This is a genomic window from Plantibacter sp. H53 (assembly GCF_001650455.1).
GTDB lineage: Bacteria > Actinomycetota > Actinomycetes > Actinomycetales > Microbacteriaceae > Plantibacter > Plantibacter flavus_A.
Genome location: NZ_LWCT01000010.1, coordinates 1 through 57,671, shown reverse-complemented (window position 1 = coordinate 57,671; position 57,671 = coordinate 1). Strand labels below are relative to the sequence as shown.

The window sequence follows — 57,671 nt, the reverse complement described above, 5'->3', positions numbered from 1 at the left end:
CAAGGTCGGCGTGCAGCAGGCCAACTCGGTCCTCAACGGCCTCGGCCTCGTCGACCTCGAGGGCAAGCCCACCGAGGGCGCACCCGCCGGTCCGTTCAACATCGAGATGTTCGCCGGCTCGCCCGACGACAACAACGCCACGTTCTTCTGGGACGGCGCTCAGGACACCCTGAAGCCGTTCATCGACGCGGGCACCCTCAAGGTCGCCAGCGGTCAGACCTCCTTCGAGCAGGCTGCAACGCTCCGTTGGGACGGTGAGACCGCGCAGAAGCGTATGGAGAACATCCTCACGTCGACCTACTCCGACGGCAGCAAGGTCAACGCGGTCCTGTCGCCCTACGACGGCATCTCGCGAGGCATCATCTCGGCGCTGACCGACGCCGGCTACTCGGTGGGCGACGGCTGGCCCGTCATCTCCGGCCAGGACGCCGAGCTCGACTCGGTCAAGGCCATCGAGTCCGGCGAGCAGTACGCGACCATCTTCAAGGACACCCGCCAGCTGGCGAGCGAAGCCGTCAAGATGGCCGTCGCCGTGCTGAACGGTGAGAAGCCCGAGGTCAACAACACCGAGGACTACGACAACGGCAAGAAGGTCGTCCCGTCCTTCCTCCTCGAGTCGCAGATCGTCGTCAAGGACAACATCCAGGAGGTCCTCGTGGACTCCGGGTACTGGACCGAAGACGAGATCAAGGGCTAGTCAGTCCTGCAACACCCCTTTCGACAGGCTCAGGGAACGGAATCACTTCCGATCCCTGAGCCTGTCGGAGGGCCCGGTTCAACGACGATCACCTGTAAGGAGACACGGTGTCAGGCGAGACCACGAGCATCCTCGAGATGCGCAACATCATCAAGACCTTCCCCGGCGTCAAGGCCCTCTCGAACGTCACGCTCGATGTGCAGCGCGGTACCGTGCACGCCATCTGCGGTGAGAACGGCGCCGGCAAGTCGACGCTCATGAAGGTGTTGTCCGGCGTCTACCCGTTCGGCACCTACGAGGGCGACATCGTCTTCGAGGGCGAGACGATGGAGTTCAAGGACATCCGCGACTCGGAGTCCAAGGGCATCGTCATCATCCACCAGGAGCTGGCCCTCAGCCCCTACCTCTCCATCGCGGAGAACATCTTCCTCAACAACGAGCTGAAGGGGCCGCTCGGCCTCATCGACTGGAACCGCACCAACCAGGAGGCGGCAGCACTGCTCGCCCGGGTCGGCCTGCGGGAGAACCCGACGACCAAGATCCTCGAGATCGGCGTCGGCAAGCAGCAGCTCGTCGAGATCGCGAAGGCCCTCTCGAAGCGCGTGAAGCTCCTCATCCTCGACGAGCCGACCGCAGCATTGAACGACGAGGACTCCGACCACCTGCTCGACCTGATCCTGCACCTCAAGGAGCAGGGCATCACGTCGATCATCATCAGCCACAAGCTCAACGAGATCAAGAAGGTCGCCGACACCGTCACGGTCATCCGCGACGGCAAGACCATCGAGACGATCGTGAAGAACGACGTCACCGAAGAGCGCATCATCAAGGACATGGTCGGCCGCGACCTCGAGCACCGCTACCCGGACCACACGCCGAACATCGGCGAGGAGATCCTGCGCGTCGAGGACTGGACCGCCCACCACCCGCAGGACCCGACCCGCGTGATGGTGGACGCCGTCAACCTCAACGTCCGCGCCGGTGAGATCGTCGGCATCGCCGGCCTCATGGGCGCCGGCCGCACCGAGTTCGCGATGAGCCTGTTCGGTCAGTCGTACGGCAGCCGGATCAGCGGCAAGGTGTTCAAGAACGGCACCGAGATCCGCACCCGCACGGTGTCCGAGGCGATCGACAACGGCCTCGCCTACGCCACCGAGGACCGCAAGTACTACGGCCTCAACCTCATCGAGGACATCAAGCGGAACATCTCGATGGCCTCGCTGAAGAAGCTCGAACGCGGCGGACTCGTCAACGACAACGAGGAGTACAAGGTCGCCGAGGAGTACCGGAAGAGCATGAACATCAAGGCTCCGAACGTGCTCGCGAAGACCGGGAAGCTCTCGGGCGGCAACCAGCAGAAGGTCGTCCTCTCGAAGTGGATCTACTCCGACCCCGACGTCCTCATCCTCGATGAGCCCACCCGTGGCATCGACGTCGGCGCGAAGTATGAGATCTACACGATCATCAACCGCCTCGCCGCCGAGGGGAAGGGCGTCATCGTCATCTCCTCCGAGCTCCCCGAGCTCATCGGCATCTGCGACCGCATCTACGCCCTCAGCGAGGGCCGCATCACCGGCGAACTGCCGATCGAGGAAGCGAACCCCGAAGCGCTCCTCAAACTCATGACCATGGAGAAGCCCCGCTGACGCGGGCGCGGACGGATCGAAGGAGAACCGCAATGTCCGATCTGGACACCAAACCCACCGTCCCGGCAGGCGACGGTACCGCCGCCGGCGGCCTCGTCAACCCGGCCACCAACCGCTTCACGAGCTGGCTGACCCACATCCTCAGCGACCTCGGCAAGAACGGCATCTTCATCGCCCTCCTGCTCGTCGTCGTGTTCTTCGCCGTCATCACCGACGGCATCCTGCTGCGGCCGCAGAACATCTCCAACCTGATCGTGCAGAACGGGTACATCCTCGTCCTCGCGATCGGCATGGTGATGGTCATCATCGCCGGCCACATCGACCTGTCGGTCGGTTCCGTCGCGGCCTTCGTCGGTGCGGTGTCCGGTGTGTTCGCCGTGCAGATGCAGATGCCGTGGTGGATCGCCGTCATCCTGTCGCTCGCCATCGGCGCGCTCGTCGGTGTCTGGCAGGGCTTCTGGATCGCCTACGTCGGGATCCCGGCGTTCATCGTGACCCTCGCCGGCATGCTCATCTTCCGCGGCCTCGCGCTCGTGGTCCTCGGCAACGCCAACATCGGTTCCTTCCCGGCGGAGTACCGCGCGCTCGGCAACGGCTTCCTGAACGACGTGTTCGGTGACTTCCCGATCGACCCGCTCACGCTCGGGATCGGCGTCATCGCCGTCGTCGGCCTCGTCGTGCAGCAGGTCCGCACGCGCCTCGGCCGTCAGAAGTACGGCCAGGAGACCGAGCCGTTCCCGTGGTTCGTCGCCAAGCTCGTCCTCATCATCGCGGGCATCGGCTTCTTCGTGTACGCCCTCGCCGCGTACAAGGGCATCCCGGTCACGCTCATCGTGCTGGCCGTCCTCGTGCTCGTCTACGGCATCGTCATGAACCGCTCGGTCTTCGGCCGCCACATCTACGCGATCGGTGGCAACCGTCACGCCGCGGAGCTGTCCGGCATCAAGACCCGCAAGGTCGACTTCTTCCTGTTCGTCAACATGGGCTTCCTCGCGGCGCTCGCGGGCCTCATCTTCACGGCCCGCCTGAACCTCGCCGGTCCGAAGGCCGGTGATGGCTTCGAGCTCGAGGCGATCTCCGCCGCCTTCATCGGTGGAGCCGCGGTGCAGGGTGGCGTCGGTACCATCGGCGGCGCGATCATCGGCGGTCTCATCATCGGTGTGCTGAACAACGGTATGTCGATCATCGGCCTCGGCATCGAGTGGCAGCAGGCCGTCAAGGGTCTCGTGCTGCTGCTGGCCGTCGCGTTCGACGTCTACAACAAGCGCCGCAGCGGCGGACGCTGATCCCGAGGTCCGCGACCGCGGAACCCGGATCGATCCGACGCATGGACATCCACCACGGAGGCGAGAGCACCGGCGACCTGGCCGGTGCCCTCGCCTCCGTGCGTGGTGGCGAGGCGACCGCCCCGCCCGAGTCCTCGTCGGCCATGCCGGCGCTCGCTGTCCTGCGGGACGGCACGCCGCTGCTGGAGGTGCCCTTCAGCACGGTGCACGCCGTGCTCGGCCCGGTCTCCGCGCTCCGGCACCTGATCGCGCGGTTGTCCGGTACGGCTCCCGCCCCGCGCGGCGTGACCAGGTCGTCCGGTTCCGAGACGGTGCTCGTCGCCGGTCGACCGGCACGGTTGTCGTCCCGGGCCGCATCGAGCGCCTCCGGGGTGGCCGTCGTGACGGCCGGGCAGGCCATCAGCTGGTCGCAGACCATCGGCGAGAACGTGCTGCTCGGTTCCGAGCGTGCCGCGGGCCTGCGGGAGACGGTCGTGCGGCTCCTCCGAGGACCGTCCGCCGACCGGACGTCCGTGGAGCAGAGCGATGCCGCGCGGATCCGCCGCGCTCTGCGTATCGTCGGGCTCGACCGGTCACCCGCGGACCCCGCCGGTGCCCTGTCGGTCGTGGAGCGTCGGCTCGTGGAGCTGGCCAGGGCGGTCGCCGCGGAGGCCTCGCTCATCGTGATCGACGACAGCGGACCCGCGCTTCGAGCGGACGAGGTCGAGCGCTGGCGGCAGGCGATGGTCGAGGTGGCCCGAGTTCCTCGAGCCGCCGGCCCAGCACCCGGCGTCCTGCTCGCGACCGGGGCCGTCACCGGGCTGGCGGGCGTCGCATCGACCGCGACCGTGCTGGCCGTCGGCGGTGCCCACTCGCCCTCGATCCGACTGACTCCCGACAGCGGTGAACGCGAGGTGCTCGAAGCCATGGCCGATGGTGCGCTCGCCCTCGACGCCGCAGGTCCGGCCGGGGCCCGCTCGTGGACACCGGGTACCGCGACGGTTCCCACGGATCGGGTGTCGGGCACCGGCCTCGCCGTCGAACACTGGACCGCGAGCCACCCCGCGGACCCCGAGCGGACCGTCGTCGACGACCTGTCCTTCGCCTGCGCACCGGGGGAGGTGCTCGGGCTGTTCGGTCCGCCCGACTCCGGTGCCGGGGAGGTGCTGCTGAGCGTCTTCGGGCGGTCGTATGGCGCACGGACCCGCGGTTCGGTGGCGCTCGACGGTGCTGTGGCCGACGTCTCGACGACGGACCTGGCGCGCGCCGCGGGGGTGCTCTACACGACCGAGCATCCGATCCGCTTCGACCTCTCCTTCCTCGGCGGAGTGCCGTCGAGCGTCTCCCCGGACGCCCTCACGAGGATGGTCAGGCTGGGTGTGGCCGACCCGCGCCGCGACTACCGGGCGACGACCGTGCCGAGTGGCCTGGTCGCCGCACTCCCCGGCGTGCACCGCGGACCGGACGCCGACCAGTTCACGGAGTCGCTCCGGATCATCGCGGACACGGGGGCACGCGCCGTGCTGCTCGCCGAACCGTTCGGTGCGACGGGCCCCCCCGGCTCCGAGGACGGACGTCGGCGGGCTGAGCGGTGCGCCCTGATCCGATCGCTCGCGGCGTCTGGCCGGGCGGTCGTCGTCTCGAGCGAGGACCCTGCGGCGCTCGCGGCCGTCTGCGACCGGGTCGTCGCCGTCCGCGCGGGCCGGATCGTGGGGACCGTGGGCGCGGTCGGCGTCGCGGATGCCGAGCGTCTCGACGCACGCGCCGTCATCGAGACGATGGGCGGTCTCGCATGAGTCGAGATCGCAGGAGTCGAGATCGCCTCGTCCCGTCCGTGGCCACGGCAATATACAACGTTGTACACTGGAGTGCGGCCCAGCCCTGGTCCACCCGAACGAGCAGTCGCCCACACGCGCTTCACCACAGCATCGCGAATCAACCGAGCACCAGATCGACGAAGGAGTCCCACCGGTGAACACCGAGCAGAACCCGGCCGCCAGCGCCCCCGAGCAGGCGACCGCCACCCACGCCGAGACCTACACGATCGGCGTCGACTTCGGCACGCTGTCCGGCCGAGCCGTCGTCGTGCGAGTGTCCGACGGCGCCGAACTCGGGTCGGCGGTGCTCGACTACCCGCACGCCGTCATGGATCGGGAGCTCGCCTCCACCGGCGCCGCGCTGCCGCCCGACTGGGCGCTGCAGGTGCCGGCCGACTACGTCGCCGTCATGCAGTCCGCCGTGCCGCGCGCCGTCGAGGCCGCCGGGATCGACCCCGCCGCCGTCATCGGCATCGGCACCGACTTCACCGCCTGCACGATGGTCCCCGTCATCGCCGACGGGACGCCGCTCAACGAGCTGCCCGAGTACGCTGACCGCCCACACGCCTACGTGAAGCTGTGGAAACACCACTCCGCGCAGCCGCAGGCGGACCGCATCAACGAGCTCGCCGCCAAGCGGGGCGAGTCCTGGCTGCCGCGATACGGCGGGCTCATCTCGAGCGAGTGGGAGTTCGCCAAGGGGCTCCAGCTCCTCGAGGAGGACCCCGAGCTCTACGAGCGCATGGACCACTGGGTCGAGGCGGCCGACTGGATCATCTGGCAGCTCACCGGCACCTACGTCCGCAACGCCTGCACCGCCGGCTACAAGGGCATCTACCAGGACGGCGCCTACCCGAGCCACGAGTTCCTCGCGGCCCTCAACCCCGCCTTCGAGCGCTTCGCCGACGACAAGGTCGCGCACGAGATCGGTGAGCTGGGCGCCGCCGCAGGCACCCTGTCGGCCGAGGCCGCTGGGTGGACCGGTCTCCGTGAGGGCATCGCGGTCGCGGTCGGGAACGTCGACGCGCACGTCGCGGCACCCGCGGCGCAGGCCGTCTCGCCCGGCCAGATGGTCGCGATCATGGGCACCTCCACCTGCCACGTCATGAACGGCGACGTCCTCCGCGAGGTCCCGGGCATGTGCGGCGTCGTCGACGGCGGCATCATCGCCGGCCTCTACGGCTACGAGGCCGGGCAGTCCGGCGTCGGCGACATCTTCGCCTGGTACGTCGCGAACCAGGTCCCCGCCCGATACACCGAGGAGGCTGCGGCGCGCGGCGTCAGCATCCACGAACACCTCACCTCCCTCATCCAGGACCAGCCGGTCGGCGCGCACGGCCTCGTCGCCCTCGACTGGCACTCCGGCAACCGCTCGGTCCTCGTCGACCACGAGCTCTCCGGCACCGTCCTCGGCCTGACGCTCACCACCCGCACCGAGGAGGTGTACCGCGCATTGTTCGAGGCGACGGCCTTCGGCACCAGGAAGATCGTCGAGACGTTCAACGCCTCGGGCGTCCCCGTCACCGAGTTCATCGTCGCCGGCGGTCTGCAGCGGAACCCCTTCCTCATGCAGACCTACTCCGACATCCTCCGCCTGCCGATCTCGATCACCGCGAGCGACCAGGGGCCCGCGCTCGGCTCGGCCATCCACGCCGCCGTCGCCGCCGGAGCCTACCCGGACGTCCCTGCGGCCAGCGCCGCCATGGGCAAGGTGAACCGCGCCGTCTACACGCCGAACGAGGCGGCGGCCGACGCGTACGACCTGCTCTACGCGGAGTACGCGACGCTGCACGACTACTTCGGTCGTGGCGCCAACGACGTCATGAAGCGCCTGAAGCGCATCCGCCGAGCCGCCCTCGGTGGCCGCGTCGACGGCCTGCCGACCGACACCGAGACCACCGCCCTCGAAGGAGCAACCGCGTGAACACCTACTCGCCCGAGATCGAGGTCGCGATCGCGCGCGTCCGGTCCGACGTCGCCAAGCTGCACGGCGAGCTCGTCCGGTACGGGCTCGTCATCTGGACCGGCGGCAACGTCTCCGGTCGGGTGCCGGGAGCCGACCTCTTCGTCATCAAGCCCTCCGGCGTCGACTACGACGACCTCGCACCCGAGAACATGATCCTCTGCGACCTCGACGGCAACGTCATCCCGGGCACGCCAGGCGCTGAGCGGTCGCCGTCGAGCGACACCGCGGCGCACGCATACGTCTACCGGCATATGCCCGAGGTCGGTGGCGTCGTCCACACCCACTCCACCTACGCGGTGGCCTGGGCGGCACGTGCCGAGCCCATCCCGTGCGTCATCACGGCGATGGCGGACGAGTTCGGCGGGGAGGTCCCGATCGGTCCGTTCTCGATCATCGGCGACGACTCGATCGGACGCGGCATCGTCGAGACGCTCACCGGTCACCGCTCGCGCGCGGTGCTCATGCAGAACCACGGGCCGTTCACGATCGGGAAGGACGCCCGCGACGCCGCGAAGGCCGCGGTCATGGTCGAGGACGTCGCCCGCACCGTGCACATCTCGCGTCAGCTCGGCGAGCCGAAGCCCATGCCGACCGAGGCGATCGACGCCCTGTTCGACCGATACCAGAACGTCTACGGCCAGGCGCCGCAGGGCGCGCTCTGACCAGAACGACCTCCGGTCCCCGCGCCGTTCCCGGTCCCTGAGCCTGTCGAAGGGCAGGGACCGCCGCACCGAACTCCGGTCCCTGAGCTTGTCGAAGGGCCCACCCACTCAGAAAGCAGACCCACCCATGCCGAAGCCCACCACCACGCTCGACCACTACACCGTCTGGTTCCTCACCGGCAGCCAGAACCTGTACGGCGAGGAGACCCTCCGTCAGGTCGCCGAGCAGTCCCAGGCCATCGCCGCCGAGCTCGGCGCCGCCGCCGACGTCCCCGTGCGGATCGAGTGGAAGCCCGTCCTCAAGGACTCCGAGTCGATCCGTCGCGCCATGCTCGACGCGAACGCCGACGACAGCGTCATCGGTCTCGTCACCTGGATGCACACCTTCAGCCCGGCCAAGATGTGGATCGCCGGCCTCGACGCGCTGCAGAAGCCGCTGCTGCACCTCCACACGCAGGCGAACGTCGAGCTGCCGTGGTCGGAGATCGACTTCGACTTCATGAACCTCAACCAGGCGGCACACGGCGACCGCGAGTTCGGGTACATCCAGACGCGTCTCGGCGTCGCCCGCAAGACGGTCGTCGGCCACGTCTCCGACCCGCGCGTCCAGCGTGAGGTCGGCACCTGGCAGCGCGCCGCCGCCGGTTGGGCGGCCACGCACGAGCTCAAGCTCGCACGCTTCGGCGACAACATGCGGTACGTCGCCGTCACCGAGGGCGACAAGACCGAGGCCGAGCTGCGCTTCGGGGTGCAGGTCAACACCTGGAGCGTCAACGAGCTCGCCGAGGCCGTGCACGCGTCGACGGACGCCGACATCGACGCGCTCGTCGCCGAGTACGAGGAGCTGTACGACGTCGTCCCCGAGTTGCGGAAGGGTGGCGAGCGGCACGAGTCGCTCCGCTACGGCGCCGCGATCGAGCTGGGCCTGCGCTCCTTCCTCGAGGCCGGCGACTTCGCCGCGTTCACGACGAGCTTCGAGGACCTCGGCGAGCTGCGTCAGTTGCCGGGCCTCGCCGTCCAGCGCCTCATGGCCGACGGCTACGGCTTCGGCGCGGAGGGCGACTGGAAGACGGCCGTCCTCGTGCGTGCCGCGTCCGTCATGGGCGCCGGCCTCCCCGGTGGCGCCTCGCTCATGGAGGACTACACGTACCACATGGAGCCCGGCAACGAGCTCATCCTCGGGGCGCACATGCTCGAGGTCAGCCCGACGCTCTCCTCGGCTCGTGCCACCCTCGAGGTGCACCCGCTCGGCATCGGTGGCAAGGAGGACCCGGTGCGCCTGGTCTTCACGGCCGACTCCGGCCCCGCCGTGGTCGTCGCGATGAGCGACATGCGCGACCGCTTCCGGCTGACGGCGAACGTCGTCGAGGTCGTCCAGCCCATCGAGGCCCTGCCGAAGCTGCCCGTCGGGCGCGCCGTGTGGAAGCCGGCTCCGGACTTCGCGACCTCCGCCGCTGCCTGGCTCACCGCCGGCGCCGCGCACCACACCGTCATGTCGACCGCCGTCGGGGTCGAGGTCTTCGCCGACTTCGCGGAGATCGCCAAGACCGAGCTCCTCGTGATCGACGAGTCGACCACCACGCGCGACTTCCAGCGCGAGGTCCGTTGGAACAACGCGTACTACCGCCTGGCCCAGGGGTTCTAGCCTCGGGACGATCCGACCGAGACGGTCTCCTGCCCACCAGCGGGAGGCCGTCTCGCGTCGTGCTGTCGTCGATCGTGCGGTGCGACGACGGCGCTTGCTAGCCTGGGGCGACGCGCCGGGGGTGGCGCACTGAACGACGGGGGTCGACCGATGACGGATGTGTTCACGCGGCCGGAGCAGCACGAACCGGGCGACCAGAGGACGGCCGAGCCGACGAGGCTCGGATGGAAGCTCGCGATCGGTGGGACCGTCCTCGTCGCCGGTGTCGGAGCGGTCCTCGCGATCGTCGCAGCGACGGGCGGGTTCACCGCCGCCGACCCGGCGGCCGCCGAGCGGGCGATGGAACGGTGCATCGCGGAGCGGGCGAGCAGCATCGTCGACGCCGGCGACCGTACCCCGGCCGAGGCCGCCGCCGAGGGATGTGCGCTCGATGCGGAGTCGGACACCTTCCTCGACGAGTACGGCGACTGACCCGTACCCGTCCGGACGCGCTAGGGGAGGAGTCCGACGACGGCGCCGACAGCGAAGAGCGCCAGCGCGCTCCACATGAGGATGTCGTCGGTACTCATACGGAGCTTGAGGCGTCGGCCGCGAGTGCTGACGCGGCCGACCATCGCGTCGGGCGCCGGTGCGACCGTCTCGGTGCTCCGTCGGTCGCCCCGGGTCTCGCGCCACCGGGCCCAGCGCTCGACACGGTCGTCCACGGCGTCGACAGCGGCGGCGATGTCCTGCCAATCGTCGACCTTCGTCGTGACGAGGTCGTCGGTGGTCACGAGGAGGAGCCAGTCGTCGACGATCTCGACGTCGAAGCCGCGCACGTGGTCGAGGAGGCGCGCCATCACGTCGGGCGTGAACAGGTAGAGCGCGTCCGCCTCGTAGCCGATCGGGCAGTAGAGGTGGAAGTGTCGGTCGAAATCGCCCTCGAGCTCCAGTCGCTGAGTGCCCACCGGGGCGCTCGCGGCGCTCATGCCGCGGCGTCGGCCGTCCTGCGCGCGGAGCACCAGGTGTGGCAGGGCGATCGGTATCCGGAGCGCGCAGTAGCCGCCGAAGGGGGCCGCGAGGTTCTTCCGGTTTCCGGTGATCTCGTAATTCGTGATCTCGATGCCGCGCGGTTGGCGGCTTCGGAGGACGCGGTGAAGGTTCAGTGCACCGCGGTTCCGCCAGGGCATGTCGCGCGGCGCCGCAACGGGGCCGACCAGGTAGTCGAATCCGTTCGCCTCGGCGAAGGCGACGAGACGGAGGTGCGTGCGTCGCATGGTCCTGCGTGACCAGACCCTGACCGTCGTCCGGACGAGGATCACGGCGACGGTGACCATGGCCAGCGCGAGCGTTCCCAATCCGAAGGCGAGTCGTGCAGCATCCGCGCCGTGTTGTGCGAGCGCCAGGACGCCGATCAGCGTGAAGAGCGGGATGCTCAGCAGTCCGCCCACCGTGCCGATCGTGGTCGTGATCCGGCGCGCCCGCCCGATGCGGTCGAGGGCGTCGGGCTGTTCGGCGACGAAGGCTCGCCATTGCTCTCGAACCTCGCGACGGGGAAGCGGCCGGGTGAGCGCACTCGTGTCGAGTGGTTCGGGGAGTGCCTGCACGTTCACCAGCCTAGTTCCGCGTCGAGGCGCGGCCCGCTCAGTCGGGGGCGTCCGTCGGGGCCTCGTATCCGACCGGCAGCTCGGGGACGGTGCTCGTGCCAGTGTGGAACGCGGTGACCGCCAGAAGCGTCGGGTTCGGCGCTTCCTCGGGGTGGCCCGCCTCGTCGGTGACGTCGGGGACGAGCTCGATCGTCAGCCGGTCGGTGGTGACCGGTTCGAACACGTGCACCCTCGAGACGCCGACGGAACCGGCTCCGACGAGCGTGCGGCCGTCCGCTGTCCGGACCTCGTGGCGGTCGACGAGCTGTCCGGCTGCGAGGTCCTCGTGCAGCCGGAGGTGATCGATGGTGACCTGCTCCGCGAACGTGACGGTGACCGTCGACCCGTCGGTGGTCAGCGTTCCCGGGATCGGCTGTGCGAAGCGTCGGTCGCGCTCCGCGGCCCAGGCGGTCACGCGTTCCACATCGGCGTCGGGGAGGAGCCCGCGAGTGTCTGGTGGGAGATTGAGGAGCAGGTTCGCTCCGAGTCCGACGGACCGGTAGAAGATCGCGAGCAGATGCTCGACCGACTTCGGCTCGTCGTCCGGGTGCCAGAACCAGCCGCGGCGGATCGAGACGTCGCACTCGGGCGGCAGGTAGAGGGCCTCCTCGAACCGGCTGGTGACGACCGTGTAGTTGCTGAAGTCGGTGTGGTCGACGACGTACCGCACCGGGTCTTCGGCAAGACCGTTCTCGTTACCCACCCAGCGGATCGTCGGGGCGCCCATGTTGAACACCATCGCCTGCGGCTGGAGTCGTTCGATGATGGCGGTGATGCCGGGCCAGTCGTAGGTGTACCCCTCGGACCCGGCGCCGTCGAACCACAGCTCGACGAGCTCGCCGTAGTTCGTGCACAGTTCGGTGAGCTGCCGGGCGTACACCTCGGCGTAGCGCGCCTCGTCGGCGTATTCGGGAGCGTGGCGATCCCACGGCGAGAGGTACAGCCCCAGTCCGAGGCCCGCCTCGCGACAGGCCGCTGCAAGCTCGGCCACGATGTCGCCGTGGCCGTCCCGCCACGGAGAGGATGCGACGCTGTAGTCGGTCGTCGCGGTCGGCCAGAGACAGAACCCGTCGTGATGCTTCGCGGTGAGGATGACGTATCGGGCGCCGATCGAGGCCGCCACGCGCACCCACTGCCGTACATCGAGGTCGCTCGGATCGAAGCTCGAGGCGGGCAGGGTGCCGTCGCTCCACTCCTTGCCGGCGAAGGTGTTGACGCCGAAGTGGAAGAACACGCCGAAGCCGTCCTGTTGCCAGCGCAACTGGCCCCCGCTCGGGACGGGACGGTGCTGGCGGTGGTGCGACTGTTGACTCACTTGACTCCTCCTGCTGCGACGCCTCGGTGGAACCATCGTTGCAGCACGATGAACACCACGAGGACCGGGACGACGGCGATGATGGATCCGGCCATCGCGACCCTGGGGTCGAACCCGAACGACGACGCCGAGAGTCGTGCGAGTCCGAGCGAGACGGTGAACGACGACTCGCTCCGCAGGACGAGGAGCGGCCAGAGGAAGTCGTCCCAGGCGGTGATGAAGGAGTTGACGACGACGACGAGCATCGCGCCGATGGACGACGGCAGGAAGAGGGCGGTGAACCGCTGCCACTCCGAGGCTCCGTCGAGGAAGGCGGCGTCCTCGATCTCGTCGGGCACCGCCGTGAACGCGGCCCGCATGATGAGGACGTTCATCGCGGAGACCGCACCGGGGAGCCACGCGCCGACGAGGGTGTCGAGCAGGCCGAGCTCCTGGGTCATGAGGAAGAGCGACACCATGATCGACTCGAAGGGCACGACCATCGACACGATCAGCACGGTGAAGGTGACCCGCCGCCCGCGCCAGCCGCGTCGGGAGAGCATGTACCCGGCTGCGGTCGGCAACACCACCTGGGAGGCGATGGTGAGGGTGCAGACGATCGCGCTGTTCGTCAGGTAGGCGTCCATGGGGATCTGCCGGAAGATCGTGACGTAGGCGTCGAGCGTCGGCGACTGCGGGAACAGGGTGGCGTCGCGTCCGAAGAGTGCTTCGCCGGAGCCCTTGAGCGACGACATGAACTGCCACAGCAACGGGCCGACGGAGATGAGCAGCACGAGGAGCAGGAGCGCGTACCGCACCGGTGTCGTCCTCGACCAGCGCCGACGCCGACGCCGCAGGAGTGGTCGCGCGGGTGGCTGCCCGATGTGCGCGATCATGCGTCCCGCTCGCCGCCGAAGCGCTGAGCCAGCACGGCGAACACGGCGGTGAGCGTGAAGAGCGCCACGCTCGCGGCCGCGCCGTAGCCCGCGTTGCCGGTGATCGGGTCGAGCGCTGCGTCGCGGATGAAGAACGGGAGTGTCCGCGCTTCGCCTCCCGGGCCACCGGTGGCGCCGCCGAGCAGGTAGACCTCGCTGAACACGCGGAGCGACCCGATGCCGGCGAGGAGCCCGACGAGGAGCATCGTGAGGCGGGTGCCCGGCACCGTGATGGTGAGGAACCGTCGTATCGGGCCGGCGCCGTCGAGTTCCGCCGCCTCGTACAGCTCACGGGGGATGTTGGAGAGCGCCGCCAGGTAGAAGATCAGATACCACCCGAGCCCACGCCACACCGTGAGGGCGATGGCGCTGAGCAGGATGAGCGACCCCTCGGAGAGGAACGGCACCGCCTGCTGGATGAGACCGACCCGTTGGAGCACCGTGTTCACGGGCCCCTGTTCACCGAGGAGGTTCTGCCAGACCAGCCCGACCGCGACGACGGACGCCACGATCGGAGCCGCGTAGGCGGAGCGGAAGAACCCCATCCCGGGGAGCCGGGTGTGGACGAGCTGTGCGAGCAGCAACGGGAGGACGACCAGCAACGGGACGGCGATGACCGCATACAGCACGCTGTTGCCGGTCGCGGACCAGAACGCGGGATCCTGCAGGATCGAGCGGTAGTTGTCGAGGCCGACGAAGGCTCCACCCATGCCGAGCGGGGACGTGTCGGTGAACGAGAGCGCGATGGTCCCGACGAAGGGCCCGACGCTCCAGATGGAGATCATGAGCAGCGCGGGTGCGCACCACAGCAGCGGCACCCAGGGCGGTCGGTAGCGCGCCGCCCCGTTGAGGTGGATGGCTGTCGTCATCGAGCATCGGCTCCGATGACCCGGTTGGCCGCGTCCTGGGCGGCCTGGAGCGCCTCACGCGGCGCCTTCTTCCCGGTGAGCGCCAGTTGGAGCTCGGCGTTGACCGCGTTCGCGACCGCCTCGCTCCACTGCACGATGGTGACGATCTCCGCTTCGTCGGCGAGCTCGACGGCGAGACGGTTCGCCTCGTCGATGGGTGCGGTGCCGGTGATGTCCGTGAGCTTCGGGATGCCGAGCGACTCGGTGGTGCTCGGGAAGTTCTGGATGCGCGGGTCGCTGATGAAGCGGTTCTGCTGCTCGGCGGCGAGGAGGAACCGCGCGAACGCGATGGCGGTGGCCGGGTTGGTGCTCGTGCTCGGGACACCGATGGTCTGCACCTCGGCGATCGCCGTCCCGCGGCGGTCGAGGAGGGAGGAGACGCCCACGTGCTCGTAGACGCCCGGGTTGCCCTCCTGCACGTACCGGAGCGACGAGGCGTTCGGTGACCCCCAGACGGTCGCGCCCTGGGTGAACAGGGCGGTGGGCTCGTCGTCGGAGGCGATCGAGTCCTTCGGGATGCCGCCGGCCAGCGCGAGTCGCGTCATGCGCTCGGTCCACTCCTGCACGGCCGGATCGTCGGCGAAGACGAACGCCGAACCGTCGTCGGCGATGACCTCGGCCTCCTGCAGCTGCCACTCGAGCGGGAGTCGCAGACCGAGACTCGCGGAGAAGGCACTGAACTCGCCGTTCGACCGTTCGGCGACCTGATCGGCCGCGTCGAAGAGTTCCTCGAAGGTGGTCGGCGGCTGTTCCGGGTCGAGCCCGGCGCGCTGCATGAGCTCGGTGTTGTACGTCTGGAGGCCGATGAGCCCCCAGTACCAGGGGAGTACGTAGTGGTGGTCGTCGCCGGGGAGGACCAGGCTGTCCCAGAGGCTCGGGATGAAGTCGGCGCCGATACCCGGTGACGCTGCGTCGAGGTCCGCGAGGAAGCCCTGTTCGCGGAGCCCGCCGGCGGTGGCGAGCGGCATGTTCACGACGTCCGCCAGCGAGCACGCCTGCGCGTCCGCGACGAGCCGGGTGGCGAAGCTGCCGTCGCCAGGGTCGTCCTCCCAGGTGACGGTCGTGCCGGGGTAGGCGGCTTCGAACTCCTCGATGAGCTCGGTGAAGTACTCGGAGAACGAGGCCTTCAGCGCGGTGGTCTGGAAGGTGATCTCGCCGGACGGCGTCGCGTCGACCGGCGTGCCGGCGGCGAATTCGTCGGCGATCGCGCAGCGACCGACACGCTCGCCCCCGGCGTCGCCCGTGCACGCGGAGAGCACGACCAGCGTGGTGGCTGCAGCGGCGATCGACAGGGTTCGTTGGTGCTTCATGGGGGCTCTCCTCGTCCGCGGACGGGTTCGTCAGCCGTCCTTGCATATCGAGAATAGGCATGAGGTATGTGATATGCAAGCCCTGTATACAAAAGCCTCATGAGGTCTGCTTGTGGAGTGCACTCAGCCGTCCAGTCGACGGAACCGCACGGTCGTGGCCGGATATCGGTGGCCCATGGCCGGGAATCCCTCGGCAGGGTTCGCGGCACCCGTCAGAATGAGGGCATGACCGAACAACGCGCCGTCCTCGATGCCACCGTCAGCTTCCTGAACGGCGGCGGTCTCGCCGTCGAGGACTTTCGTCTCGACCTGCCGCCCGCCATCGCGCAGACGAAGGGGAAGGCGCAGCAGCAGGAGGTCGGTCGGCTGCTCGTCACGCACCTCGGGCTCGCGATGGTCGGCGAGATCCGCATCACCAAGCTCGAGATCGTGCGCGAGCAGCACAAGGGCTCCCGCGGGATCCTGGCGGCGGCTGCTGCGGCCGGGCTCGAGGTCCCGGACAGCGCAGCGCATGCGGACGCCGTGCGCCCCCGTCCGGCGGGCGTGCTCGTCGAACTCAGCCACCCGATCCGCGCCGGCCTCCGCACCTACCCTGGGCTGCCGGAGCCGGTGATCCGTCCGTTCCTCACCCGTGAGGACTCGCGCCCGAAGTACGCCGAGGGCACCGAGTTCGCGATGGACATCATCGAGATGGTCGGCAACACCGGCACCTACCTCGACAGCCCGTACCACCGCTACGCCGGCGGCGGCGACCTCGCGAGCCTGACGCTCGAGCAGCTCGTCGACCTCCCGGCCGAGGTGTTCCACCTCCAGGACTCGACGGAACGCGGTATCGGCGCGAACGTCTTCCTCGACCGCGAGCTGCGCGGGACCGCCGTCCTCCTGCACACCGGGTGGGACCGCCACTTCGCGACCGAGGCCTACACGAAGGACGCCCCCTACCTCGCCGAGGACGGGGTCCGGTACCTCGTCGAGCAGGGCGTGGTGCTGGTCGGCATCGACTCCATCAACATCGACGACACCGAACCGGGATCCGGCGGCGCGCGTCCGGCCCACTCGCTGCTCCTCGAGGCCGGGATCCAGGTGGTCGAGCACCTCACCGGCCTCGAACAGCTCCCCGCGAGCGGCGCCGCCTTCACCGCGACGCCACCGCTCGTCGAGGACTTCGCGACCTTCCCCGTCCGCGCCTTCGCGCGACTGCCCTAGGCGCGGTCCGAAGACCGTCCTCGCGGTGCCGTCGGCGCGCTGAGGACGGTCCCGATCACTCCTCGATCTCGGCCCGGAGCAGTGCCGCATCGGTGTGCTGCTCCAATCGCGCGTACGCGTCCGCGAGCTCGGCCGTGACCGTCGTCCAGTCGGGCGAGCCGGCAGGAAGGCGTCCGCGAGCCGACCGGAACAGGTCGACGGCACCGGCGTGGTCGTCGACGGCGACCCGCGACCTCGCCGCGAACACCTCGGCCACCGCCGCGCCGTTCTCGTCGCCGGCGGCCACGAACCCCGCAGCGGCGAGCCGAGCCGTCGCCGTCGCTTCGTCGGCACGTCCGAGCGCACCGAGCGAGCGTGCCTCCGAATCGGTGATGTCGGCCACGAGCCACGCCGCCTCGTGCGCCGAGGCGATGTCACGAGCCTCCGAGTAGAGCGGCAGCCCGGTGTCGTCGCCGAAGGCCGCCCGTGCGCTCGCCGCACGCTGGAGTGCCTGGACGAGGAGCTGCGGGTCGCCCAGACGGCGAGCGGCGGCGAGTGCCTGGTCGATGACCTCGATCGCGTCGTCGTCCTCGAACTGGACGAGGAGCGTGCTCAACCCGAAGCCGGTGCGGATGACCACCTGGTCGTTCCCCACGGACGCGGCGTCGTCGATCGCGGCGCGCCACACGCCGTACGCCATGCCGTGTTCGCCGATCATGCGCGCGGCCTCGCCCATGTTGGCGAGCAGGTCGGCGAGCTCACCCGGCGCGGCGTGCTCGCGCTTCGCCTGGTAGACCTCGTCGTAGTGCTCGAGCGCCGTGGCGGCATCGCCCGCGAACTGGAGGTACCGCGCGAGTTGGAGCGTGAGCGAGTCGAGGTCGGCGTACTCCGCCCGCTTCGCGTGGGTGATCGCCAGCTGCATGCGGGCCGCGGCCTCGCGATCCCGGTCGGCGTCGCTCAGGAGGGCCGCGGAGAGAGTGCATGCCTGGATGATGCCGAGCCGGTTGCCGAGGAGGGTCTGGAGCGCGACGAGCTCGTCGGCGAGCGCGACCCCCTCGGCGAAGGCCCCTGCCCCGCCGAGCATCCGGGTGCGGAGCGTCAATGCCGGGAGGCGGACCGACGCCCGCTGCCCGGGCTCGAGGAGCGGGTCGAGGAGCTCTGCCGCCTCCTCGATCCGGCCGGTCACGGCGAAGAGGTGCGCGTGCAGGAGGCGGGCCGGTGGGCCTGCCTCGCCCGGATCGTCGACCGCGGCGGCGAGCACGGCCTCACCCGCGAGTCGGTCGGCGATCCCCATGAACCGTTCCGCGGACTCCTGCTCGGTCTGCGCTCCCGCCAGCTCGAACGCATGGCGTGCGGTGACGACGAGCGTGTGGATGAGCCGGTCCGCGTCGACGGGGACGAGACGCGCGTCGTCGAGCTCGGCGAGCAGAAGGGTGAGCCGGTCCTCGGTCGCCGTGCCGAGGAGGGCCACGCCGAAGCGGGCCTCGACGTCGGCGACCGCGATGCGTCCGGCCGCGCGGAGCGCCGTACCGCGGTCGGCCCAGGCCGTCGCAGCGCGGTCGTCGTCACCCTCGATGACCGCTGCCTGCGCGATCGCACCGAGGAGCCCGGCGCGGAGGTTCTCGTCGGGATCCGCGGCGTCCGCGAGGAGCGCGAGGCCCTGCTCGGCGGCGACGATCGCACCGCGTGGGTCGGCGCTCTGCAGGAGTGCGGAGGTCCGTTCACGCCACTCGGCGGCCGTGGTAGCCGGTTCCGGTTCGGCGACCGGGGCTGCGAACCCCTCGACCGACAGCGGGAGGTCCCAGTGTTCGGTCGCGAGTGCCCGCGCGGCCTCGAGTCGCTCGGTACGGAAGCCGTTGCCGTTGCGTTCGTCGAAGGCACGGGTCAGGTGCTCGGCGGCCGCCCAGGCGCGCGCCGCGACCGCGGTGACGGTCCAGTCGGCGGCGTCGGTCGACTCGGTGCCGAGGTACCGGACGAGGTCCGGGGCGTCGGCGCCGCGGACGGGCAGATCGCCGTGACCGGCTCGGGCGACGGCATCCAGCAGGACGCCGACCGCGATGAGCCCGTCGGCGTGCCCGGACAGGTTGATGGGATCGTTGACGAGGGTCGGCAGGTGGCGTTCGAGCATCGCCAGGCCGCGCGCCTCGTTGCCCGTGACGGCGCAGAACACGAGGTGGTCGGCGATGATGCCGAATCCGTCGGCGTTGGAACGGGCGACCCGGTAGCTGCGCTGGTGCGCCGCCTTGGCGTCGTCGAACCGGCCGGCGCGGAGGTAGGGGAGGAGCGCCTGTGCCTCGCTCGTCTCCGGTTCCTCGCCACAGCTCATGCGGTTCTCGAACATCTCGTCGTAGATCCGGATCGCGTCGTCGTCGTGCCCGCGGAGCTGGTGGAACCAGGCGTCCTCATTGCGCACGCACGCTTCGCAGTGGCTGTACCGGTCGTCCTCGATGGTCGAGCGGCGTTCCAGGAACGCGGCGGCCTCGTCGAGGCGACCGGTCACCGTCGCGATGTGGAACTGCGACTGCACCACGCCGCTCATCGTGGCGCCCGCTGCCGCGTACCGCGCGCGCATGTCCTCGTGCATGGCCTCGATCTGCGCGAGCGAGAAGGTCGGGTTCGTCGACAGCCGGCCGGCCATCCACTTGTACTGGAACAGCAGGTCGCAGCCGTCGACCGTGATCGGGAAGCGCTCCGGGTCTGCATCGTGCTTGCCGACGCACCAGCCGAAAGAGCTGAACATGGCGTCGGTGTCGCCCGTCATGTGCGCCGACTGGGTCAACCGCATGCGGGTCGCGTACGCGGCCTCCTCGTCGCCGGCGGCCTCGGCTCGCCGGAGCGCCTCGTCGAGCAGGGCTCGCTCGGCGGGACCACACGGCAGGGTGTCGGCCTCCTCGAGGAGGTCCTGGACGCTCGCGTCGGGATCGATGTCGTTCACGGGGGTGGCGGTGGTGTCGGTCATCGGAGTTCCTTGTCGTCGAGACCGACACTGAGGCCGATCAGGTCGGTCATGGCTGCGTCGAGCATGCGGCGGTCGCGTGCTTCGAGGGGGCGGTGCCCGGCGAGGAGCGCCTGGACGTAGAGCAGTTGGATGCTGCGCTCGAACACGAGGTCGTCGTCGAGGGTCGCCAAGCGGCGGACGAGCGCCGCGTTCCAGTTGAGGCAGAGCCGGGCGGCGGTGTCGGCCTCAGCACCTCCCGGGCCGGCGTCGGCGAGGAAGGAGTCGACGGCCCCGACGACCTGCGACCAGATACCCGGCGCGACCGAGGCGGCCCGGTGCCGCTCGAGCCGTCGGAGCACGGACGGGTCGGCGACGTACAGCGCGGCGAGGTCGTCCGGCCGGTACCGGCGAACCGAGACCCGGCACTCCACCTCGGCGAGCACACGACTGGCGCGGTCCTCGAGTGCCGTCGTCGCGGCGAGGTCGTCCAGGTGGGGCGGCTCGAGGTTGTCGAGCTCGTCGGCCACCGTCACCCGTTCGACCCGCACGCCGTCGATCAGGTGGGGCAGCCGTTCCAGGATCTCCTGGTCGTACACGTACCCGCCGTTGACGATCGGTGAGGCCGGGTCGACGACCGCGGCGATCTGACGGAACTCGTCGCGGGACGCCGTGTACCGGATGACGCCGGTCTGCGACAGATGTTCGTCGATGGTCGTCGTGCCGGCGGAGGTCTCGATCGGGAGCCACCGGACCACGGCGCTCGCGAGGTCGTCGTCGTGCGCGGCGATCGCCTTGATGCCGAGCTGGTGGACGCCGATGAACTCCTGGAGTCGGTGCGGCCGTTGACGGGCGAGGTCGAGGATCCACCGTCGCAGGGCTGCACCGATGGCCTCGCGGGTGAACTCCAGCGCGTCGTCCTGCACGAGCTGCTCGCGCGACGCCGTCGGGCGGAGCCCCGTCGTGTCGACGATGCAGCGGACGAAGAACGCCCACTCGGGCAGCAGGTCGTCGATCTGTTCGCTCAGCAGCATGCCGCCGAGGTAGACGCGGCTCGCCTGCCGGGCGCCCGGCGGAGGCGGCGAGGGGAGGACGAAGGCGGTGCCCCGGGTGCCGGTGCCGGGCACCACGATCTCGACGGCGTCGAACGGGCGCGTCCCGAGCAGGTCCTCCCCGAACGCCAGGAGCGCTTCGCGAGTCGTCGCCTCAGCCGTCCGGAACACCGGGTCGACGTTGATGCGCACCGGGTGGTCGGGGGCGGAGGGATCGACCACCTCGACGTCGAGGTCGAGGAAGCGTCCGAACGTCGTGGCGAGGCCGAGCACCGAACCGTGTCCGAGCAGACTGCCGTCGTGCAGCGGACCGTCGATGCGTGGATCGAGGACGACCTCGGAGCCGATCGGCATGGCGGCGGTCGTGGCGTCGTCCAGTTCTCGGATCGTGAACGTGCCGTCGGCGTCGCCGATCCATTCGATGGCCGGACCGCCACGAGCCGATCGGCTGCGGACGGTGATGGTGTCGGCGACCATGAAGCAGCTCAGCAGACCGATGCCGAACCGCCCGAGGTAGTCGCCGCGCTGGAGTTCGTCGAGGTCGCCGCGCTTGGAGCTGCGGCCGACCGTCGCCAGCAGCTCGGCGGCCTCGTCACGGGTGAGCCCGACACCGTCGTCGCGGAACCGGAACGGCGAGCCCGCCTCCGAGCCGGACGGCTGCACGTGCGGGGTGATGAGGAGTCTGCCGAAAGGTGCCGTCGGGTCCTCGGCGCGACGGGCTGCGACGGCGTCGCGTCCGTTCTGCAGGAGCTCGCGGAGGTAGACGCGCGGTCCCGAGTAGATGTGGCGGCTGAGCAGGTCGACGACTCCGCGGAGGTCGACCTGGAACGGCAGCGGGGCTCGGGAGTGGTCTGGCATGGCTCTCTTCCGTCGGCGGCTACGGGGCCTGCATCGGGCGTCTGTGCGGGGTGGATCGGGCTTCAGGCAGGCGGACCGCGACCGGTTCGTCTGCAGCCGGATCAGCCTAGCGAACGTCGTGAAACGGATGCTGGGCGGTCGCCTGGGAGTCGGTGAGACGACCCTGCTCCCCAGGGCCTGTGGAGCGAGGTCGACGCCGATCGGTCGTCCTGGGGTGTCGCGAAAACGCATCCCCGGCTGCTAGCCTTGACGCCTCTTCTCGAATCGATTCGACATCGATTCGGACCACCCCTCCACCCCCCCGCACCTCGCTAGGAATCCGTTCACCAGTGCACACCGCAGGAATCACCGTCGTCCACCCCGGCGACTCGCTCTCGGGCAGGCAGCGCCTCGTCTACATCCTCGTGCTCGGCGCGCTCACCGCACTCGGGCCGTTCACCATCGACCTCTACCTGCCGGCGTTCCCGATCCTCGAACAGGACCTCGACGTCCCGGTCAGCCTCATCCAGCTCACCCTCACCGGGACCACGATCGGCTTCGCGGTGGGCCAGCTCTTCATGGGGCCCTGGAGCGACAAGGTCGGCAGGCGTCTCCCGCTCATCCTCGCGACGAGCATCCACATCGCGGCCTCGGTGGGCGCCGCATTCGCGCCCGACATCGGATGGCTCATGGTGTTCCGCGTGCTGCAGGGCGCCGGTGCGGCGGCCGGTGGTGTGGTCGCGATGGCGATGGTCCGCGACCTCTTCGGCGGGAAGCCGCTCGTGCGGATGCTGTCGCGACTCGCACTCGTGAACGGGCTCGCGCCGATCGCCGCCCCCGTGATCGGGTCGCAGCTCCTCCTCGTCCTCGACTGGCGCGGACTCTTCGTGTTCCTGGCCGCCTACGGACTGTTCGTCGTCATCGCGGTGTCGCTCTGGATCGTCGAGACCCTGCCTCCGGCGCGGCGTCGCGACGCCGGCCACAGCACCGTCCGCGACCGCTACCGCTCGGTGTTCAGCGACCGCGTGTTCGTCGGTGTCGCCCTCATCGGCGGCATGAGCTTCTCGGGCCTGTTCGCCTACCTCTCGAGCTCGTCGTTCCTCTTCCAGGAGGTCTACGACTTCGACGCGCAGGAGTACGGTCTCCTGTTCGCGGTGAACTCGCTCGGCATCGTCGCCGGGGTGCAGATCTCGTCGCGCCTCATGCGCTGGTACGGGCCGCAGTGGATCCTCGCGTGCACGACCATCGTGCAGCTCATCTCGGCGGTCACGATCGTCGCGCTGACGATGGCGGACGTCGGGCTGTTCGGTGTGCTGGTGCCGCTGTTCTTCTTCATCCTGTCGTGCGGCTTCGGCTTCCCGGCGGTGCAGGTGCTCGCACTCGCGAACCACGGGCACGAGGCCGGGACGGCGGCGTCGCTCCTCGGGGCGCTCAACTTCGGTCTCGCGGGGCTCATCTCGCCGATCGTCGGTGTGCTCGGGATCGGTACCGCGATCCCCATGGGTGCCGTGATGGCCGCGACCTCGGTCGTGTCGGTGTGTGCGCTCTGGTTCATCGTGCAGCCGAAGAAGGTCCCGGCCCTCGCCGGCTGACCTGGTGGGCTGCGCCAGCGCGGTGCGCTGACGTGAGCGCGGGCCTGTGGCGTGAGCGCGGGTCTCCGGAGCGGCGCGCTCACGGCTGCGACCCGCGGTCGCGCCGGTTCGGGCTCGCTCACGTGGCCGCACCGCGCTGACGCCGGTCCCGGGCGGTTCGGGCCGGCGCACCGCGCTGACGCCGGCATCGGGGCCGGATCGGTCGGGCGGGTCCCGGTCAGACTGAGGGGTCCACGCCGTCGACGTACGTCCACGCGCCGGTGTCCTTCGAGAACCGACTCCGTTCGTGCTGGCTCCCCGCGGAGCCCCGCACGCCGGGAACCTTGTGGTGCGCGACGAACTCGACCATCCCCTCGGTGTCGAGCACCCCACCTCGGGACGTCGCGACGATGTCGAGCCGGTACCAGCGGAGCGAGTCGTCCAACTCGAGCGATGCCGGCTTGGTCGACGGATGCCACGTGCGCAACAGGTACTCCGGGTCGCCGACCGCGAAGGCCGAGAACCGTGACCGCATGAGCGCCTCCGCGGTCGCCGCCGCCGACTCGCCTCGGTGCAGGCGGCCGCAGCAAACGCCGTACGTCTCACCGGACAGGCAGGGGCACCGTGCGTCGTCGGCGAGGGCAGCGGTTCGGGCGTCGGTCGTCACTGCTCCAGTATCGCCCGCCAGGCTCGCGGGTCGTGCTCGCCGGACGTCGGTTGTCACTGCCCATCGGCACGCGTCCGGTGGCGCATCGGCGCGGCGATCAGCACGACATCCTCTCGGCGCAAGCCCGCGCGTGAGACATGCCCGACACGGCATGATGGGACGATGACGGCACCCGACGACCACGACGATCCCGCAGCTGCACCGGCTCCCGAGGTGCACGAGGCGGTCTCGCCAGCCCTCGACGAGTCGGGTTCGCTCGCGATGGATCCGGACCCGGCGTCGATCCGGCCTGATCCGAAGCTCGCCGCGAAGGTCTCCCGGCGGTGGCCGTTGATCAGCGGCGCGATCGCCGTGGTCCTCGTCCTCCTGCTCGGCGTACTGCTCTTCCAGCGCGGTCCGAACGCCCCGTTCGGGTTCGACGAGGAGTGGATGCAGGAGGTCCTCGAGGAGCGTTCGCCGTGGCTCGTCCAGGCTGCGCTCGTCATGAACTGGCTCGGAGGCGGGGTCGTCGCGATCTTCGTCGTGCCGCTGCTCGGGATCGCCGTCCTGCTGCTGTTGCGCCGTCCATGGGCCGCCCTGTACTTCGCGCTGGTCTCCGCCTTGAGCGCCGGAGCAGTGCAGATCATCAAGAACATCGTCGGTCGGTCACGGCCCGAGGACATCCTCGTCCACGCCGACTTCGGTTCGTTCCCCTCCGGGCACAGTGCGAACGCGGCGACCATCGCCGTCGCGTTCGGGATCATCTTCCCGCGGGTCTGGGTGTGGTTGATCGGTGTCGCCTACACGCTGCTGATGATGCTGTCGCGGACCTATCTCGGTGCCCACTGGGTGAGCGACACGATCGGCGGGCTGCTGCTCGGTGCCGGTGTCGCGCTCATCATCGCCGTGCCGTTGCTGCACCGGATGTCGACCGAGCCGAAGAAACGTGTCCCGCTCACCGACGGCTGATTGAGTGGACGTCCGTCGCTCGTCGCTTGACGTCTAGCGCCCGTCGTTCGCGTGCTGCCGTGACGCCAGCGCGGTGCGCTGACCCCAGACCGCTCGGATCGGCGTGAGCGCGGGTCCACCGCCTGGGCGCGCCCCTCCGGAGGCCCGCGCTCACGCCACAGACCCGCGCTCGCGTCAGCGCACCGCGCTGGCGGCCCCACACCCCGTCCCGACGGAGCGGTAGTCTGCTGACAGCCGGGAGCCGGCCGGGGGAGGAGACGCGTGTCGATCACGATGCACGACGTCGCCGCACGAGCGGGCGTCTCGATCAAGACCGTCTCGAACGTCGTCAACGACTACCCGCACGTGAGCGACGCGACCCGCTCCAAGGTCGAGCGCGCGATCGCCGAACTCGGCTACCGCCCCAACCTCTCGGCCCGGAGCCTCCGCTCAGGCCGGTCCGGCGTGATCAGCCTCATCATCCCGGACCTCCGCAACGCCTACTTCGCGGAGCTCGCGGATGCGGTCATGCGTCAGGCTCGTGCGCGCGGGCTCTCCGTGCTCATCGAGCAGGTCGCCGGCGGTCGCGACGTCGAGCTCGAGATCCTCCGTGGGCCGCGCATGCAGCTGGTCGACGGCATCCTCTACAGCCCGCTCAGCCTCGACCGCGACGACAGTGCACTCCTCCCGGAGGGCCCTATGGTGATCCTCGGTGAGCAACTGTTCGACGGCGACCGCGACCACGTGACGATGGCCAACGTCGACGGCGCCCGCGCGGCGACCGAACACCTGCTCGCGCAGGGCAGACGCCGCATCGTCGCGCTCGGCACCGACCCGCACGACACCCTCGGGCCGGCCGCCCTCCGCCTCCAGGGGTATCGGGAGGCGCTCGAAGCCGCCGGTATCCCCGCCGATCCCGCCTACGTCAGCACGGTCGTCAGCTGGCACCGCAGCGACGGGGCGAACGCGATGCGCGAGGTCATCGCCGCAGGCCTGCCGTTCGACGGCGTCGTCGCCTTCAACGATGCGATGGCCCTCGGCGCCATGCGCGTCCTCCAGGACGCCGGTCTCCGCATCCCCGACGACGTCGCGATCATCGGCTTCGACGACCTGGACGAGACGCGTTACGCCCTCCCGACCCTGTCCACCGTCGACATCGGCCGCGAGGAGATCGCCGAGCGCGCCGTCGAGCTCCTCATCGAGCGGATCGCCGCGCCCGGGCAGCCGGAGGCACCGCGTGCGATCGTCAGTGGCTTCCGCGTCGTCCCGAGGGAGTCCACCGGTTCCGTCACCGCTCACGAGCCCGGATCCAGGGCCGCTCCTTCAACGTTGTAGAGTGCGTACAGGGCGGCCGGGCATGCCGCCGCCGAGGAGGATCATGGCGACCACCCTGCACGACGTGGCGAAGCTCGCCGGGGTGTCCGCCAAGACCGTCTCGAACGTCGTCAACGACTACCCCCACATCAAGCAGGCGACCAAGGAGCGGGTGCTCGCCGCGATCGCCGAGCTCGGCTACCGGCCCAACCTCTCCGCACGCGGGCTCCGCTCCGGCCGGTCCGGCGTCATCAGCCTGATCATCCCCGACCTCCGGAACTCCTACTTCGCCGAACTCGCCGACGCCGTCATGCACGCCGCCGACCAGCTCGGCCTGTCGGTGCTGATCGAGCTCAGCGGCGGCGACCGGGCACGCGAGGCAGAGCTCCTGCGCGGTGCGCGACTCCGTGCGGTCGACGGTGTCCTCTACAGCGCGCTCCACCTCGGCGACGAGGATCTCGCCGTCGTGGAGGAGGTCGCCATCCCGATGGTGCTCCTCGGTGAGCGCATGTTCAATGCGCCGAACGACCACGTGACGATGCGCAACACCGAGGGAGCGCGAGCCGCAACGGAGCATCTGATCGGGCTCGGTCGGACACGGATCGTCGCCTTCGGAGCGCACCGCGCCGACATCGTCGGTTCGGCCAGTCTGCGTCTCGCCGGGTATCGAGCGGCGCTGGAGGCTGCCGGCATGGTGTTCGATCCGGCGCTCGTCCGGGAGGTCCCGGTCTGGGGTCGCTTCGACGGAGCGCTCGCGATGCGCGCGATGCTCGACGAGGGTGTCACGTTCGACGGCATCGTCGCGTTCAACGACGCCCTGGCGCTCGGAGCCATGCGCGTCCTGAGTGAACGAGGCGTCGCCATGCCCGACGAGGTCGCGGTCATCGGCTTCGACGACATCGACGAGGGTCGGTACTCCCTGCCGTCGCTGTCGACGATCGCACCTGGGCGGGAGCAGATCGCCCTGACCGCCGTGTCGCTGCTCGTCGAGCGGATCGCCGGGGGTGTCGACGACGTGCCACCCCGTCGGGTCTACGCGGACTTCGAATTGGTACGACGTGAGTCGACCACGCCCTCGTCCGTCAGAGCTGAATCCCCATCTCCGAACGTGTCTTGACAGCTGTCGATCGGCACACGAGACTGTTTCTACAACGTTTACCTTCAACGTTGTAGAAGTCTGGACGACGACGTCCCCGGAGAGGATCACGCATGACCACCGCACGCATCGCCATCGACCCGAACGTCACGGTCGCCCCCGTCAACCGCCGGATCTTCGGCTCGTTCGTAGAACACCTGGGCCGCTGCGTCTACGACGGCATCTACGAGCCCGGCCACCCCACCGCCGATGCCGACGGCTTCCGCGGCGATGTGGTGGACCTCGTCACGGAGCTCGGCACGAGCACCATCCGCTACCCCGGCGGCAACTTCGTCTCCGGCTACCGCTGGGAGGACGGCGTCGGGCCGCGCGAGCACCGCCCCGTGCGCCGCGACCTGGCCTGGCACTCGCTCGAGACCAATCAGGTCGGCGTCGACGAGTTCGCCAAGTGGTGCAAGCTCACCGGCAGCGAGATGATGATGGCCGTCAACCTCGGTACGCGCGGGGTGCTCGAAGCGCTCGACCTCCTCGAGTACACGAACCACCCGAGCGGCACGGCGCTGTCCGACCAGCGGATCGCGAACGGCGCACCCGAGCCCTACGGCATCAGCATGTGGTGTCTCGGCAACGAGATGGACGGGCCGTGGCAGGTCGGCGCGATGTCGGCCGACGACTACGGCAAGCTGGCCGCCCGGACCGCGTCGGCGATGAAGATGGTCGACCCGAAGCTCGAACTCGTCGTCTGCGGTTCGTCGAGCTCCTCGATGCCGACCTTCGGCGACTGGGAGCGCACGGTCCTCGAGCACAGCTTCGACTCGGTGGACTACATCTCCTGTCACGCGTACTACCAGGAGCGCGACGGCGACCTCGGGTCGTTCCTCGCGTCGTCCCTCAACATGGAGTACTTCATCCGGACGGTCGTCGCGGCCGCCGATCACGTGCAGCACAAGCGTCACTCCGACAAGCAGATCCAGCTCTCGTTCGACGAGTGGAACGTCTGGTACCTCGACGAGTGGAACGCGATCGAGGGCACGATCGAGGAGTGGGCCTACGCGCCCCGCCTCATCGAGGACGTCTACTCGGTCGCCGACGCGGTCGTGTTCGGCAACCTGCTGATGACGCTCCTCAAGCACAGCGACCGCGTCGGGTCGGCGAGCCTCGCGCAGCTCGTGAACGTCATCGCCCCGATCATGACCGAGCCGGGTGGCGGAGCCTGGCGACAGACGACGTTCTTCCCGTTCTCGGTCACCAGCCGACTCGCGTCGGGTGTCGTGCTCTCGCCGCGCATCGAGGTCGGCAGCTATGCCACGAAGGTCCACGGCGACGCACCGCTCGTCGACTCGGTCGCGACCTACGACGCCGAGGCCGGGACCGCGGCCGTGTTCCTCGTGAACCGTCATCAGGACGAGGCCATCACGGTGACCGTCGACGTCTCGGCGCTCGGCGTCGGTTCGATCGTCGAGGCGAACGGCATCCACGACGAGGACGTCTACGCGAAGAACACGATCGACGACCGCGAGCGCGTCGGCCTCGTCGCGAACGAGAGCGCGTCGCTCGCCGACGGCACCCTGACGATCACGCTCCCGCCCGTGTCGTGGACGGCGGTCGCAATCGGCGCCTGAGTCGGGAAGCGGGCTGCGGGCCCCGGTCTGCGAGTCAGTGGTTTCGACGTTCGCAACTCAGGACGATCACGGCGGGTCTGCCGCGCTCGCGGCGATCGCGGGGCGGCGCGCCGGACCCGTCCTGCGTTGTGGACGTGTCGACGTCGACGGCGGGTGGGGAATCCCTCCTGCCGCCGTCGTCGCGCGGCCCTACAATCGGCACATGACGGCACGGGGCTCCTACGCGAAGGGCGTCGCGCGTCGGGAGGAGATCCTGCGCGTCGCGCTCGCGGTGTTCGCGCGCGAGGGGTACCGCGGCACGTCGCTCCGCGAGGTCGCGCGTGAGGTCGGCGTCAGCCTGCCGGGGCTCATGCACTACTTCGAATCCAAGGAGCACCTGTTCGCGGCGATCCTGCGGGAGCGCGACGCCGTCGACTACGAGGAGTTCGCCGCGGCCGGGTCGCAGGACGCGATCGAGGGTCTGGTCGCGGTCATGCGCCACAACAGCGATGTCCCGGGTCTCGTCGAGCTGTACCTGACCATGGCGGCCGCCGCCGGTGATGCGGAGCACCCGGTGCGCGGGTTCTTCGTCGATCACGTCACAGCGGTGCGTCGGAGCATCGCCGACGTCGTCCGGGATCGCCAGGCCTCCGGGCGGGTCGCCGCGGGCCTCGACCCTGATCACGTGGCGCGTGTCATGGTCGCCCTCGCCGACGGTCTGCAGGTGCAGTGGACGCTCGACCCCTCCATCGACATGGCCGGTGACCTCGAGCGCGCTTGGGCTCTCCTCGTCGGTGACGCCGGCGCGGTGCGCTGACCCGAGCGCGGGTCTGTGGGGCCCGGCGCGGTGCGGTGACGCGAGTGCTGCGTAATCGGCGTGGGCGCGCCCCGGGCGCGTGAGCGCGACCCTCCGGAGACCCGCGCTCACGCGGCTGGGCCGCGCTCGCGTCAGCGCACCGCGCCGGCAGCAGCAACACCGACGGGATTCTTGAAAACCTATTGACCACTCGGGTTTCGCGCCTATACTCAAAGCCGTGCAGTGATCGGTTTCCTGATCCTGCCAGGACAGCACCACCCGCGGGCCAGAGCCGGTCCGCAGCTCAGCGTTGAGAGGAACTCGGATGTCCAACCCACCCCGCCGCCCCAAACCCACCGGCCAGCGTGCTTCGAGCGGCCCCTACGTCAGCCTCGTCACCGGCCCGTCGGGGCCAACGGAACGGGCGTCGAAACGGGTCGTCACCACGATGGCGCTCGCCCAATTCGGTCTGTTCGTGGCCTTGCTCGCCCCGGTCACCGTCAGCCTCGCCCTCAAGACGCAGCAGCTCGTCCCGGGGGATCAGGCGGCGGTCGTCAACGGCAACGTCCTCTCCATCGCCGCCCTGTTCGCCCTCGTCGCGAACCCGGTGATCGGCCGACTCTCCGACCTCACGCTCTCTCGCTTCGGTCGCCGTCGCCCGTGGATGTTCCTCGGCGCCATCGGCTTCGTCGCCTCGCTCACCATCGTCGCCCTCGCACCGAACGTCCCGGTCCTCATCGCCGGGTGGTGCCTCGCCCAGCTGACCGGCAACGCCATCCTCGGCCCGCTCCTCGCGACGATCGCCGACCAGGTCCCGCCGGAGCAGCGGGGGAGCGTCTCCGCGAACGTCGGAGTCATGCAGAACGTCGGCATCCTCGCGGCGGCGTTCGTGGCCAGCTGGTTCGTCACCGACATGCTGCTGCTCTTCGTCGCTCCGGCCGTCTTCGCGCTCATCACCGTGTGGCTGTACTGCTTCGTCCTGCCCGACCGCGCGATCACCACCCGTCCGGACGTCGGCGGGTGGAAGGGCCTGCTCTTCACCTTCTGGGTGAACCCGCTCAAGCACCCCGACTTCGGCTGGGTCTGGCTCTCGCGGTTCCTCCTGACGCTCGCCTCGTTCCTCTTCGTGGCGTTCCGCCTGTTCTTCCTGCAGGAGGAGGTCGGGCTGTCGCAGCAGGGCGCGGTCGACACCCTGACCATGGGTGTGCTGATCTACACGATCGCGCTCGTCATCACCGCGAAGCTCGGCGGCTGGCTGTCGGACCGGATGCTCAACCGCAAGGTGTTCGTCATCGGGTCGACGGCGGTGTTCGCGGTCGGACTCATCCTGCTCGCCCACACCACGACGGTGCCCATGTTCTACGTCGTCGAGGCGATCATGGGAGCGGCGTACGGCGTGTACGTCGCGGTCGACACCGCCCTCGTCGTGGACGTCCTGCCGAACCCCGACGACGCGGCGAAGGACCTCGGCGTCCTCAACATCGCGAACGCGCTGCCACAGTCGCTCGCCGGCGCGGTGGGCGCGTTCCTCCTCGGACTCGGCGCGGTCGGCAACAACTACACGGCCCTGTTCTGGGGCGCCGGGGTCATCGCCGTGCTCGGCGCGCTGACGATCCTGCCGGTCCGACACCGCATGACCCGAAACGCCGACGGGACCATCACCGGATCGATCGCGACCCGTGGGTGAACCAGGTCACAGCCTCTCGCACCCCGATCACCAACTCCACTCCACCACCAGCGATGCCAACGACGGCGTCAGAACGGACGACAACACCATGACCGCACCAGCGCTCTCCGTGCAGCTCTACAGCATCAAGGAGCACCTCGACCAGGGCCTCGACGACGCCCTCGCCCGGCTCGCCGGCATGGGCCTGCACGAGGTCGAGGCGTTCGACTTCGTCTCCCGTGCGCCCGAACTCCGTGAGGCCTTCGACCGCCACGGTCTCGCCGCCCGCACCGGGCACGCGACCCTCCTCTCCGACGAGATCCGCTTCGGCGACCAGGTCATGCCGGTCGCCTCACAGGAGGACGTCTTCGCCGCCGCGACCACACTCGGCCTCGAGATCGTCATCGACTCCTTCGTGAGCCCCGACCGCTGGCTCGACGAAGCCGCCGTCGCCGACACGGCGTCCCGCCTGAACGCCGCAGCGGAGCGCGCCGCCGACCACGGTCTCCGCGTCGGCTACCACAACCACTCCCAGGAGTTCGTCGCATCGTTCGGCGGACGCAGCGCGTTCGAGGTCTTCGCCGATCAGCTGCGTGACGACGTCGCGCTCGAGGTCGACCTGTTCTGGGCGGCGACCGCCGGTCAGGACGTCCCCGCGCTGCTCGGCCGCCTCGGCGACCGCGTGCAGGCGCTCCACATCAAGGACGGCCTGCTGCCCGCCGACCCGTTCGCACCGGGCGCCGCACCCTTCGTGCCGACGAGTCTCGACCAGCGACCGTTCGGGCAGGGCGAGGTCCCGCTGCGCGAGTCCATCGCAGCGGCCCCTTCGGCACGCTTCGCGATCATCGAGTTCGACCACTACGGTGCCGGCGACATCTTCGACGGCATCCAGGCGAGCGTCGACGCGCTCGTCGCCGAGCAGCTCGTCTCGACCGAAGCGGTGGTCCGCTGATGGCCGCGGCAGCGCAGGGCACGGCGCGCGCACCGCAGGGCAGTGGCCCGGTCGGTGTCGGGTTCATCGGCACCGGCATGATCAGCGACACCTACCTCGAGCACCTGACCTCGTTCCCCGACGTCCGCGTCGTGATCCTCGGCGACCTCGACGTCGACCGCGCGAAGGCCCAGGCCGAGAAGTGGGGCGTCGGCGAGTGGGGGACCGCCGACGACGTCCTCGCGCACCCGGACGTCGAGCTCGTCGTGAACCTCACGATCCCCGCCGTCCACGCGCAGGTCGCGTCACAGGTGCTCGCCGCCGGGAAGCACGTGTGGACGGAGAAGCCGATCAGCGTCGACCGTGCGAGCGGGCTCGCGCTCCTCGAGCAGGCCGACGCCGCAGGACTCCTCGTCGGCATCGCGCCGGACACGGTGCTCGGCCCGGGCGTCCAGTCCGCGCGTCGCGCCATCGCCCGCGGCGACATCGGTCAGCCGCTCACCGCCCAGACCGTCATGCAGTACGCCGGGCCGGACATCTTCCACCCGAACCCGGAGTTCCTGTTCGCGAAGGGTGGCGGGCCGCTCTTCGACATGGGGCCGTACTACCTCACGACGCTCGTGCAGGTGTTCGGTTCGGTCGCCTCGGTGTCGGCGGCCGGCTCCCGCGGGCGTGCGACGCGGACGATCCAGCAGGGCGACCGCGTCGGCACCGAGTTCGCCGTCGAGGTGCCGACGCACGTCAGCGCCATCGCCCGCTTCGTGGAAGGCGGCGTGAGCCAGAGCGTCTTCAGTTTCGAGTCACCGCTCGCGAAGATGGGCGTCGTCGAGATCACCGGCACCGAGGGGACGCTCGTGATCCCCGACCCGAACATGTTCACGGGCGAGGTGCGGATCACCCGCGCGGCGCCCATCGAGCGGATGCAGCAGGACCCGGAGTGGGAGGTCGTGCCGACCGAGGGTGTCCTCGCCGGCCGCGGGACCGGGGTCCTCGACCTCGCCCGGGCGATCCGTTCCGGCGGCACACCGCTCGCCTCGGGTGCCCTCGGTTACCACGTGCTCGACACGCTCGTCTCGATCGACGAGTCCGTGGTGTCCGGCCAGACCGTCGACGTGGCGAGCCGGGTCGCGCCGGTCCCGCTCGTCGCCGAGGACTGGGACCCGTTCGCCGCCACGCTCTGAGCCCTGTGGGCCGGGCAGCGCACCGCCGAACCGAACCGAGCAGCATCATCGGACCAAGCTGAGCAAGCCCCCGCTGGTGTCCGTCGCCCCCACGTACGCTGAGGCGATGGACACCACCGGTCGGCGCGCCGCCGAGCACGACGCTGATGCGACTCCTCGTCGGCGATGGATCCTCACCGGCCAGCTCGGTCCGGCGTTCGACGACGGCGGACCGATCCTGCTCATCGAATCGACGTCCACCTTCGCGAAGCGACCGATGCACCGGGCGAAGGCGCACCTCTTCCTCTCGGCCATCCGACATCGTGCGGCGGAACTCGGCGACCGGGCGGAGTTCCACCAGGTCGACCGCTACGAGGAGGTCGTCGAGGTCGGCGCCGACCTCGAGGTGATCGACCCGCCCTCGTGGACGGCTCGGCGCTTCGTCCGTGAGCGCGGCCTCCGGGTGCTCCCGAGCCGCGGCTTCGTGACCTCGGAGCCGGACTTCGCGGCCTGGGCGTCGACGCGGGACGGCAAGCGGCTCCTCCTGGAGGACTTCTACCGCACGGTGCGGGAGCGGACCGGGATCCTCATGCGCGGCGACCAGCCGGAGGGCGGCCGCTGGAACTACGACCACGACAACCGCAACCCGCCGCCGAAGGGAGCCGCCCGGCTCGGTCTGCCCGAGCCGCTCTGGCCTGACGAGGACGACATCGACGCGCAGGTCCGGGAGGACCTCGACCGGTGGCAGCGCGACGGACTGGTGCAGCTGGTCGGCGACGACGGGCCCCGGCGCTTCGCGGCCACGGCGGCCGAGGCGGAGGCGGCGCTGGCGGACTTCATCGAGACCAGGCTCGGCGACTTCGGCCCGTTCGAGGACGCCATGCTCGGCGGCGACTGGACGATGGCGCACTCCCTGCTGAGCGCGCCGCTCAACCTCGGCCTGCTCGACCCGCGCGACGCCGTCGAGACCGTGGTCGCCGAGTACCACGCCGGTCGCGCACCACTGTCGAGCGTCGAGGGCTTCACCCGCCAGATCATCGGCTGGCGGGACTACGTCTGGCATCTCTACTGGCACCTCGGTGAGCCGTACCGGACGAGTCACAACGCCCTCGGAGCACACGAGCCGCTCCCACGTCAGTTCCGCGAACTCGACGCCGCCGCCATCCGGTCCAACTGCCTCCGCGAGACGATCGACGGGATGCGTCGCCACGGTTGGGCGCATCACATCCAGCGGCTCATGGTGCTCGGCAACTGGGCCATGCAGCACGGGTACGACCCGGTCGCACTCAACGACTGGTTCATCGACATGTTCGTCGACGGCACCCCCTGGGTGATGCCCGCGAACGTCATCGGCATGTCGCAGCACGCGGACGGCGGCATCGTCGCGACGAAGCCCTACGCCTCGGGCGGTGCGTACATCGACAAGATGTCCGACTACTGCGGTGGGTGCGTCTTCGATCCCAAGGTGCGGCTGGGCGAGGACGCCTGCCCCTTCACCGCCGGATACTGGGCCTTCCTCGACCGCGTGGAACCGCGCATCCGGCACAACACCCGTATGGCGCAACCGCTGGCCGGGATGCGCCGACTGTCCGACCTGCGCGCCGTCGTCGACCAGGAGCGCACCCGCGAACAATGGTGATCGGAGCAGTCGTCCAGCCCTCGCGCGACCCCTCGACCGGTGGGGGACGCGTCGATAGGCTCGGCACATGACGCCCAGTGATGCAGCATCCGACCCGCAGATCGCCGCACTCCAGGCTGCCGCCGCCCAAGCCCAGGCCGAGCTCGAAGCCGCCCAGGCGCAGGCGGCGCTCGCCGCAGCGAAGGTGAAGGCGGCCGAAGCGGCAGCGGCGCTCGCCGGGGCCGGGATCACCGCGTCGGGCGGGGCCACAGTGGCTGCGGGCTCCGGTTCCGCGAGTGATGCGGCGGCCGCCGAGGCCCCAGCCGATGTCCGGGCGGACGTTCCGACCGACGACGCGGTCGGTGCCGACGCCAGCAGCACCGCCCCCGGCAGCAGCGGCGACAGTGCCAGCAGTACCGACGACCTCAGCGTCGACACCATCGGCCCGGGCCCGCTCGGCCTCGACGACGTGCTGAAGATCCGCGACGGCTACGTCGTGCACGGCCCGGCGCTCGAGATGGGTGCCCTGGTCAACGGGGAACCGGTGCCCGGCGTGCAGGTCCGCATCCCGCTCAGCGTCATGAACCGGCACGGGCTCGTCGCGGGCGCCACCGGAACCGGGAAGACCCGCACGCTCCAGGGCCTCGTCGAGCAGCTCTCGGCGGCCGGTGTCCCCGTGTTCGCCGCGGACATCAAGGGCGACCTCTCGGGCATCGCGACCCCGGGGGAGTCGAACGAGAAGCTCCTCGACCGCACCCGCGGCATCGGCCAGGACTGGACACCGGCCGCCACCCCGACGGAGTACTTCGCGCTCGGCGGCGTCGGCAAGGGTGTCCCGATCCGTGCCACCATCGCCGCCTTCGGCCCGTTGCTGCTGAGCAAGGTCCTCGGCCTCAACGCCACGCAGGAGTCCAGCCTCGGTCTCGTCTTCCACTACGCCGATCAAGCGGGTCTGCCACTCCTCGACCTGAGCGACCTGCGCGCGGTCCTCACCTACCTCGCGAGCGACGACGGCAAGGGCGAACTGCAGGAGCTCGGCGGGCTGTCGGGCGCCACCGTCGGGGTGATCCTGCGGGAGCTCATCACCTTCGCCGACCAGGGCGCCGAGGTCTTCTTCGGCGAACCCGAGATCGACACCGCCGACTTCATCCGCCTCGACCCGACCGGCAAGGGCATCGTCAGTCTGCTCGAGGTGCCGGGCGTCCAGAATCAGCCGGCCCTCTACTCGACGTTCCTCATGTGGTTGCTCGCCGACCTCTTCAACACCCTCCCCGAGGTGGGCGACCCCGAGAAGCCGAAGCTCGTGTTCTTCTTCGACGAGGCGCACCTGCTGTTCCGCGACGCGTCGAAGGACTTCCTCGCGCAGATCACGCAGACGGTCCGGCTCATCCGGTCCAAGGGGGTCGGCATCTTCTTCGTCACCCAGACGCCGAAGGACGTCCCGGGCGAGGTGCTCGCGCAGCTCGGTTCGCGCGTGCAGCACGCCCTCCGTGCCTTCACCCCCGACGACGCGAAAGCACTCAAGGCGACCGTGTCGACCTACCCGACCTCCGGCTACGAGCTCGGCGAGGTCCTCACCTCCCTCGGCACGGGTGAGGCGGTCGTCACCGTGATGAACGAGAAGGGGGCGCCGTCGCCGGTCGCGTGGACGAGACTGCGGGCACCGCAGGGACTCATGTCGCCGAGTCCCGACGCCGCGATCGACGCGGCGATCGCGGCCTCGCCGCTGCTCGCGCGGTACGGGACGCCTGTCGATCGTGAGTCGGCGAGGGAGATCCTGACCGCGAAGCTCGAGGAGGCGAACCAGGCCGCGCTCGCCGCCGAGGCCGAACTCGAGCGGCAGCGCATCGCGGCGGAACTCGCGAAGCAGCAGGCCGCCGCCGACAAGGCGCAGGCCGCGGCGCAGAAGAAGGCCGACGCCGAGTACGAACGGTTGCTCCGGAAGACCGCCGGCACGACCCGCCGGACGTCGACGAGGTCGTCGTCGACGTCCTCGAAGAGTCCGCTCGAGGAGATCCTCGGGTCGAAGGCGACGCGGTCGATCCTCACCGGTGTCGTCGAGGGCATCTTCGGGACGCGCCGCCGCCGCTGAGCTGCTGCTCCGTCTCTTCATCGGCGCCCAGGTCTCTGAGCGACTTCCCTGTCCAAAGCGGTGTCTCGCTCCGGGAAGGGCGTCCCTGTCCGGAGCGGTGTCTTGGTATCGGATTGGAGTCCCGGCCCGGAGTGGTGTCCTGGTGCCGGAGCGGTGTCCTGGTCCTGCGAGCGGTGTCCTGGTCCCTGAGCGGTATCCCAGTTCCCGAGTGGTTTTCCGGTCCCTGAGCTTGTCGAAGGGCCTACCGGAGGCCGTCTTCGGCGAGGCGACCGAGCTCGACGGTGGCACGGGCGTCGTCGAGTAGCCCGTCCTGCAGCGACCACACGGCGGACAGCGCGGAGCGCGCGACCACCCACTCGAGGAGGACGGTTCGCGGCAGGCCGAGCGATCGACGCACGACGTCCACCCGCTCGGCGAACAGCCGTGGGTTCCGCGCCGTCGCTGGATCGGGGTTGCTGAACAGTGCGGTGGCGTCGAAGGCGCGGTGGCCCACGATGCCCTTGGGGTCGATCGCCCGCCAGTCGCCGGGTGCGAGCTCGAGCACGTTCATGTGGTGGAGGTCGCCGTGGAGCACGACGACGTCGGCAGGCGTCGTGGTGTCGAGCAGTCGACCGGCGAGCTCCCGCCCACGCTCGAGGAACGCCGCGCTCGCCGGATCGCCGAGGAGGGTGCCGAGGGTGGACGCGTCGTCGGCGAGCAGCTCGCGGAACCACCGGCGGAGCGTCGGGAGCTCGGCGATGACGCCACCGGCATCGATCTGCGCCGGGGTGGGGATCGCCGTGTGCAGGGTGTCGAGCACGGAGCACAGGATCGCGACGGCTCCGAGGTCGTCACCTGCGCGGGTCAGCGAGGCGAGATCTCGGCCGCCCGTCGCGCGTTCCAGGACGATCGCGTGGTCATCGCCCGCGAACACCGCCGCGCACCCAGAGCCCTCCCATGACGCGAGCAGCCGTCCGCCGAGCGCCTCTTCCTCGACGAGTGGCACCTTGAGCATCGCCGGTCGTCCGTGGTGCGTCACGGGGAGCAGCCGGCTCGACGGCGTCACGATGAGCTCGCCGTCGGGCACGAGCCGCCACTGCTCGACGGCCGCGTCGATGCTCCCTGGTCGCCATGTCACGGAACTCAGCCTAGGCAACCCGCTCGGACCGGTGCCTGGGTCGCGCCTCGGTCGGTCCCTGAGCTTGTCGAAGGGCTCACGGAGGAACGTCGCCCTTCGACAGGCTCAGGGAGCGGGGAACGCCGGTTAGGCTGGCGCGGTGACCGAGATCCGCGCATACCGCCCGTCCGACCGCGCCGCTGTGGCGGCGATCTGCACCCGAACGGGCGACTCGGGGGCGGACGCGACCGGGCAGTTCAGCACGGACGATCTCCTGCCCGACATCTACGCCTTGCCCTACGTCGAGCACGAGCCCGAGTTGGCGTTGCTCGTCGACGCCGGTGCGGGCCCGATCGGGTACATCCTGGGCACCGCGGACACGGCCGCCTTCGACCGCTGGTTCATCGAGCGCTGGTGGCCGACCGTCGAGGGGAAGTACGCGGAGGCTGCGGCCTCCGGTGACGCCTCGGAGGGTGAGCGCGGTATCGTCCGATCCGCGACGGACCGTGGCGGACTGGCCCCGGAGCTCCTCGTGCAGTACCCGGCCCATCTGCACATCGACCTGCTGCCGGTGACGCAGGGGATGGGTGTCGGCAGGCGGCTCATCGACGCGTTCTGCGGGCTCCTCGCAGCGCGCGGCGTCCCGGGCGTGCACCTCGGCGTCGGCGTCTCCAACACCGGGGCGCAGCAGTTCTACCAGCGGACGGGCTTCACCCGGGTCGACGGCGACCCCGGCGCCCACTGGTACGCGAAAGCGCTCTGACCCAGGCGGTCTTCAACCCGAGCCCGATCCCGCGTGGAGCGACGGTACCCTCGCGCTCCAGCGCGGTGGCCGGGGCAGGACGTCTCAGCTACAGGAGTTCGGCGCGCGCCCAGCGCAGGCGCTCAAGCGGGGTGAGCAGGTCGGGGTGGTCCTCGCGGAGGTCGTCGAGCGAGACCGGCTGGCGAGGTCGCTCCACCGGGCCGTCGTAGGCGGCGACGACGGCCGCGATGCTGTCCGTGCTCCATCGGTTGCTGCGCATGCGGAGGAGCGGTCGGTTCTCGGCGTCGCAGACGAAGAACTGCGAGCTCGCGTGCAGCCCCCGACCCCGGAACTCGAAGAGTAGGCTGCGGCCGATCGCCTCCCGCGGAACGAACCGCTGCCGTCCGACGATGGGCTGCTCGATGAATCCGTCACGACACACGACGATGCGTTGGCGTCGAGACAGGACGGCGACGCCGAGCAGCACGACCATGCCGAGGACGCCGAGCGTGATGACCCAGGTGCGTTCGACACTCGGGGTCGGGCCGACGAGCCAGAGTGAGACGCCCCAGACGGGCAGGACGACGATCGCGGCGCTCAGGACGGCGCTCCAGAGCACGCGGGGATGCGGTCTGACCGTCACCGGTTCTTCACCCCGTCGCACCACGCGCTCACCCCCGCCGACCATCGTGGCCTGCTTTGCATGGGTGGACAATCCGCCATCTGGGGGACAAGTAGGACGAATGCCCCATTCTTCGACGCGGTCCGCCCGGTTGCCCCGGCACACTTGACTTCTCGCTCCTGCGATGTGCAATATATTGCATGCCCGCTCCCGCTCAAGCCAACCCGCATCGCCGGGCGCTCCTCCGCGACGACGTCTACCAGTCGCTCCGCAACGCGATCGTCGACGGGACCTTCACCCCGGGCGAGAAGCTCGTCGACACCGAACTCGAACGGTGGCTCGGCGTCAGCCGCACGCCCATCCGCGAGGCCGTGCTGCGTCTCGCCCGAAGTGGGCTCGTCATCGCGAAACCGGGACGGTCGACGGTCGTCGCCCCACTCGACAGCCGGGCGACGTTGCAGGCCCAGGCGGTCGCCGCCGCCATGCACGAACTCGCCGTCCGCGAGGCGGTGCCGCACCTGAGCGCGGACGACCTCGACCGCATGCGGGCGGCGAACCGGGACTTCGCAGCCGCGCTGCAACGCGACGACGCCGACGCCGCGCTCGCAGCGGACGACGCCTTCCACGCCGTGGCCGTGGACGTCGCCGGGAATCCGTTCATCCGTGATGCGCTCGAGGCGGTCACCCCGCTGCTGCGGAGGATCGAACGGTTGCGGTTCTCCTCGGTCGCGGCACGCGGGTCGATCGCGCAGCACGACGCCGTCATCGAGCGCTGTGCGGAGGGGGACGTCGACGCGGCGGCCGCCCTTGTCCGAGGCAACTGGACGACCCTCGCCGACCTCGTCCTCGCCCACCTCGAGGACGACTGAGCCAGCCGCACCACCGAGACCCAGGAGCCACCACATGTCCCTCAGCGACTTCGCCCGCTACCCGCTCACCTTCGGACCAAGTCCCGTCCACGAACTCAACCGCCTCACCGCCCACCTCGGCGGCGCGACGATCTGGGCCAAGCGCGAGGACGTCAACAGCGGTCTCGCCTACGGCGGCAACAAGACCCGCAAGCTGGAGTACCTCATCCCCGATGCGATCGCGCAGGGTGCCGACACGCTCGTGTCGATCGGGGGCTACCAGTCCAACCACACGCGTCAGGTCGCGGCGGTCGCGGCGAAGCTCGGGATGCAGGCCGTCCTCGTGCAGGAGAACTGGGTGGACTGGCCCGACTCCGTGAACGACCGGGTCGGCAACATCATGCTGTCGCGGATCATGGGGGCTGAGGTCCGTCTCGATCCCGCGGGCTTCGGCATCGGTTTCAAGTCAAGCTGGGAGCGTGCCCTCGACGACGTGCGCGAACGCGGCGGCACCCCGTACGCGATCCCGGCCGGGGCGTCGGACCACCGGCTCGGAGGTCTCGGGTTCGCGAACTGGGCCGCCGAGGTCGAGCAGCAGGAGCGCGAACTCGGCGTGTTCTTCGACACGATCGTCGTCTGCAGCGTCACCGGGTCCACGCACGCCGGCATGATCGCCGGGTTCGCCGGGCAGGACCGACCGCGCCGCGTGATCGGCATCGACGCGTCGGCGAAGATCCAGGAGACCCGCGACCAGGTCGCACGCATCGCCCGCAACACGGCGGAGCTCATCGGCCTCGAACGCGAGCTCCGCGACGACGAGATCACGGTGTTGGAGGGGTGGGCCGGCGACCTCTACGGGATCCCGGTCGAGTCGACGATGGAGGCGATCCGCCTGACCGGTCGGCTCGAGGGCATCATCATCGACCCGGTCTACGAGGGGAAGTCGATGGCGGGCCTCATCGACCTCGTGACGAGTGGTGACATCCCGGCGTCCAGCAACGTCCTCTACGCGCACCTCGGTGGGCAGCCGGCGATCAACGCCTACAGCGCCCTCTTCCGCGACTGAGCCGGTGCCGGGTGTCCCGCCCGAGCGAGGTGCCGGCGCGGTGCGCTGAGCCGAGGTGCCGGTAACCGGTGTCAGCGCGGTGCGCTGATGCGAACCCGAGGGAATCGGCGTGAGCGCGGGTCAGGCGAACGAGCGCGCCCCTCTGGAGACCCGCGCTCACGTCCATGACCCGCGCTCGCGTCAGCGCACCGCGCTGGCATCCGTCCGGAGACCCGCGCTCGCGTCAGCGCACCGCGCTGACGCACTACCAGGGTCGATGGTCGCGGTCCAGGGTCGGGCGGCGGCGCGTGGCGGTGCGAGACTTGGACCTCCACGACGCGAGGAGGTCGCATGCGCGCACCGATGGAACCCCGACACCAGACGCGGATCGCATGATCCGTCTGCAGTCGACCGCCTGGCCTTCCAGCGGCACCTCCCTCGACCTCGACGCTCTGCACGACGCGGCGACGGGATCGTTGGCGAGCATCGAGTCGCGCCTGGCCTTCACCTCCACGGCCGTGCGACTCGTCGGTCCGCTCGAACAGCGCACCGCCGGGCGCGTCTTCGCGGGACTCGGCGCCATCGCGGCGGCCGACGTCACGCTCGCACGCGTCGTCGAACCGCACCTCGACGCACTGGCCATCCTGCATCAGGCCGACCTCGAACCGCCGGCCGTCTCCACCTGGGGGGTCTTCGCGGCCGAGGCGCCCGGGCTGCGTCTCGACGCGACCCTGGTCGACGACGCCTGGCAGCTGTCGGGCACCAAGCCGTGGTGCTCCCTCGCCTCCCACCTGAGCGACGCGCTCGTCACCGCCCACACCGCGCCGGGCGAGCGGCGGCTGTTCGCCGTCGCACTCACCGATCCAGGGGTCACGACCGACGACAGCGTGTGGCTCGCCCGCGGACTGCCGCTCGTCCCGAGTGGCCCGGTCGGCTTCGACGGGGTCCCCGCGTCCCCGGTCGGCGACGACGGGTGGTACCTGCGACGCCCCGGCTTCTCCTGGGGCGGGATCGGCGTCGCCGCCTGCTGGTGGGGCGGCGCGATCACGCTCGTCGACCGCCTGCTCGCCGCGGCACGCACGCGACCCGACGCCGACCTCCTCCTGCGCACGCTCGGCGCCGCGGCCGTCGACCTCTCGATCGCCGAGCAGGCGATCGCCGACGCGGCCCAGGCCATCGAACACGGCCACGCCGACGACACGGCCGGCCCGCGCCTCGCCCAGCGCGTGCGGTCGACGGTCCGGGGTCGGGTCGACGCCATCCGCGCCGGGGTGCTCGGAGCACTCGGCCCCGGCCCGCTCACCTCCGAACCCGCCTACCTCGCCCGGATGTCCGACCTCGAGCTCTACGTCCAGCAGGACCACGGCGACCGCGACCTCGCGCGCTACGGCCGCATGCTGGTGGAGGCCGACTGATGCCCGCGTTCGACCACCGCGACCCCGGCACGTCGGCAGCCGCCTGGGCGACCCGCTTGCACGAGCTCGACCTGCCCGTCTGGGACGGCTGGCGACATGCCACGGGCGTCGTCGTGCTGTCGCCGCACCCCGACGACGAGTCGCTCGGAGCCGGCGGGCTGATCGCGGCCGCCGCGGCCGCCGGGATCCCGGTCGAGGTCCTCCTCGTGACCCTCGGCGAGGGATCGCACCCCGACTCGCCGACCACCACCCCCGAGGAACTCGCCCCGCGCCGGGAGGCCGAGTTCATCGATGCTGTCGGTCGTCTCCACCCGACGGTCGGGCACGACGTCCTGCGCATCCCGGACGGCGGCCTCGACGCCGAACGCGTGGGCATCGCGCAGCGACTGCGGGCAGCCGTCGCCACCGCCGGATCACGACCGCTCATCGTCGCCCCCTGGCGCGGCGACGGGCACCGCGACCACCGGATCGCGGGCGAACTCGCCACGGCCCTCGCGACCGAGCTCGACCTCGCGCTCGTGGAGTTCCCCATCTGGCTCTGGCACTGGGCCGACACCGACGACGCGACCCTGCCGTGGCCCGAGGCGCGTATCGTCCCGCTCGACGCGGCTGCGCACGGGGCGAAGATCGCCGCGATGGACGCCTACCCCTCGCAGACGGAGCCGCTCTCGGATGCGCCGGGCGATGAGGCGATCGTCGACCACCACCACCTGCAGCACTACGCACGGCGGTTCGAGGTGCTGTTCCCGAACGGGCGTGCGCTGGATCTCGTGCCGGGTTCCGACCCGGATGCGGGTGCGGCAGCGGACTCCGACACCGACGTCGCCACCGACAACGCCACCGCGACGGACACCGTCGTGACTGCCGACACCACCTCGCGCTCGAAGGAGTCGTTCGAGGACCACTACCGCGACCACCCCGACGGCTGGGACTTCGGGTCCTGGTATGAGGAGCGCAAACGTCGGGTCCTCCTCGCCGCCCTGCCGCGCCAGCGCTACGGCTCGGTGCTCGAACTCGGCTGCGCGACGGGTGTCCTGACGGAGCGGCTCGCGGACCGCAGCGACGACGTGCTCGGTGTCGACATCGCCGAGGCGCCCCTCGAGATCGCCCGTCGACGGGTGCCCGCTGCCCGGTTCGAACGGGGGACGCTCCCGGACGACTGGCCAAGCGGTGCCTTCGACCTCGTGGTGATGTCTGAGGTCGGCTACTACCTGTCGGGGACCGACCTCGATCGGGTCATCGACCACCTCCTCGGCTCGCTCACGCCCGGCGGGAGCATCGTCGCGTGTCACTGGCGGCACCCCGACGACCACGCCACGACCTCGGCCGAGTTCGTCCATCGCCGGTTGCTCGAACGCTGGCCCGGCCGTCGGTCCATCCAGCACGTCGAGGACGACTTCCTGCTCGACGTCCTCGTGCCCGCCGACGAGGCGAGCGTCGCCGCGGTGGACGGTCTGACGGGCTGATGCTGCGACGGATCGATGCCGTCGTGCCCGCACACGACGAGGAGGAGCTGATCGGGGCATGCCTCGACGCGCTGCTCGTCGCGCGTGCCGCCGTGCTGCGTCGTCGTCCCGAGCTGCAGGTGGGGATCGTCATGGTGCTCGACGACTGTCGCGACGACACGGCGCGGATCGTGCGGGAGCGGTTGGCGGGCTGTGATCCCGAGGAGGCGGTCACCGTCGTCATCGACGAGCGCAGTGTCGGCGCGGCCCGGCTAGCCGGTGTCGCGGCCGCTATGGGATCGCGTGCTGTGGGATCGGGTGCTGCCGACGTGTCAGAGCGGTGGATCGCCAACACCGACGCCGACTCGCGTGTTCCGGAAGCTTGGTTCTCCGTGCACGCCGATGCCTTCGACGACGGTGTCGACGTCCTCCTGGGGACCGTCCGCCCCGACTTCACGGACTTCTCCGAGCGCGACATCGAGCGCTGGATGGAGACCCACCCGCCCGGACATCTGCCGGGCAACGTGCATGGGGCCAACCTGGGTGTCCGTGCCGATCGGCTCGACGAACTCGGCGGCTTCCGTGAGCTGGCCGAGCACGAGGACGTCGATCTCGTCGAGCGTGCGCGGGCAGCGGGTCTCCGGGTCGTGCCGACGCTGGATACACCCGTCGAGACCTCGGGTCGGCGACGCGGCCGGACCCCGGGTGGCTACGCGGCGTTCCTCGCGGAGACCTACCCGCGCTCCTGACGATCCTGCACGTCTGATCCCCGGGCCGCATCCACGGTCCTATCCGTCCGTCTTCGGGTCGACGATGACCTCGGTGACCTCGCCGACGTCGAGCACCGGGTACCGGGAGACGGCCCCGATCTTCTCCTCACTCGCGAGGATGTAGACGTCGGTGCTGCGCTCGGCGAGGGCGCGTTTCGTCGCGGCGTCGTCGAGATCGCCGGTGGTGAGGCCGTGTTCGGGATGGAAGCCGGTGACGCCGAGGAAGCAGGCGTCGGCGCTCAGGTGACGGATGGCTTCAGCGGCGAGAGCGCCGCCCGCGACCATGGAGTGACGTCCGAGTTCGCCGCCGATCATGATGACGCGCGCCGGCGAGTGCTCCGCCACGGCGAGGGCGACCGCCGGGCTCGGGGTGATGACGGTGAGGGCCGGGTCGTCCGGGAGGAGTCGTGCGAGCGCGAGCGCGGTGGTGCCGGCGTCGATGATGACGGTGCTGCCCGGTCGGATCCGCTCGGCGGCGATGCGGGCGACGCGCTCCTTGCTGGCCGTCCCGAGGGACAGTCGATCCCGGAACGGGCGATCGGCCGCGGCGACCGGGAGTGCGCCGCCGTAGACGCGGACGCAGATGCCTGCTTCGGCCAACTCGCGGAGGTCTCGGCGGATCGAGTCCTCGGAGAGTCCGAGCGCAGCGGCGGCGTCCTTCGCGACGATCCGCCCGTCGCGGTCGAGGAGGTCGAGCAGGTGGGACCGTCGTTGTGCGCTCAGCATGCGCGCTCCTTCCTGATGTTGCACGATCGTGCACGGTTAACGCTACAGTGCTGGACATGACAACGCCACTCCTCATCCTCATCGCCGGCCCCTACCGTTCCGGGACCGGCGGTGATCCCGACGCCATCGCCCGCAACCTGGAACGACTCGAAGCCGCTGCGGCGCCCATCTACGCGCTCGGTCACGTCCCGATGATCGGGGAGTGGGTCGCGCTGCCGATCCTGCGGGGGATCGACACCGCGTCGGGCGACGGCGACGTCATGTACGAGACGGCGAGGCGGCTGCTCCAGCACTGCGACGCCGTGCTCCGGTTGCCGGGGGAGTCGTCCGGTGCCGACACCGACGTCGCCATCGCCCGTGAGCGCGGGATCCCCGTGTACACCGACCTCTCGGAGATTCCGGCGCTCGAGGGCTGAGGTCGCTCGCTCGCGGAGTCCCGGCGCTCGGCTAGGCTGACGCGCGTGCTCGACGACCTCAGGATCCGCCGCTACCGCGACACCGATGCGCGGGCGACCAGGTCGATCTTCGAACGCGCGGTGCGGGTGACCGCTGCCGCCCACTACACGGCCGAGCAGCTCGCCGCATGGGTGCCGGACGACCCGGCAGGTGCCGTGCTGGACGACTGGGCCGCCCGACGTGCCGCGGTGACGACGTGGGTGGCCGAGCTCGACGACGCGGTGGTCGGTTTCACCGATCTGGACGTCGAGATCGGATACCTCGACATGCTGTTCGTCGATCCGGACGCGGGACGACACGGCGTCGGGTCCGCGCTCATCCGTCAGGTGCTCGACGAAGCCCGGGCGGTGGGGCTCCGTGAGGTGACCGTGCAGGCGAGTCGGACGGCGCAGCCGGTGCTCGAGCGCCACGGCTTCGTCGTGGTCCGCGAGCAGCGGGTCGAGCGTCGCGGGGTGCTCATCGAGAACGCGGTGATGCGGATACCCCTGGACGCCTCGACGGGGTGATGCTCCCGAGACGGCCCGCGCGCCCGGCGGGGTGTCGCCAGCGCGGTGCGCCGACTCGAACGCGGTGGTGCGGGTGCCGGCGCGGTGCGCCGACGTGAGATCGCTGCAATCGGCGTGAGCGCGGGTCGTGGACTTCGGCGCGGCCCTCTGGAGACCCGCGCTCACGCGTGTGACCCGCGCTCACGTCAGCGCACCGCGCTGGCAGCCCGTCAGGCGTCGGCGAGTTGGGCCTCGGCACGCTCCGGGGAACCGGCTGCGAGCCCACGGTCGATGGCGCGTCGCGAGCCGAGCCAGAGCAGGACACCGACCAGGAAGACGATGACCTCCGTGACGGTGAGCGACCAGACGATGCCACCGAGTCCGAACCACAGGTTGCCGAGGAGGACGATCGGGACGAACAACACGCCCTGGGTGACGGCCATGACCGCCGCGGGGAGCGCTCGCCCGGTCGCTTGGAAGAGCGAGGTGATGAGTCCGGTGAACCCGTTGGCGATCATGGCGGTGAGCTGGGCGACGAGGATCGTGACGCCGAGACCGAGGACGGCGGGGTCGGCGATGAACGCGGAGACGATCGGTTCGCGCAGGACGAGGACGACGCCGGCGAAGAGGACCGAGATCCCGCCGACGGTGAGTGCCGAGGCGCGGAGAGCCGACCGGAGGCGCGCGCCGTCGCCCTTGCCGAACGCATAGGCGAGCAGCGGGAGCACACCGAAGGTGACACCCATGACCAGGAACTCGGGCACCTGGGCGATCCGGACCGCGACGCCCATGGCGGCCAGCGGGGCGTCTCCGTAGGCCGCGGCCAGCGTGTTCAACACGAGCGCGGTGACGATGAGGAACCCCGACTGCAGGAGCGTGCTGACCCCGACACCGAGGACCGGCTTGAGGATCGTCGGCGACAGGGTGAACCAGCGCGGTGCGCGGCTGACGTGCTCGCTGTTGCGCTGCAGCCACGCCACGAAGTAGACGAGGACGCCGAGGTTCGCCAGTCCCATCGCGAGTGCCGCGCCGGCGACGCCCCAGCCAAACCCGAGGATGAAGACGAGATCGAGGACGAGGTTCGCCACGGCCGACGCGATGAGGGCGATCATCACCTGGCGGGCGGCACCCTCGGCCCGCACGAGCTGTTCCAGACAGAACGCGGTCGCCATGACGGGGACGAACGCGAGCATGACGCCGATGAACGCCGAGGTCGCGGGTGCGGTGACCGCGTCCGCCCCGAGCAGCGACACGAGGGGACCGAGGAACACGAGGCCGATCCCGCCCAGGACGGCGCCCGTCAGGAACGCGCCCCAGACCGAGAAGGAAGCGGCCCGTTTGATGTCCCCGGCCTGTGCCGGGTCGTGTTCGGAGGCGCCCAGGAGTCTGGAGATGAGCGCGCCGCCGCCGACGCCGAACAGGTCGCCGATGGCCATGATCAGTCCGAGGATCGGGGCTCCGAGCGTGATCGCGGCGAGCAGGGTGGTGTCGTGCAGCGAGCCGACGACACCCGCGTTGATGAGGTTGTAGACGGCGCTGACGACCAGGGCCGCCGCCATCGGGACGCACAGATGGATGAGTGCCCGGATGATCGGGGCGGTCGCGAGGTACCAGCGGTTGCTGCCGACCGTGTCGGCGGCGGTCGATGGTGCGGTGTCGGTCGAGGCTGTGGTGACGGTCGGTGGCGCGGTGGCCGTCGACGGTGCGGTGCTGCTGGGGAGGGGCGTTCCGGTTGTGGGATCGATGTGGTCTTCGGGGTGCATGGGAGGCTCCGTTTCGGGCAGGGTCCGCGCGCGACGATGAGCGCCGGCGCGGCGAGGGTTCGTTGGTGGGGTGGTCGTCCGGTGCGGGCGGAGCGGACAGGCTCAGCAGGCGTCCGGGCGCGACGGACAGCGCCGTCGTGGCGTTCGCGGTCGCCATCGCGTGCGGCGGTCGGCGGATGACGCGGCGAGTGGTCTCGGCGTGGTCGGGGAGCTCGGGTTCCCGAGCGGTGATCAGCGGGTCGGCTGCGGCAGGTGCGCCGTGAGCTTCGTGAGCAGAGCGTGCAGGGTGTCGCGTTCGCTCTGGTCCAACGGGGTGAGTATGCTGTCGTCGGCCTCGGCCATCGCGGTCTCGAACCCGGCGATGAGGTCGGTGCCGCGCTGCGTGGCGAAGACCCGCTTGGTGCGGGCGTTCCCTGCTTCGGCGCGTCGTTCCACGAGTGCTCGGCGTTCGAGTCCCTGCAGAAGACTCGAGACGCTGGCGGCGCTCGTCCGGCTCACCTCGGCGATGTCGCGTTGGATGGAGCCTGGATGCTGGACGAGGTACCCGAGGACGAAGGCCTGCTCGTGCGTGAGTTCGCGAGCGCGGATCCAGTCTTCGCCTGCTTTGCGTTGTGCCCACGCGATCCAGCGGAGCAGTTGGAGTGTGCTGCTGAAATCGGGTGTCTCATCATCCATGGTTAGAACGCTAACGCTTTGAGTTCTAACTGTCAACCCTCGAATGATCGACCTGCTCGGCGCGGTGCGCTGACGTGAGTTGGGCGGACTCGGCGTCAGCGCGGTGCTCTGACACGAAACCAACGAGTTCGGCGTGGGCGCGGGTCGTAGCCCTGAGCGCGCCCCTCCGGAGACCCGCGCTCACGCGTGTGACCCGCGCTCACGTCAGCGCACCGCGCTGGCGCCACGGAGAGACGTCGCTGGGGAGGCCCGGAAACGCAGAACGCCCCGCACGAGGCGGGGCGTTCATGGTGAAGCTGGCGGAGAATGGGGGATTCGAACCCCCGAGGGCGTTAACCCAACACGCTTTCCAAGCGTGCGCCATAGGCCACTAGGCGAATTCTCCAAGGCAGTTTGTGAAAAACGGCCAGATAGCAGCATACCTGGTTCCCGGACCGCCGCGCGCCACCCGGCCCCGCCGCCGCGTTCCGAGCCCGGCCGACCACGAACGCGAGCGGTCGAACACACCGGCACGGAGCGCCACTCGCGTCAGCTCGCAGCAGGCGGCCGCCAGTCCACCCGTTGATCACGCCGCAGCACGAGCGACCTCGGGAGGACTGCCGCGAGCACGCGTTCGAGCGGCTGACTCGCGGACCGCAGGGCCGCCTTCGCCTCAGCCAACGCTGCGTCGACCGAACCGGCGCTCGCCGCACCACCAGCGCTCGGCGCATAGCTCTCCCGCTCGACCGCCGCCACGAGCCGGTCGACGGCCGGCGACTCGATCCGGAACTGCCCGCGCAGCCTCGACGCGAATCCACGGGGTGACTCCGCCGACGTCACGGGGAAACCGAGGTCGCGGGCGGTGTCGAGGAACTCCACCCAGGCCCAGCCCGCCGAGGTCCCGTCGCCCAGTGCACGCCGACGCCCGGCCGCACGCCGGAGACCCCGGGCGATCGACGGGGTGGCGAGCAGCACCAGCACGCCGAGCAGGATCGCGAGCGGAACGAGGGCGGCGGTGAACGCCCCGTCGGACCGGGTCGAGGCCGGTCCGCCGAGCGCGTCCGCGGTGGGGGTCGGGGTCGACGCCGCGGTCGGAGCCGGACGGCTGTCGGGACTCACCGATCCGCTGCCGGGCGTCGCCGTGCTCGCGTCGCTGAACTGCGTCACGACCCCGCGGCTGGCCGTCGGCTCGAACGGCACCCAGCCCACGCCCTCGAAGTACAGCTCCGGCCAGGCGTGCAACTGGTCCGAGGTGACGATGTAGGTGTCGCGGTTCGCCGGGGTGTTGTCGATCGTCGTGCCCGGCAGGTACCCGATGGCGATGCGCGCGGGAATGCCGAGGACGCGCGACATCACGGCCATCGCGGACGAGAAGTGGATGCAGTAGCCGGCCTTGCGCTCCAGGAACGTCGCGATGACCTCGGCGCCGCTGCCGTCGAAGCCCTCCTCGACGGGTGCCGACTCCGAGTACTCGAAGGTGCTGCGGAAGTAGCGCTGCAGGGCGATCGCGCGGTCGTAGTCGGTGGAGGCGGTCGCCGTCACGTCCGCAGCGGTGTCACGGATGATCTGCGGCAGGTCGTCGGGCAGCTCGAGATAGGGGGCGGCCGACGCCGGGTCGGCGACCGGCGGGACGTCGCGCATCTGCTGTGCGGTCGGCAGGATCGCGGTACTCGTCGCCGTGTAGGTCTGCCCGCGGGTGGATCCACGCTCCGCCATCGCCGTCAGCCCGGCTGCCTCGAACCGCCAGTCACCGCGGAGCCCGTCGACCTTCTGCGTCGGATACGGTAAGGGCAGCCACGGGCTCGACAGCGAGTCCACCGTGACCGTCGTCTCGAAGGTCTCCACCGGGATCGCCTCGCTGAGTCCGGCCGGCGCGGGGAAGGCGTCGAGCGTGTTGCCGTCGTTGTAGCCCGAGTTGTCCGGTCCCCAGACGGTGCCGGTGAACTCGTTGAGGTCGGTGACCTTGAGGTACGGCGGTTCGTCGGCGGTGGTCGTGTACTCGAGCGCGGTCGTGTTCGCGGGGCGCCGCAGACTCTGGCCGAGCGAGATGAGCGGGTTGATGCCGTTCACGAACGGACCGCTCCCGCGGGCGCCGGCGGTCACGTCCCGGACGGCGAGGTCCGGGAGCACGGCCGGCGTGAGGAGCGCGACGACCACCGCGACGGCACTGACGAGGACGGCCGGACCGAGACCTCCGAAGCGACCGGCGCCGGTCATCGCCGACGGTCCGGCGCCGCGTCCATCGCCGGATGCCCGGGCCGAGGCGAGGGCTCGCAGCACCTCGCGGCGTCGGACGTCCTCGCGGAGCAGCCAGAGGAAGGAGAGGGCGACGAACGCGAACACCCACGGATCGAGGGGGAACGACACGGCGACCGTCGGCCCGGCGTACACGGCGAAGACGAGGACGGCTGCCAGCACCGGCGCGTGGCGGCCGAGCACGAGCCACGCGACCGCCAGCGCGACGAGGCCGCCGCCCGCGGCCATGACGAAGACCACGCCGGCGTCGGTGTCGAGTGGGGCCGAGCCGTCGTGGAAGGTCTGGAACCCGGCGTCACGCAACCGCTCGAAGGCGCCGAGCGTCGTCGGGGTCGGGACGATGCCGATGATCGCCGTCTCACTGGCGAAGAACAGCGTGATCGTCAGCAGCCATGCGATGCCGGCGCCGAGCCACACGAACACCGCCGGCAGTCTCGTGCGCCGGAGGAGGATCGCCGTGGCGAGGACGATCGCGATGACGAGGTTCGTGACGAACCACCAGTCGAGCGCGTCGAGCACCCGGCCGAACCCGAGGCCACCCGTCGCGAGGAGCAGGAAGGCGGCGAGGCCGAGACGCAGGTCGCCGACGTTCGCGGTGTCGCGTGGGTCGTCCCGGCGTCCGCCGGCGTCTCCCGACCATGACCCGCCACTGGTTCCGCCGCGGGACGGACGTCGAGGGTTCGACGAGCCGGCACCAGGACGGACGCCCGCTGGCACGCCTCCGCGAGACGCCACTCGGCCACGGGCGGCGGCCGCCGCGCGGCGTTCCTCAGCGACGGACATACGCACCTCCGGCACCCCGACCACCACGGCCGCCGCGGCCGGAAGGCTGCGGCGCCAGCGTGGTGGTCGCCGGGCCGCTCGTGCCGGACCAGAGGGCCTGGAACGATGCGCCGCGCTCGCCGACGTGGCATCGCCACCCGGCCGACTCCAGGAGCTCGATGGACCGACGCCGCGCGCCGGCCGGGAGCAGTGCGACAGGGAGTGGTGAGAGGTGCGCGACCGCGGTCAGCTCACCGAGATCGCCCTCCTCGACGTCGCCGAGGATCGCGATGACCGGTTGCGATCGGCGCGCGGCGATGACGGGTGAGAGGTCGAGGAACCGATCGGGCCGGACCGACGGACGCAGGAGGGCCAGGTCGAGCAGCGCGGCGTCGAGATCGTCCTCCTCGAGATGCTGCCCGCCGCGGGCGAGCGCGTCGCCCATGTCGCCGACGGGGCTGGACCGCAGGCCACCGGCCGCGGATCTCGCACTGATCTCCCGGGAGAGCTCCTCGGTTCCGGCGCCGACCAGGTTGACGCGGTAGTCGGCGTCGACGAGGTGGGCGGTGATCGAGGCCGCGAGCGACACGGCCTGCTCGAACGCCGGCAGGTACGACGGATCGTCGTCGGGCCAGGCCCAGTGGGCCGCGGCGGTGTCGAGGAGGACCGTCGCCTCGGGGTCGTTCTGCTGCTCCTCCTGCCGCACCATCAGCTCACCGTGGTGCGCGCTCGCCCGCCAGTGCAGTCGGCGGATCGCGTCTCCCGGCAGATAGGGGCGCGCGATGATGTCGTCCTCGCCAGCGCCGACGTGTAGCGACGACGGACGCGTGGAACCGTCGCGGCTGGCGGTGAGCGCGGGGATCTCGGGCAGGACCACGACCTCCGGTAGGACGACGACCGCATGCGTCCCGCCGACGTCGCGCCGACGGACGACGAGTCCGAACGGGTCGCTCACGGTGAGTCCGAGCGGGCCGAGCTCGTGCTCGCCGCGACGCAGTGCCGTCACGGTGTACTCGGCCGTTCGCCGGCGCGATCCGATGCCCGCGACGCCGGTACTCGGCAGGGTGCCCTCGGCGCTGCCGGCGAGTCCGGGCGGCACACGGTCCTTCCACTCCGTGTGGACGTGGGGGAGCGCGCTCGTCTCGGCGATCGTGACCTCGACGGCGATCCGCCCGCCGACCGCGACGAGGTCGGGCCGGGTGGTGCGGTCGACCCGGAGCGACGGCCGTTCGAGGTAGACCGCGCCGAAGCTGGCGGCGACGAGCGCGACGAGCAGTCCGGCGGCGGCGAGCAGCTCCGGAGAGCCGATCCCGCGCGCGAAGATGAGGCACACGCCGGCCGCGACGAGCACGCCGACCGCGCGTCTCGTCAACGGCACGCGACGCTTCATGGGCTCAGGACCTCCGGTGCCGGATCACGGCGATCCGGCGGTCGCGGTGCGGGGCCATCGGTTCAGGACCTCAGCTCGGTGCGACCGGAGTGCGGCACGGGTGTCCGCTCCAGCAGCTCGGCGAGCACTTCGGAGACCGCCTGGACGCCCGAGCGGTCGTGGGCGCTCACCGCGCGGCGGGTGGGGATGAGCCGGTGGGCGAGGACCGGTGCCAGCAGCTGGTCGATGTCGTCGGGGAGGACGAACTCGCGGCCGTCGAGCGCTGCGAGGACCTTGGCCGCACGGACGAGTTGCAGGGTGGCACGCGGGCTCGCGCCGAGGCGGAGTTCGGGGTGCACACGGGTCGCCTGCACGAGCGAGACGCAGTACTGCTCGACGATCGGCGACACGAAGACGCCGCGGGCCCAGGCGATGAGGCGCTCGACGTCGCCGCGTGACGCGACCGGACCGATGGTGTCGAGCGGGTTGACCGTGTCGCGCTGGCGGAGCATCGCGAGCTCCGCGGACGCGTCGGGGTATCCCATCGAGATGCGCGCCATGAAGCGGTCTCGCTGGGCCTCCGGCAGAGCGTAGGTGCCCTCCATCTCGAGCGGGTTCTGTGTGGCGACGACCGTGAACGGCGACGGCAGGGCGTGCGTCTCGCCGTCGACCGTCACCTGACGCTCTTCCATCGACTCGAGCAACGCCGACTGGGTCTTCGGCGAGGAGCGGTTGATCTCGTCGGCGATGACGATGTTCGCGAAGACCGCGCCGGGCTTGAACTCGAACTCGCGGTCGACCTGGTTGAAGATCGAGACGCCGGTGACGTCCGATGGGAGCAGGTCGGGCGTGAACTGGATCCGGCGGACGGTGCTGCCGACGGACGCGGCGAGGGCCTTCGCGAGGACGGTCTTGCCGACGCCGGGGACGTCCTCGATGAGGAGGTGGCCCTCGGCGAGCATCACGATGAGCGCCATCCGCGCGGCGAACGGCTTGCCGTCGAGGACGCGCTCGACGTTGTCGAGGATGCGCTCGGCCAGCACCTGGAACTCCTCGGCGTTCAGCGCCGGCTTCAGTTCGGCGACGGTGTCCCGTGGGGCGCGGCTGGTGTTGCTCTGCTCGGTCATGGTCGGCTCCTGCGGTCGTGGTCGAGCATGCGCTTGAACAGCAGCGCGACGATGGTGGCGAGTCCGATCGTGATGAGGGTCGGGGCAAGTGCTCCGAGGAACTGCATCCAGAGGTAGTTGTCGGTCGGGCCGCTGTCGCCGACGAACCCGCGGTAGAGCAGGGTGAACGACTGCCACAGCCCCACGCCGCCGCCGAGCGTGAAGACGACGCCGACGATCCAGAGGACCCGTTCCCAGACGACGGCGCGGACGCGATGGGCGTCGGCGGCGTCGAGGTACTCCTCGTACCGCTGCTGGTCGAGCTGGGTCTGCTGCGCGTCGGGACCTGCCGAGCCAGGCTGATCGGCAACCGTCGTGGTGTCAGCGGTCCGAGCTTCGAACGGGTGGATGCGACGGTCGGCCTGCGACGGCATGCCGCGGGACGGCCGGGCGCGCGGGCCGTCGTCGAACCGGTCGTCGGTCGGCGGGCGGACGGGGCGACCGTCGGTGGGCGGCTGGATGAGCTGCGGGGCGATCTCCTCGAGTGAGGCGAGGCGGCTGCGCCGGCCGATGTCACCGGTGTTCGGTCGGGTGCGCTCGTCGGTGTGTCCGCGCTGGAACGCGGGGTCGTAGCGTTGGTCCATCGTCGGCCTCCGTCGCGCTGCGTACATCGTCCGGGCCGGAACCCGTTGCCCGATCCTAAGACTGATAACGAACAGGTAACACCCCTGGACGTGTCGCCCACAGGAACTCCATATGTGTACCAGGTCGCGCACACACGGTGCCGCTGCGGGTCGGGAACTTCTTCGGAGCCGACGTGCCCAACGGTTGTGCGGCCCTTCGACAAGCTCAGGGAGCGGTGTTCGTTGCCCGTCCCGTTCTGGTCCCTGAGCTTGTCGAAGGGTGGCGTCTGCTCGCGGTGCCCTTCGACAGGCTCAGGGACCGGGTTCGAGCTCCGGGACCGGGTGTGCCGGAAACGACGACAGGCCCGGGAACGGGGATCCGTTCACCGAGCCTGTCGAGGTGCAGGGGCCTACAGCGCCGCGAGCGCCTCGCGGATCGGGGTCTCGCCGCCGATGACCTCGAACTGCGTGCGGGACGCCGCGCCCGACTCGATGAGCGCGAACAGCACGGCGGCGACGTCGGCGCGCGGGATCGAGCCGCGGTCGGTGGTCGTCGCGGCGGTGATCGTGCCGGTCGGGGCGTCGTCGGTCAGGCCGCCCGGACGGACGATCGTCCAGTCGAGGTCGCGCCCGCGGAGGTCGGCGTCGGCCTCGGACTTCGCCCGCAGGTAGACCTGGAACACGTCGTCCGACTCCGGGTCGAAGTCGTCGGTGCTCATCGCCGACACCATGACGTAGCGAGGGACCTTGGCGAGCTCGGCCGCCTCGGCGAGGAGGATGGCACCGTCGCGGTCGAGGGTGAGCTTGCGGTCGGCGCCGCTGTTCGGGCCGGCTCCCGCCGCGAACACGACGACGTCGGCCCCGGCCAGTTCGTCGGCGAGTTCTGCTGCCGAGGAGTGCTCGAGGTCGAGGACGATGGCTCGGGAGCCGATGCCCTGGAGTTCGCCCACCTGCTCGGGGTTGCGGATGATGCCGGCGGGGGAGTGTCCTGCTTCGGCGAGCAGTCGCTGCAGGTGCAGGGCGATCTGTCCGTGTCCTCCGGCGATGACGACGTCGGTCATGTGAGTCCTCTCGTTCGATGCGGTCCCGATCGGTGCGCCGTCCGTTCGTGGGGACGGCGGTCGATCGGTGATCTGGGGCCAGTGGTCCCAGATCCGCCAGTCAACGCTTCAACCGGGGCGTACGCAACCCGGTCGCGGCTCGGGTACACTGGGTGACGGCTCCCCGCGTGGCGCCATCCAGGCCAACTCCCCCAGGGCGGAAACGCAGCAAGGGTAACCGGGCTCTGGCGGGTGCGCGGGGAGTCTTTTCGTGCCCGCGGTGCCCGCGGTGCCCGTCTCCGGGCCCGGCACGATCAGCCCGTCCGCGTCACAGGAGGACATCCGCCTCGCAGCAGGACATCCGGCGCCGTTTCCTCCTGCTCTCGCGCCGATCTCCTGCTCTCGCGCCGATCTCCTGCGCTCGCGCCGCTCTGCCGTCGACCGCGGAAGCACGCGAAAGCCCCGGAGCCCTGCACATGGCAGGACCCCGGGGCTCGGGAGCGCGTCAGATCAGCTGAGCTGTGCGCGACGCTTCCGGACGACGAGCAGTGCGGCTCCACCGAGCATCAGCAGGGCGCTGAGACCGATGAACGCGGTGCCGTCGACACCTGTCGACGCGAGGGAGTTCCCGGCGTTGGCTGCCGGCGGCGTGGCTGCACCCGGTGCGACAGCGGCCGGGGCCGCAGTGAGGGTGAAGGACACGGGCTCGGACGGAGCCGAGATCTGGTCGACCTCGGTCGGGGCGGGGACGGTGCTCTGGATCGCGACGGTCGTGTACGCGTTCGGTGCGAAGGCGAGCGTGACGCTCCACTGACCGTTCTCGTCGACGAGGATGTCGTCGGCGGGGTCGGCCGGCTCGGCTGCAGCGCGGGCGTTCGCGGAGACCTCGTCGAGGGCGGCGGTCGGCACGGTCAGGAGACCGATGTAGGCACCGGGCTCGCCGGTTCCCGTGAACGTGACGCGGTCGCCGACGACCGTCTGGCCCTCGGTCGGGCTGGTGATGCTCGGAGCGCCGAGGACGGTGTTGACCGGGAGCGTGAAGTTCACGGTCTCTTCGCCGCGGCCTGCGCCGCCGGTGACCTGGTTGACGTTGACGGTCTGGGCGACGGCTGCGTCGTCGGCGTAGGTGCCGGTGGTGGTCCACTGGCCGCCCGTGACGACGGCGGCGGTGGTGCCGGGGACGCGGTCTCCGTTGGTGTCGAGCACGTTGACGGTGGAGCCGTCGGTGCC

At 70.4% G+C, this 57,671-nt stretch carries 47 protein-coding genes, 1 tRNA gene and 1 other RNA gene (1 of these 49 running past the window's edge); 29 read left to right on the top strand and 20 right to left on the bottom strand.

Annotated elements, in window-relative coordinates:
• The 8 genes from chvE to A4X17_RS07200 all read left to right on the top strand — a co-directional run.
• Positions 1-697 carry the 3' portion of a multiple monosaccharide ABC transporter substrate-binding protein gene (chvE, locus tag A4X17_RS07235; protein ID WP_064294996.1) on the top strand. It extends 416 nt beyond the left edge of the window, so the window shows 697 of its 1,113 coding nt (coding positions 417-1,113); its start codon lies beyond the left edge, outside the window; the stop codon is at positions 695-697.
• 137 nt (positions 698-834) lie between these two features.
• Entirely contained in the window at positions 835-2,343 is a 1,509-nt protein-coding gene (gene mmsA, locus A4X17_RS07230; RefSeq protein ID WP_064295024.1) for a multiple monosaccharide ABC transporter ATP-binding protein, read from the top strand.
• A 32-nt stretch (positions 2,344-2,375) separates the two neighbouring features.
• A complete protein-coding gene (gene mmsB / locus A4X17_RS07225) occupies positions 2,376-3,629 on the top strand; it encodes a multiple monosaccharide ABC transporter permease (protein WP_064294995.1) in 1,254 nt (417 codons plus the stop codon).
• 41 nt (positions 3,630-3,670) lie between these two features.
• Positions 3,671-5,404 (top strand): hypothetical protein, encoded by a 1,734-nt coding sequence (locus A4X17_RS07220; RefSeq protein WP_064294994.1) that lies wholly within the window; start codon positions 3,671-3,673, stop codon positions 5,402-5,404.
• Between the two features lie 247 nt (positions 5,405-5,651).
• A complete protein-coding gene (araB, locus tag A4X17_RS07215) occupies positions 5,652-7,349 on the top strand; it encodes a ribulokinase (protein WP_064295023.1) in 1,698 nt (565 codons plus the stop codon).
• On the top strand, positions 7,346-8,053 hold the full coding sequence (locus A4X17_RS07210; RefSeq protein ID WP_064294993.1) for an L-ribulose-5-phosphate 4-epimerase: 708 nt from the start codon (positions 7,346-7,348) through the stop codon (positions 8,051-8,053). The genes araB and A4X17_RS07210 overlap by 4 nt, the downstream gene beginning before the upstream one ends.
• 127 nt (positions 8,054-8,180) lie before the next feature.
• Entirely contained in the window at positions 8,181-9,698 is a 1,518-nt protein-coding gene (gene araA, locus A4X17_RS07205) for an L-arabinose isomerase (RefSeq protein ID WP_056014267.1), read from the top strand.
• A gap of 150 nt (positions 9,699-9,848) precedes the next feature.
• Positions 9,849-10,169, top strand: a complete 321-nt coding sequence (locus tag A4X17_RS07200; protein WP_064294992.1) for a hypothetical protein — start codon at positions 9,849-9,851, stop codon at positions 10,167-10,169.
• Between the two features lie 20 nt (positions 10,170-10,189).
• On the opposite strand, the gene A4X17_RS07195 is transcribed toward A4X17_RS07200, so the two are convergent.
• Genes A4X17_RS07195 through A4X17_RS07175 form a run of 5 tightly spaced genes read right to left on the bottom strand, consistent with a single transcriptional unit; the run spans position 10,190 to position 15,770 of the window.
• Positions 10,190-11,284: a hypothetical protein gene (locus A4X17_RS07195; protein WP_121293797.1), complete on the bottom strand. Its 1,095-nt coding sequence runs from the start codon at positions 11,282-11,284 to the stop codon at positions 10,190-10,192.
• Positions 11,285-11,321: 37 nt separating this feature from the next.
• A complete protein-coding gene (locus tag A4X17_RS07190; RefSeq protein ID WP_064294990.1) occupies positions 11,322-12,638 on the bottom strand; it encodes an alpha-L-fucosidase in 1,317 nt (438 codons plus the stop codon).
• Positions 12,635-13,513: a carbohydrate ABC transporter permease gene (locus A4X17_RS07185; RefSeq protein ID WP_064294989.1), complete on the bottom strand. Its 879-nt coding sequence runs from the start codon at positions 13,511-13,513 to the stop codon at positions 12,635-12,637. Before A4X17_RS07185 ends, A4X17_RS07190 begins: the two co-directional genes overlap by 4 nt.
• Positions 13,510-14,421, bottom strand: a complete 912-nt coding sequence (locus A4X17_RS07180) for a carbohydrate ABC transporter permease (RefSeq protein WP_064294988.1) — start codon at positions 14,419-14,421, stop codon at positions 13,510-13,512. Before A4X17_RS07180 ends, A4X17_RS07185 begins: the two co-directional genes overlap by 4 nt.
• Positions 14,418-15,770, bottom strand: a complete 1,353-nt coding sequence (locus A4X17_RS07175) for an extracellular solute-binding protein (RefSeq protein WP_064294987.1) — start codon at positions 15,768-15,770, stop codon at positions 14,418-14,420. Before A4X17_RS07175 ends, A4X17_RS07180 begins: the two co-directional genes overlap by 4 nt.
• A gap of 225 nt (positions 15,771-15,995) precedes the next feature.
• Here A4X17_RS07175 and A4X17_RS07170 point away from each other — a divergent pair, with 225 nt between their 5' ends.
• Positions 15,996-16,976, top strand: a complete 981-nt coding sequence (locus A4X17_RS07170) for a cyclase family protein (RefSeq protein ID WP_064294986.1) — start codon at positions 15,996-15,998, stop codon at positions 16,974-16,976.
• Between the two features lie 55 nt (positions 16,977-17,031).
• Here A4X17_RS07170 and A4X17_RS07165 read toward each other — a convergent pair whose 3' ends face one another.
• Entirely contained in the window at positions 17,032-19,914 is a 2,883-nt protein-coding gene (locus A4X17_RS07165; protein ID WP_064294985.1) for a hypothetical protein, read from the bottom strand.
• A complete protein-coding gene (locus tag A4X17_RS07160; RefSeq protein WP_064294984.1) occupies positions 19,911-21,800 on the bottom strand; it encodes an HSP90 family protein in 1,890 nt (629 codons plus the stop codon). The genes A4X17_RS07165 and A4X17_RS07160 overlap by 4 nt, the downstream gene beginning before the upstream one ends.
• Positions 21,801-22,129: 329 nt before the next feature.
• Here A4X17_RS07160 and A4X17_RS07155 point away from each other — a divergent pair, with 329 nt between their 5' ends.
• Positions 22,130-23,371 carry a multidrug effflux MFS transporter gene (locus A4X17_RS07155; RefSeq protein WP_231884319.1) on the top strand — a complete coding sequence of 414 codons (1,242 nt, stop codon included), beginning with the start codon at positions 22,130-22,132 and terminating at the stop codon, positions 23,369-23,371.
• Between the two features lie 217 nt (positions 23,372-23,588).
• On the opposite strand, the gene A4X17_RS07150 is transcribed toward A4X17_RS07155, so the two are convergent.
• A complete protein-coding gene (locus A4X17_RS07150; RefSeq protein WP_064294983.1) occupies positions 23,589-24,017 on the bottom strand; it encodes a YchJ family protein in 429 nt (142 codons plus the stop codon).
• 162 nt (positions 24,018-24,179) lie between these two features.
• On the opposite strand from A4X17_RS07150, the gene A4X17_RS07145 reads away from it, so the two are divergent.
• The 10 genes from A4X17_RS07145 to A4X17_RS07100 all read left to right on the top strand — a co-directional run bounded on the left by A4X17_RS07145 (position 24,180) and on the right by A4X17_RS07100 (position 37,218).
• Positions 24,180-24,965 (top strand): phosphatase PAP2 family protein, encoded by a 786-nt coding sequence (locus A4X17_RS07145; protein ID WP_231884318.1) that lies wholly within the window; start codon positions 24,180-24,182, stop codon positions 24,963-24,965.
• Between the two features lie 261 nt (positions 24,966-25,226).
• Positions 25,227-26,279: a LacI family DNA-binding transcriptional regulator gene (locus A4X17_RS07140; protein WP_064294982.1), complete on the top strand. Its 1,053-nt coding sequence runs from the start codon at positions 25,227-25,229 to the stop codon at positions 26,277-26,279.
• A gap of 43 nt (positions 26,280-26,322) precedes the next feature.
• Positions 26,323-27,375, top strand: coding sequence for a LacI family DNA-binding transcriptional regulator (locus A4X17_RS07135; protein ID WP_064294981.1), 1,053 nt, complete (start codon positions 26,323-26,325; stop codon positions 27,373-27,375).
• A gap of 92 nt (positions 27,376-27,467) precedes the next feature.
• Complete coding sequence (locus A4X17_RS07130) at positions 27,468-28,976, top strand: alpha-N-arabinofuranosidase (protein WP_064294980.1); 1,509 nt, start codon at positions 27,468-27,470, stop codon at positions 28,974-28,976.
• 202 nt (positions 28,977-29,178) lie between these two features.
• Positions 29,179-29,772: a TetR/AcrR family transcriptional regulator gene (locus A4X17_RS07125; protein WP_064294979.1), complete on the top strand. Its 594-nt coding sequence runs from the start codon at positions 29,179-29,181 to the stop codon at positions 29,770-29,772.
• Between the two features lie 304 nt (positions 29,773-30,076).
• Complete coding sequence (locus A4X17_RS07120) at positions 30,077-31,438, top strand: MFS transporter (RefSeq protein WP_064294978.1); 1,362 nt, start codon at positions 30,077-30,079, stop codon at positions 31,436-31,438.
• Positions 31,439-31,526: 88 nt separating this feature from the next.
• Positions 31,527-32,369, top strand: coding sequence for a sugar phosphate isomerase/epimerase (locus A4X17_RS07115; protein WP_064295020.1), 843 nt, complete (start codon positions 31,527-31,529; stop codon positions 32,367-32,369).
• A complete protein-coding gene (locus A4X17_RS07110; protein ID WP_064294977.1) occupies positions 32,369-33,529 on the top strand; it encodes a Gfo/Idh/MocA family protein in 1,161 nt (386 codons plus the stop codon). Before A4X17_RS07115 ends, A4X17_RS07110 begins: the two co-directional genes overlap by 1 nt.
• 106 nt (positions 33,530-33,635) lie before the next feature.
• Entirely contained in the window at positions 33,636-35,147 is a 1,512-nt protein-coding gene (locus A4X17_RS07105) for a cryptochrome/photolyase family protein (RefSeq protein WP_064294976.1), read from the top strand.
• Between the two features lie 67 nt (positions 35,148-35,214).
• Positions 35,215-37,218 carry a helicase HerA-like domain-containing protein gene (locus tag A4X17_RS07100; protein WP_064294975.1) on the top strand — a complete coding sequence of 668 codons (2,004 nt, stop codon included), beginning with the start codon at positions 35,215-35,217 and terminating at the stop codon, positions 37,216-37,218.
• Between the two features lie 241 nt (positions 37,219-37,459).
• Here A4X17_RS07100 and A4X17_RS07095 read toward each other — a convergent pair whose 3' ends face one another.
• On the bottom strand, positions 37,460-38,335 hold the full coding sequence (locus A4X17_RS07095; RefSeq protein ID WP_197479033.1) for an aminoglycoside phosphotransferase family protein: 876 nt from the start codon (positions 38,333-38,335) through the stop codon (positions 37,460-37,462).
• A gap of 139 nt (positions 38,336-38,474) precedes the next feature.
• On the opposite strand from A4X17_RS07095, the gene A4X17_RS07090 reads away from it, so the two are divergent.
• Positions 38,475-39,077 carry an N-acetyltransferase gene (locus tag A4X17_RS07090; protein ID WP_064294974.1) on the top strand — a complete coding sequence of 201 codons (603 nt, stop codon included), beginning with the start codon at positions 38,475-38,477 and terminating at the stop codon, positions 39,075-39,077.
• Between the two features lie 88 nt (positions 39,078-39,165).
• On the opposite strand, the gene A4X17_RS07085 is transcribed toward A4X17_RS07090, so the two are convergent.
• Positions 39,166-39,699 (bottom strand): hypothetical protein, encoded by a 534-nt coding sequence (locus tag A4X17_RS07085; protein WP_139205296.1) that lies wholly within the window; start codon positions 39,697-39,699, stop codon positions 39,166-39,168.
• Between the two features lie 179 nt (positions 39,700-39,878).
• Between A4X17_RS07085 and A4X17_RS07080 the strand changes: the two genes are divergently transcribed.
• The 5 genes from A4X17_RS07080 (at position 39,879) to A4X17_RS07060 (ending at position 45,180) form a co-directional block, all read left to right on the top strand.
• On the top strand, positions 39,879-40,547 hold the full coding sequence (locus A4X17_RS07080; protein ID WP_064294972.1) for a GntR family transcriptional regulator: 669 nt from the start codon (positions 39,879-39,881) through the stop codon (positions 40,545-40,547).
• A gap of 34 nt (positions 40,548-40,581) precedes the next feature.
• Positions 40,582-41,592, top strand: a complete 1,011-nt coding sequence (locus A4X17_RS07075; RefSeq protein WP_064294971.1) for a 1-aminocyclopropane-1-carboxylate deaminase — start codon at positions 40,582-40,584, stop codon at positions 41,590-41,592.
• Positions 41,593-41,963: 371 nt separating this feature from the next.
• On the top strand, positions 41,964-42,986 hold the full coding sequence (locus tag A4X17_RS07070; RefSeq protein ID WP_064294970.1) for an acyl-CoA/acyl-ACP dehydrogenase: 1,023 nt from the start codon (positions 41,964-41,966) through the stop codon (positions 42,984-42,986).
• On the top strand, positions 42,986-44,452 hold the full coding sequence (locus A4X17_RS07065) for a bifunctional PIG-L family deacetylase/class I SAM-dependent methyltransferase (protein WP_064294969.1): 1,467 nt from the start codon (positions 42,986-42,988) through the stop codon (positions 44,450-44,452). Before A4X17_RS07070 ends, A4X17_RS07065 begins: the two co-directional genes overlap by 1 nt.
• Positions 44,453-44,475: 23 nt before the next feature.
• Positions 44,476-45,180 (top strand): glycosyltransferase family 2 protein, encoded by a 705-nt coding sequence (locus tag A4X17_RS07060; RefSeq protein WP_231884317.1) that lies wholly within the window; start codon positions 44,476-44,478, stop codon positions 45,178-45,180.
• Between the two features lie 39 nt (positions 45,181-45,219).
• On the opposite strand, the gene A4X17_RS07055 is transcribed toward A4X17_RS07060, so the two are convergent.
• Positions 45,220-45,927: a DeoR/GlpR family DNA-binding transcription regulator gene (locus tag A4X17_RS07055; protein ID WP_064294967.1), complete on the bottom strand. Its 708-nt coding sequence runs from the start codon at positions 45,925-45,927 to the stop codon at positions 45,220-45,222.
• A 56-nt stretch (positions 45,928-45,983) separates the two neighbouring features.
• Here A4X17_RS07055 and A4X17_RS07050 point away from each other — a divergent pair, with 56 nt between their 5' ends.
• Both A4X17_RS07050 and A4X17_RS07045 read left to right on the top strand, forming a co-directional pair.
• Positions 45,984-46,343, top strand: coding sequence for a hypothetical protein (locus tag A4X17_RS07050; RefSeq protein ID WP_064294966.1), 360 nt, complete (start codon positions 45,984-45,986; stop codon positions 46,341-46,343).
• 45 nt (positions 46,344-46,388) lie between these two features.
• On the top strand, positions 46,389-46,889 hold the full coding sequence (locus A4X17_RS07045; protein ID WP_064294965.1) for a GNAT family N-acetyltransferase: 501 nt from the start codon (positions 46,389-46,391) through the stop codon (positions 46,887-46,889).
• Positions 46,890-47,098: 209 nt separating this feature from the next.
• On the opposite strand, the gene A4X17_RS07040 is transcribed toward A4X17_RS07045, so the two are convergent.
• The 8 genes from A4X17_RS07040 to A4X17_RS07005 all read right to left on the bottom strand — a co-directional run bounded on the left by A4X17_RS07040 (position 47,099) and on the right by A4X17_RS07005 (position 56,462).
• On the bottom strand, positions 47,099-48,631 hold the full coding sequence (locus A4X17_RS07040; protein WP_082915989.1) for an MATE family efflux transporter: 1,533 nt from the start codon (positions 48,629-48,631) through the stop codon (positions 47,099-47,101).
• A 231-nt stretch (positions 48,632-48,862) separates the two neighbouring features.
• Positions 48,863-49,306 carry a MarR family winged helix-turn-helix transcriptional regulator gene (locus tag A4X17_RS07035; protein ID WP_064294964.1) on the bottom strand — a complete coding sequence of 148 codons (444 nt, stop codon included), beginning with the start codon at positions 49,304-49,306 and terminating at the stop codon, positions 48,863-48,865.
• 297 nt (positions 49,307-49,603) lie between these two features.
• Positions 49,604-49,691: transfer RNA gene (locus tag A4X17_RS07030), tRNA-Ser, on the bottom strand.
• A 143-nt stretch (positions 49,692-49,834) separates the two neighbouring features.
• Positions 49,835-52,324 carry a DUF3488 and transglutaminase-like domain-containing protein gene (locus tag A4X17_RS07025; protein WP_064294963.1) on the bottom strand — a complete coding sequence of 830 codons (2,490 nt, stop codon included), beginning with the start codon at positions 52,322-52,324 and terminating at the stop codon, positions 49,835-49,837.
• The gene (locus tag A4X17_RS07020) at positions 52,311-53,693 is read right to left on the bottom strand and encodes a DUF58 domain-containing protein (protein WP_064294962.1); all 1,383 of its coding nucleotides are present in this window, start codon (positions 53,691-53,693) and stop codon (positions 52,311-52,313) included. The genes A4X17_RS07025 and A4X17_RS07020 overlap by 14 nt, the downstream gene beginning before the upstream one ends.
• 62 nt (positions 53,694-53,755) lie before the next feature.
• The gene (locus tag A4X17_RS07015; protein ID WP_064294961.1) at positions 53,756-54,799 is read right to left on the bottom strand and encodes a MoxR family ATPase; all 1,044 of its coding nucleotides are present in this window, start codon (positions 54,797-54,799) and stop codon (positions 53,756-53,758) included.
• Positions 54,796-55,422: a hypothetical protein gene (locus tag A4X17_RS07010; protein WP_064294960.1), complete on the bottom strand. Its 627-nt coding sequence runs from the start codon at positions 55,420-55,422 to the stop codon at positions 54,796-54,798. Before A4X17_RS07010 ends, A4X17_RS07015 begins: the two co-directional genes overlap by 4 nt.
• Before the next feature lie 389 nt (positions 55,423-55,811).
• Entirely contained in the window at positions 55,812-56,462 is a 651-nt protein-coding gene (locus A4X17_RS07005) for an SDR family oxidoreductase (protein ID WP_064294959.1), read from the bottom strand.
• A gap of 154 nt (positions 56,463-56,616) precedes the next feature.
• On the opposite strand from A4X17_RS07005, the gene ffs reads away from it, so the two are divergent.
• Positions 56,617-56,713: signal recognition particle sRNA small type (ffs, locus tag A4X17_RS07000), an RNA gene on the top strand.
• 238 nt (positions 56,714-56,951) lie between these two features.
• On the opposite strand, the gene A4X17_RS06995 is transcribed toward ffs, so the two are convergent.
• Positions 56,952-57,671: LPXTG cell wall anchor domain-containing protein (locus A4X17_RS06995; protein ID WP_157583376.1), on the bottom strand; the 720-nt coding region annotated here is incomplete at its 5' end.

Coding starts and splice junctions, on each gene's coding strand:
- A4X17_RS07035 (WP_064294964.1), bottom strand. CDS start 49,306: ATGGATGATGAGACACCCGATTTCAGCAGCACACTCCAACTGCTCCGC.
- A4X17_RS07145 (WP_231884318.1), top strand. CDS start 24,180: ATGACGGCACCCGACGACCACGACGATCCCGCAGCTGCACCGGCTCCC.
- araA (WP_056014267.1), top strand. CDS start 8,181: ATGCCGAAGCCCACCACCACGCTCGACCACTACACCGTCTGGTTCCTC.
- A4X17_RS07200 (WP_064294992.1), top strand. CDS start 9,849: ATGACGGATGTGTTCACGCGGCCGGAGCAGCACGAACCGGGCGACCAG.
- A4X17_RS07015 (WP_064294961.1), bottom strand. CDS start 54,799: ATGACCGAGCAGAGCAACACCAGCCGCGCCCCACGGGACACCGTCGCC.
- A4X17_RS07115 (WP_064295020.1), top strand. CDS start 31,527: ATGACCGCACCAGCGCTCTCCGTGCAGCTCTACAGCATCAAGGAGCAC.
- A4X17_RS07040 (WP_082915989.1), bottom strand. CDS start 48,631: ATGCACCCCGAAGACCACATCGATCCCACAACCGGAACGCCCCTCCCC.
- A4X17_RS07160 (WP_064294984.1), bottom strand. CDS start 21,800: ATGCCAGACCACTCCCGAGCCCCGCTGCCGTTCCAGGTCGACCTCCGC.
- A4X17_RS07185 (WP_064294989.1), bottom strand. CDS start 13,513: ATGATCGCGCACATCGGGCAGCCACCCGCGCGACCACTCCTGCGGCGT.
- A4X17_RS07180 (WP_064294988.1), bottom strand. CDS start 14,421: ATGACGACAGCCATCCACCTCAACGGGGCGGCGCGCTACCGACCGCCC.
- A4X17_RS07050 (WP_064294966.1), top strand. CDS start 45,984: ATGACAACGCCACTCCTCATCCTCATCGCCGGCCCCTACCGTTCCGGG.
- A4X17_RS07065 (WP_064294969.1), top strand. CDS start 42,986: ATGCCCGCGTTCGACCACCGCGACCCCGGCACGTCGGCAGCCGCCTGG.
- A4X17_RS07005 (WP_064294959.1), bottom strand. CDS start 56,462: ATGACCGACGTCGTCATCGCCGGAGGACACGGACAGATCGCCCTGCAC.
- mmsA (WP_064295024.1), top strand. CDS start 835: ATGCGCAACATCATCAAGACCTTCCCCGGCGTCAAGGCCCTCTCGAAC.
- A4X17_RS07020 (WP_064294962.1), bottom strand. CDS start 53,693: ATGAAGCGTCGCGTGCCGTTGACGAGACGCGCGGTCGGCGTGCTCGTC.
- A4X17_RS07135 (WP_064294981.1), top strand. CDS start 26,323: ATGGCGACCACCCTGCACGACGTGGCGAAGCTCGCCGGGGTGTCCGCC.
- A4X17_RS07075 (WP_064294971.1), top strand. CDS start 40,582: ATGTCCCTCAGCGACTTCGCCCGCTACCCGCTCACCTTCGGACCAAGT.
- A4X17_RS07110 (WP_064294977.1), top strand. CDS start 32,369: ATGGCCGCGGCAGCGCAGGGCACGGCGCGCGCACCGCAGGGCAGTGGC.
- A4X17_RS07120 (WP_064294978.1), top strand. CDS start 30,077: ATGTCCAACCCACCCCGCCGCCCCAAACCCACCGGCCAGCGTGCTTCG.
- A4X17_RS07125 (WP_064294979.1), top strand. CDS start 29,179: ATGACGGCACGGGGCTCCTACGCGAAGGGCGTCGCGCGTCGGGAGGAG.
- mmsB (WP_064294995.1), top strand. CDS start 2,376: ATGTCCGATCTGGACACCAAACCCACCGTCCCGGCAGGCGACGGTACC.
- A4X17_RS07175 (WP_064294987.1), bottom strand. CDS start 15,770: ATGAAGCACCAACGAACCCTGTCGATCGCCGCTGCAGCCACCACGCTG.
- A4X17_RS07010 (WP_064294960.1), bottom strand. CDS start 55,422: ATGGACCAACGCTACGACCCCGCGTTCCAGCGCGGACACACCGACGAG.
- A4X17_RS07055 (WP_064294967.1), bottom strand. CDS start 45,927: ATGCTGAGCGCACAACGACGGTCCCACCTGCTCGACCTCCTCGACCGC.
- A4X17_RS07130 (WP_064294980.1), top strand. CDS start 27,468: ATGACCACCGCACGCATCGCCATCGACCCGAACGTCACGGTCGCCCCC.
- A4X17_RS07100 (WP_064294975.1), top strand. CDS start 35,215: ATGACGCCCAGTGATGCAGCATCCGACCCGCAGATCGCCGCACTCCAG.
- A4X17_RS07080 (WP_064294972.1), top strand. CDS start 39,879: ATGCCCGCTCCCGCTCAAGCCAACCCGCATCGCCGGGCGCTCCTCCGC.
- A4X17_RS07025 (WP_064294963.1), bottom strand. CDS start 52,324: ATGTCCGTCGCTGAGGAACGCCGCGCGGCGGCCGCCGCCCGTGGCCGA.
- A4X17_RS07170 (WP_064294986.1), top strand. CDS start 15,996: ATGACCGAACAACGCGCCGTCCTCGATGCCACCGTCAGCTTCCTGAAC.
- A4X17_RS07165 (WP_064294985.1), bottom strand. CDS start 19,914: ATGACCGACACCACCGCCACCCCCGTGAACGACATCGATCCCGACGCG.
- A4X17_RS07220 (WP_064294994.1), top strand. CDS start 3,671: ATGGACATCCACCACGGAGGCGAGAGCACCGGCGACCTGGCCGGTGCC.
- A4X17_RS07105 (WP_064294976.1), top strand. CDS start 33,636: ATGGACACCACCGGTCGGCGCGCCGCCGAGCACGACGCTGATGCGACT.
- A4X17_RS07070 (WP_064294970.1), top strand. CDS start 41,964: ATGATCCGTCTGCAGTCGACCGCCTGGCCTTCCAGCGGCACCTCCCTC.